We start from the raw sequence: 55,553 nt of genomic DNA on the forward strand, positions 1-55,553 counted from the left end.
CGCAAGATAGTTGCACAAATCTCTTGCAAATGTATGCGGTAGATTTAAAACATGTATACAATAAAAAATAATCCTGTGGCCAAAGCGCTGGCCGGGGTTTGATGAGAATTGTCCGCGTTCCGCCTCCGCCGCGAGTCGGGGCGCAGAGCATCAACAGGAGAGAGACATGCGCACACGATTTTGGGCAACGACTGCGGCCGCGACCATGGCCGCCGTTCTGGCCTCCGGCTCGGCCTGGGCTGAAAGCGTTCTGACGATCGGGATGACGGCGGCGGATATTCCGCGCACCTCCGGTCAGCCGGACCAGGGTTTCGAGGGCAACCGCTTCACCGGGATTCCGATGTACGACGCCCTGACCCATTGGGACCTGTCGTCCGAGACCGAGGCGTCGGTGGTGATCCCCGGGCTGGCAACCGAATGGTCCGTGAACCCGGATGACACGACCAAGTGGACCTTCAAGCTGCGCGAGGGCGTGACCTTCCATGACGGCTCGCCCTTCAACGCCGAGGCGGTGGTCTGGAACGTGGAGAAGGTGCTCGACGACGAGGCGCCGCATTTCGCCCCCGACCAGGTGGGTGCGACCGCGTCGCGGATGCCGACCCTGCGCTCGGCCCGGGCGATCGACGAGCTTACGGTGGAGCTGACCACGTCACAGCCCGATGCGTTCCTGCCGCTGAACATGACGATGCTCTTCATGGCCTCGCCGACCCATTGGCAGAGCCTCTATGACGCGGTGGATGCCGGGGTCACCGACCCGACCGAGCGGGCGGCCGCGGCCTGGACCGCCTTCGCCGCCAACCCGTCGGGGACGGGGCCGTTCAAGGGCGAGACCCTGGTGCCGCGGGAGCGGTTCGAGATGGTGCGCAACGAGAATTACTGGGACCCGGCGCGCACGCCGACCATCGACCGGGTGGTTCTGGTGCCGCTGCCGGATGCCAACGCGCGCACGGCGGCCTTGCTGTCGGGGCAGGTGGACTGGATCGAGGCGCCCGCGCCGGACGTGATCCCGCGCATCGAATCCCAGGGCAACGTGATCTACGCCAACCCGCAGCCCCATGTCTGGCCCTGGCAGCTGTCCTTCGTGGAGGACTCGCCCTGGCTCGACAAGCGGGTGCGCCATGCGGCCAACCTGTGTGTGAACCGCGAGGAGCTGCGGGTGCTTCTGGGGGGCTACATGGGGGTGCCCCAGGGCACGGTGAACGAGGGCCATCCGTGGTGGGGCAACCCGTCCTTCGAGATCAAGTATGACCCGGATGCGGCGCGCGCGCTGATGGAAGAGGCCGGGTTCGGCCCGGACAACCCGCTGAGCGTGACGGTGCAGACCTCGGCCTCGGGGTCGGGCCAGATGCAGCCGGTGACCATGAACGAGTATGTCCAGCAGAACTTGGCGGAGTGTCATTTCGACGTGAACCTGGACGTGATCGAGTGGAACACGCTGTTCAACAACTGGCGGGCCGGGGCGAAATCCGAGGGCGCGCGGGACGCGGATGCGATCAACGTCTCCTTTGCGACGATGGACCCGTTCTTTGCCATGGTGCGGTTCGTCTCGACCGAGACCTTCCCGCCGGTGTCGAACAACTGGGGCTTCTTCGGCAATGACGAGTTCGACGCGCTGATCGCGGAGGCGCGGACCTCCTTCGACGATGCGGACCGGGATGCGGCGCTCGCACGGCTCCATGCCCGGGTGGTCGAAGAGGCGCCCTTCGTCTGGATCGCCAACGACGTGGGACCGCGCGCCATGAGCCCGCGGGTCGGCAACGTGGTTCAGCCCAAGAGCTGGTTCATCGACATCGCGCCGATGACCCTCGACGACGACACCTGAGTCTGTCGCCACTCCTCGGGTCGCCGGTGCATTTCCGCCGGCGGCCCATCCTTCCCTTTTCCAGGTTTCGGAGACGTCCGCCATGCTGACTTTCCTGATACGTCGCGTCGCCTACACGATCCCGATCATGCTGGGCGTGTCGCTGGTGTGCTTCGCGCTGGTGCATATCTCGCCCGGCGATCCGCTGGTCTCGATCCTGCCGCCGGATGCGTCGGTGGAGTTGCAGCAGCAGCTCATGGCGATCTACGGCTTCGACCGCTCCTATCCCGAGCAGTTCATCCGCTGGCTCGGCCGAGCGGTGCAGGGGGACCTGGGCAATTCCATCGCCACCGGGCGGCCGGTGACGGCCGAGGTGCTGAACGCGGTGGGCAACACGCTGATCCTGGCGGTGACCGCGACGATCATCGGGTTCACCTTCGGCGGGCTGTTCGGCTTCGTGGCCGGGTATTTCCGTGACAGCTGGATCGACAAGCTGGCCTCGACCATCTCGGTCGTGGGCGTGTCGATCCCCCATTACTGGCTGGGCATGGTGCTGGTCATCATCTTCTCGGTCCAGTTGGGCTGGCTGCCCGCGACCGGGGCGGGGCCGCGCGGGTCGAGCGAATGGGCCTTCGACTGGGAGCATCTGCAATACCTGATCCTGCCCGCCGTCACCATGTCGGTGATCCCCATGGGGATCGTGGCGCGGACGGTGCGGGCGCTGGTCGCGGATATCCTGCAACAGGAATATGTCACCGGGCTGCGGGCCAAGGGGCTCCTGGATCGCGGGGTTCTGGCTCATGTGATCAAGAACGCCGCCCCCACGGCCCTGGCGGTGATGGGGCTGCAGCTGGGCTACCTGCTGGGCGGATCGATCCTGATCGAGACGGTGTTTTCCTGGCCCGGGACGGGGTTCCTGCTGGGACAGGCGATTTTCCAGCGTGACCTGCCGTTGTTGCAGGGGACGATCCTGGTGCTGGCGATGTTCTTCGTCATTCTCAACCTGCTGGTGGATGTCGCGCAGAGCGCGCTCGATCCCCGGCTGCAAAGGAGCTGAGCCATGGCGGTAACGGCATCCGAGATAAGCCTGATCGCACAGGCCGAGAAGCCCGAGGGCTACTGGCGGTCGGTCGGACGGCGCTTCATGCGCGACAAGGTGGCGGTGGGCGCGGGGCTCGTCGCCGGGGGGCTGATCCTGATGGCGGTCTTTGCGCCCTGGATCGCGCCGCAGGACCCGCTGGACGGGAGCATGATGGACCGGCTGTCGCCCATCGGGACCGAGGGCTATCCCCTGGGTGCGGACGAGTTGGGCCGCGACATGCTGAGCCGGCTGATCTACGGCGCGCGATTGTCCCTGTTCATGGGGGTGACGCCGGTTCTGATCGCGTTCTTCATCGGCTCGGCCATCGGGATCGCGGCGGGCTATGCGGGGGGCTGGGTGAACTCGGCCACCATGCGGGTGCTCGATGTTCTGTATGCCTTCCCGTCCGTCCTGCTGGCGATTGCGATTTCCGGCGCGCTGGGGGCGGGGATCGCCAACGGGCTTCTGTCGCTGACGGTGGTGTTCATCCCGCCGATTGCGCGGGTCGCCGAGAGCGTGACCACCGCGGTGCGGGAGCTGGAATACGTGGAGGCCGCCAAGGCCAGCGGGGCCTCGGCCCTGTCCATCGTGCGCCACCATGTGCTGGGCAATGTGCTGGGCCCGATCTTCGTCTATGCCACCAGCCTGATTTCCGTGTCGATGATCCTGGCGGCCGGTCTGTCCTTCCTGGGCCTGGGCGTGAGCCCGCCCAACGCGGAATGGGGGCTGATGCTGAACACGCTGCGCAACGCGATCTACGTGCAGCCTTGGCTGGCGGCCCTGCCGGGGGTGATGATCTTCCTCACGTCGATTTCCTTCAACATGCTCAGTGACGGACTGCGCTCTGCCATGGATATCAAGCAATGACCAAGCAAGACACATCCGGCGCGGTTCTGTCGGCGCATAACCTGGTGAAGCATTTTCCCCTGGGCGGCTGGGGGAAGAACCGGCGCGTGGTGCGCGCGGTCGATGACGTGACCTTCGAGGTCGCCCCGGGCGAGACTCTGGGCGTTGTCGGCGAGAGTGGCTGCGGCAAGTCCACCACGGCGCGATTGCTGGTGCAGTTGCTCGGCGCCGATAGTGGCGAGGTGCGGTTCCAGGGCCATGTGGCCGGGACGGAAATGCCCCTGAAAGAGTTTCGCCGCCATGTGCAGATGGTGTTCCAGGACAGCTATGCCTCGCTGAACCCGCGGATGAGCATGCTGGATGCCATCGCCTTCGGGCCGACGGTGCACGGGGTGTCCGAGGCCGAGGCGCAGCGCATCGCGCGCGACCTGCTGGACCGGGTCGGGCTTGATCCGTCGCGCTTCGGGCCGCGTTATCCGCATGAATTGTCGGGCGGGCAGCGGCAGCGGGTGAATATCGCGCGGGCGCTGGCCTTCCAGCCGGAGGTGATCGTGCTCGATGAGGCGGTCTCGGCGCTCGACAAGTCGGTGGAGGCGCAGGTTCTCAACCTGCTGATGGACCTCAAGCGCGAGCGGAACCTGACCTATGTGTTCATCTCCCACGATCTGAACGTGGTGCGGCACGTGTCGGACCGGGTAATGGTGATGTATCTGGGCGAGGTGGCCGAGATCGGGCCGACCGCCGAGATGTATGCCGACCCGCGCCATCCTTATACCCGCGCCCTGCTGGCGGCGATGCCGTCGCTCGACCCGGATCGGCGCACGACCGAGGCGCCCCTGTCGGGCGATCCTCCGAACCCGATCGATCCGCCCTCGGGCTGCCGGTTCCATACCCGCTGCGCCGAGGCGTTCGGGGCGTGTTCCGCCCAACGGCCGTCGAACCTGCGCGTGGGGGCGGGACATTACGCGTCCTGTCACCTCAACGATCCCAAGATGCGGGAGGCCGCGGCATGACCCATCCCCTGGTAGAGATGACCGACGTGACGGTGCGCTTCGACGGCACGCCGCCGGTCCACGCGGTCAATGGCGTGTCCTTCAAGCTGGCCCCGGGCGAGGTGCTGGGCATTCTCGGCGAGAGCGGGTCGGGCAAGTCGGTGACGCTGAAGACGCTCTTGCGGCTCCTGCCCGAGAAAAAGACCCGCATCGGCGGGCAGGTGCGCGTCGACGGGCAGGACGTTCTGGCTCTGAACGGGCGGGCGCTGGCCGATCACCGGGGCGGGGTCGTGTCGATGATCTTCCAGGACCCGGCGCTGGCGCTGGACCCGGTCTATACCATCGGCCAGCAGATCGCGGAATCGGTGGTGCGCCACGAGGGGCTGAGCCAGCGCGACGCCATGGCGCGCGCGCTGGAGATGCTGGAGCTGGTGCGCATCCCCTCGGCCAAGCGGCGGCTGAAGGCCTATCCGCACGAGATGTCGGGCGGCATGCGCCAGCGGGCGATGATCGCGCTGGCGCTGGCCTGCAAGCCGAAGCTGCTGCTGGCGGACGAGCCGACCACCGCACTGGACGCCACGGTGCAGATCCAGGTGCTGCTCCTGCTGCGGGAATTGCAGAAGGAGATGGGCATGGGCGTGATCTTCGTCACCCATGATATCGGGGTGGCGGTGGAGGTCTCGGACCGGCTTGCCGTGATGTATGCCGGCAGTTTCGTGGAGACCGGCAGCGTCGCCGAGATCATCCGCGACGGGCGCCATCCCTATACGAAGGGCCTGCTTGCGGCGAACCTGGTGGGCGCGGAGCCCGGCACGCCGCTGGAGGCGATCCCCGGCGCGCCGCCCGCGCTCCATGCTCCGCCGGTGGGCTGTGCCTTCGCGCCGCGCTGCGACCGCGCGCGGGAGGCCTGCGCAAGCGATCCGCTGCCGGTGTGGACGCAGGGGCCCGACCGCTGGGCGCGCTGCGTCGCCGCGGTGGAGGACGCCCGGCCCTCCGGTCAGGTGTCGGCGGCGAAATGAAGATGCGTCTTGCCATACTGAACCCGAACGCGACCCGGACCATGACCGACGACATGGTCACCGCCGCGCGCGCCGCCGTCCCGACCGATGTGGAGGTCGTGGGCTACACCAACCTGGCCGGGCCGCCGGCGATCCAGGGGGCGGAGGATGCGCTCGCCTGCCTGCCGGGTCTTTTCGCGCTGTATGACACGGCCCTGGCCGAAGGGGCCACGGGGGTCGTGGTGGGCTGTTTCGACGATACCGGGTTGGCGGAGTTGCGGGCGCGCTGCGCCGGGCCGATCGCCGGGCTGGGGGAGGCGGGCTGCCTCGCGGCAAGCCTGCACCGGGCGGAATTCGCGGTGCTGACCACGACCGAGGGCTCGGTGCCGGTGATCGCGGACAATATCGACCTGATGGGTCTGGCGCCGCGCTGCCGGGGCGTCGTGGCCGCGGGCGTGCCGGTTCTGGGCCTCGCCGCCGGTCTGCCGCAGTTGCGCGCCACGCTCGCCGGGCTGCTGGAGACCGCGCCGGAGGCGGCGGTCGTGCTGGGCTGCGCAGGGATGTCGCCCCTGGCCGGGCAGATCGCCGAGGGCGTGGACGTGCCAATCATCGACCCGGTTCTGGCGGCCACGGCGCTGGTCCTGTCGGCGGCCCGGGCCGCGCAGCGCGACCCGGCGACGAGCCTGGAGCGGAGCGCCTAGTACACCCCGATTTCGCGGATATCGACGCGGGCCGCATGGTCCCGTCCGAAGGCGGCGATGGCGATGGAGGTCAGGCTTTCGGGCCGGGGCAGGGCGCGCAGCATCCGGCCCGAGGGCACGAAATCGGCAAAGGGCAGGCGGATCTCGGCCCAGTCGCCAGCGACCTCGAACCCGGCCTGGTAATACTGCCAGGGCAGGCGCGATCCGCGCGTGCGCAGGTGGACGAAATAGCGCTGGTCATTGCCGCGCGCGACCAGACGGATGCCCGTGGCGGTCTCGGGCGCGGCCTCCGGCAGATCCCGGCGCATCTGGATGAAGCCGCCGCGATTGGCGGTGCTGACTTGCCCGGTCATCCGGGCGAAGGGCACGCCCGCCTCGGTCAGGAACGCGACCTGCCCCTCGGAGACGCCGCCCATCACCCCATCGGTGAAAAAGCGCCAGCGGGTTTCGGGCTGGGCGGTGAAATCGTCGGTCATCGGCGCCTCGGACTGGGCCATGGGGGCGAGCAGGATCAGCAGGGCGGCAAGCAGATGGCGCATGGGGTCCCCCTCGGGTTTGGCGGCCAGTGTGGCGGCGCGGCGTGCTCCTGTCGAGGGTGGTTGATCGCGCCCGGGGGCTGGCGTAGCGTCACCCCCAGGGTTTCGGTTTCATTCGGGAGTTTTCCATGCTGCATCGCGTTTTGCCCGCCGTTCTGGCGGTTCTCATCCTCGTGTCGCTGAGCGCCATGCCAGCGCTGGCCCATGAGACCCACGGCCATGGCGGCGGGTTCGTTGCGGGCTTCACCCACCCGATCCTGGGCTGGGATCACGTGGCGGCGATGGTCGCCGTCGGGCTCTGGGGCGCGTTTCTGGGCGCGCCGGCGATCTGGATCCTGCCGGTGGTCTTCCCGCTGGTCATGGCGCTTGGCGCGGTGCTGGGAATTGCGGGTGTCCCGGTTCCGGCGATCGAGACGGGGATCGCGCTCTCGGCGGTGGTGCTGGGGCTGATGATCGCCTTCGTGGTGCGCCCGCCGCTCTGGGTGGCGGCGGTGATCGTGGGGCTGTTTGCAGTGTTTCACGGCTACGCCCATGGCACCGAGCTGCCGGGCACGGTCAATGCCTTTGCCTATGCCGTGGGCTTCGTGATCTCGACCGGGCTCTTGCACATGATCGGGATCGCATTCGGGCTGGCGATAAAGTGGCCCGCGGGACGGATGGCCGTGCGCGGGGCAGGGGGGCTGATTTCCATCGCGGGGGTGGCGTTCCTGACCGGCATGGCGTGATGCCGTGAGGCTTGCGACATGGGGCGTCTGGCTCTTCGGGCTGGGCGTCGCGGGGCCTGCGCGCGCCCATAGCCCGGCCCCGGGGGTGGAGGGGTTTTTCCTCGGCCTGGCGCATCCATTCTCGACGCCCGGGCAGGTCGTTGTGATCCTGGCGCTTGCGCTGGTGGTGGGCGGCTTCGCGACCCGTCTTGTGCCCTGGATGCTGGGCGTGTTCTTTGCCGCCGGTTTTGCATCGCTGCTGCCGGGGCCGGTTCTGGCGGCGCTGGAGGTGCCGCTGTTTGCCGTGGGCCTGGTGGCCGCGGTGGCTGCGGCGAGCCTGCCGGGGCAGGGGGCGGCGGTGGCGTTCGGGCTGCTGGTACTGGGGGGTGGGCTGATCGGGCAGGCCTCGATCCCCGGACCGGGACCGGTGCAGGACCGGATCGTCACCATGGCGGGTGCGATCACCGGGGCGAGCCTCGGGCTGGCCTACGGGGTCGGGTTGCTGGTGGTGCTGCGGGAGAAGATGCGCGCGCCCTGGGTGGCGATCGGGCTGCGGGTGCTGGCGGCGTGGATCGCGGCTGTCGCGGCCCTGATGCTGGCGCTGGTCTTCGCGCCGGGGGCGGAGGTGGCGCCGCTCTGAAAATCAGAGCGACGCCGGGGGATGGTCCGGGCAGGCGGTCTGCCCGGAGCCCACTGGCTCAGGCCAGCAGGTCGAACCGGTCGGCGTTCATCACCTTGGTCCAGGCGGCGACGAAATCACGGACGAATTTCGTCTCGTTGTCGTCCTGGGCGTAGACCTCGGCAATGGCCCGCAGTTGCGAGTTGGAGCCGAAGACCAGGTCCGCGCTGGTCGCGGTGTAGACGGTGTCGCCGGACTTGCGGTCGCGGATCTCGTAGGTGCCATCGTCGAGCGGGACCCATTTATAGGCCATGTCGGTGATGGTCTGGAAGAAATCCGTGGTCAGCGTGCCGACCCGGTCGGTGAAGACGCCATGGGCGCTGCCGCCATGGTTGGCCCCGAGCACCCGGAGCCCGCCGACGAGCACGGCCATTTCCGCCGCCGTCAGGCCCAGCAGCTGCGCGCGGTCGAGCATCAGCTCTTCGGGGCTGACGGAGTACCGCTCTTTCGACCAGTTGCGGAAGCCGTCGGCGAAGGGTTCCATCACCTCGAAGCTTTCGGCATCGGTCATGGCATCCGTGGCGTCGCCCCGGCCCGGTGCGAAGGGCACCGGCACATCCTGGCCCGCGGCCTTGATCGCCATCTCGATGCCGACATTGCCCGCCAGCACGATGGTATCCGCGATGGAGGCTCCGGCGGCCGCTGCCAGCGGCTCCAGAATGCCGAGGACCTTGGCCAGACGCTCCGGCTCGTTGCCAGCCCAGTCCTTTTGGGGCACGAGGCGGATGCGGGCGCCGTTGGCTCCGCCGCGCATGTCAGAGCCGCGGAAGGTCCGCGCGCTGTCCCAGGCGGTGGCGATCATTTCGGCGGCGCTCAGCCCGCTTTCGGCGATCTTGGCCTTGAGCGCGTCCACGTCATAGCCGGTGGGGCCTTCGGGGATCGGATCCTGCCAGATCAGGTCCTCTTGCGGCACGAAGGGGCCGTAGTAGTTGGCCTTGGGCCCCATGTCGCGGTGGGTCAGCTTGAACCAGGCGCGCGCGAAGGTGTCGGCGAGGTAGTCCGGATCCTTGTGGAACCGCTCGCAGATCTCGCGATAGATCGGATCGACCTTCATCGCCATGTCGGCGTCGGTCATGATCGGATTGTGCTTGATCGAGGGGTCGGTGGCGTCGGGGACCATGTCCTCCTCGGCGATGTTGACCGGCTCCCACTGGAAGGCGCCTGCGCGGGATTTCGTGACTTCCCAGTCATACTTGAACAGCAACTCTAGATAGCCGTTGTCCCATTGGGTCGGGTTGGAGGTCCACGCACCTTCGAGCCCCGAGGTATGGGCGGTGTTGGCGTTGCCGTCGAAGCCCGGGTTTTCCCAGCCGAAGCCCTGCATGTGCACCGGGCAACCGGCGGGATCCGCGCCGACCTTGTCGGCCATCGTGCCGCCATGGGCCTTGCCCACGGTGTGCCCGCCCACGGTCAGGGCGGCGGTTTCCTCGTCATTCATCGCCATGCGCGCGAAGGTCATGCGCACGTATTTCGCGGTCTGGGCCGGATCGGGCGTGCCGTTCACCCCCTCGGGGTTCACGTAGATCAGGCCCATATGGGACGCGGCCAGGGGATTGGCCATGGAGTTGGCGTCGGCCACATCGGTCACACGCTCGTCCGTGGGGGCGAGGATCTCGCTGTCGCTGCCCCAGTTGATGTCGATCTCGGGGCCCCAGATGTCCTTGCGGCCAAAGGCGAAGCCGAAGGTCTTGAGCCCCATGTTGGAGTAGGCCACGGTCCCGGCGAGCACCAGAAGGTCCGCCCAGGACAGCGCGTTGCCGTATTTCTTCTTCACCGGCCAGAGCAGGCGGCGGGCTTTCTCGAGGCTGGCATTGTCGGGCCAGGAGTTCAGCGGCTCGAACCGCAGGTTGCCGGTGCCGGCCCCGCCACGGCCGTCGCCCAGACGGTAGGAGCCCGCGGCATGCCACGACAGGCGAATGAAGAGGCCACCATAGTGCCCCCAGTCGGCCGGCCACCAGTCCTGGCTGTCGGTCAGCAGCTTGTCCACGTCATCCCAGACGCCCTGGAAATCGAGAGCCTTCACCGCCTCGCGGTGGTCGTAATCGGGGTCCATCGGGCTGACCCGGGCGCCATGCTGGTGCAGGATGTCCAAGTTGAGCGCGTTGGGCCACCAGCGCACGGGGCTGGTGTTCATGCCGGTGTTGCCGCCATGCATGACGGGGCATCCCGTGACATTGCGCAGATCGTTGCCGTCCATAGTGTCCTCCATCGTCATCGGGGCCTCGGGAGGGCCCCCTCGCAGGCCGGGTATAGGCAGGCGCGGCGATAAAGGCTAATTGCTTTTTCTTACCGCGCCGATAAGCTGGACTTATGAAAGGACTGACCCTCAAACACCTGCGCTATTTCGATGCCCTGGCCCGCACCGGCCATTTCGGCCGCGCGGCGGAGGCCTCGGGCATCTCGCAACCGGCCCTGTCCATGCAGATCAAGGAGTTGGAGGCGATGCTGGGGGCGCCGCTGGTCGAACGGCGCGCGCGCGAGATCCGGCTGACCGGGCTGGGGGAGGACCTGCGCCTGCGGGCGCGCAAGATCCTGGCCGAGATCGGGGAGCTGGACGAGCTTGTGCGGTCCCGCGACGGGCCGCTGGTCGGGCGGCTGCGGATCGGGGTGATTCCCACCGTCGCCCCCTATTTCCTGCCCCAGGTGATCCGGGCGCTGGCCCTTCGGATGCCCGCGATCGAGTTGCAGCCGCGCGAGACGGTGACCGAGACGCTGATTGCGGAGCTGCTCGATTCGCGGCTGGACGCGGCGCTGGTGGCCCTGCCGATCTCGGAGCCGGACTTGCGGGAATTCGCGCTCTTTTCCGAGGATTTCGTGCTGGTGCGCGCCGCCGACGAGGCGGACCAGCCGGTCCCCAGCCCCGAGCGGCTGAAGGAGATGCGGCTCCTGCTGCTGGAGGAAGGGCATTGTTTCCGCGACCAGGCCCTGAGTTTCTGCGATATCTCCGTGGGCGAGCCGCGCTACATGATGGAGGGCAGCTCGCTCTCGACCCTGGTGCAGATGGTTGGCGCGGGCATGGGGCTGACCCTGATCCCGGAGATGGCGGTGCCGCTGGACACCGCCCGCGCCGAGGTGTCGGTCGCCCGTTTCGAGCCGCCCGCGCCGTCGCGCACCATCGGCATGGTCTGGCGCAAGACCAACCCCCTGGCCGCGCAACTGGCCGAGATCGGCGCGACCCTGCGCCAGGCCGGGGCGGTGGCCGATGCGGGGTTTTCCGCGCCGCGTGGTCCGATCGGATGACAGGGCAGGGCGCGCAGATCTGGCACACCGGAGGGGACGCAACGATGGAGCGATCCCATGGACCCCATGCATCTGAAACTCGCCGCCGACATGGCCCGCCGCCCGCTGGACCCGGAGGCCCTCTATACACGGCCGGACATGGCCCTCTGGGTCTGGCTGCGCCGGGCGGGGGCCGTGCTTGGCGCGGTCCGACCCATGCCTGCCATCCGGAGACCCGCGCGCGATGAGCGTGTCAGGCACCCCGTCTGAGCCCCGCCGCGACCCGGAGGACGCGGCGATCATGGCCGTGATCGCCCGTGAGACCGACACTTTCGTGGTGCGGGATTTCGACGGTTGGGCCGCCTGCTGGGTCCAGGATGCGCGCACGCGGCTAATCAGCGCCTCCGCCGCGTTCGGGGTCACGGTGCAGGACGGCTGGGAGGCGCTGGCCAGCTACATGCGCGGGGTCTTCGCGGCCGGGGCAAGTTGCGAGATCCTGAGCTTCGAGCGCCGCAATGTCAGCGTGACCCGGACCGGCGGCTTCGCCTTTGTCAGTTTCGAGGGGCACGGGGTGCACCGGGGCGGGCGGCACGAGCGCACCTTCGAGACCCGGACGCTGGAACAGGGGCCGCAGGGCTGGCTCATCCTGCATGCCGCCTTCGTGCTCAGCGGTGCGGTCGAAGATGCCGGGCCGCGGATCGCCGTGGACGGGCGGGGACAGGTCCTGTCGCTGCCCGAGGGGGCGCGCGCGGCCCTGGCGGGTCATCCGGGCCTGACGATATCCCAAGGGAGGCTCAGGGCGCGGCGCCCGGCCTGGGACGCGGTGCTGCAGGAGGGGTTGGCCCGGGCCGCCGGGCTGCACGGGTTTTGCCAGCATTACCGGTTTACCGCCGATCACGGGCGGCAGTTCCGCCTGCCCCTGGTGCTGGGCGAGACGGCGGAGGGCGGGCTTGCGGTCTGCATGCTCTTCGTGCGGGACGGCATGACCTTCGTCGATTTGCAGCCCGGGGGCGATTTCGATGCCCGGCTCGACCTGGCGCGCGCGCTCTACGGGTTGTCCGAGGCGCAGGCCGCCCTGGCCCGCCACGTGGTGGGTGGGCAGAGCCTGACCGCGGCGGCGCGCGAGCTGGGCATCAGCGTCAACACCGCCCGGACCCATCTGTCGCGCATTTTCGAAAAGACCGGGGTTCAGTCCCAGACCGCGCTGGTGCGCACCCTGCTCAGCATCGTCTGAGGCGGGGTCGGGGACGGGCCTTGCGCGGCAATTGGTCTTTCGCCCCGGCAAAAGCTTTGCTTTACACCGGGGTCGAACGATGACGCCAAAAGGCGCGCAGAAGACGGTCTAAAGGGACAGGACAACATGAGTCACGAGGGCAGCTTCCTCTTCATCATCGCGCTGCTGCCATTTCTGGGTGCCTTGGTGCCGGGATTGATGATCCGGGCCGGGCGCACCGCCTGCGCGTCTTTCACGGCGGTGCCCACGGCGCTGGCCTTCATCATGCTGCTGATCCTGTCTCCCGCGGTGCTGCGCGGGGAGGTGATCACCGCCGAGATCGGCTGGCTGCCGCAGCTGGGGCTGTCGGCGTCGTTCTTCCTCGACGGTCTGGGGCTGCTCTTTGCGCTGATGATCACGGGCGTCGGGCTGCTGATCATCCTCTATGCGCGGTTCTACCTGTCGGGCGACGATCCGATGGGGCAGTTCTATACCTACCTGTTGCTGTTCCAGGGCGCGATGCTGGGGATCGTGCTGTCGGACAACATATTGCTGTTGCTGATTTTCTGGGAGCTGACCTCGCTCAGCTCCTTCCTGCTGATCGGGTATTGGAAGCATCTGCCCGAGGGGCGTCAGGGCGCGCGGATGGCGCTGGCCGTGACCGGGGCAGGGGGCCTGGCGATGATCGGGGGGATGCTGATCCTCGGGAACATCGTGGGCAGCTATAACCTGACCGATATCCTGCAGGCGGGCGAGCAGATCCGGGCGTCCGAGTGGTACCTGCCCGCGCTGATCCTGATCCTGCTCGGCGCCTTCACCAAATCGGCGCAATTCCCGTTCCATTTCTGGTTGCCGCACGCCATGGCCGCGCCCACGCCGGTCTCGGCCTATCTGCACTCGGCGACCATGGTGAAGGCGGGCGTGTTCCTGATGGCACGCATGTGGCCGGTGCTGGCGGGAACCGATGCGTGGTTCTACATCGTGGCGACCACGGGTCTGGTGACCATGGTGATGGGCGCGGGCATCGCGCTGTTCAAGGATGACCTCAAGGCGCTGCTGGCGTTTTCCACGGTCAGCCACCTGGGCCTTCTGACCATGCTGCTGGGCTTCGGCACGCAGGCAGCGGCGGTGGCGGCGGTGTTTCACATCATCAACCACCTGACCTTCAAGGCCGCGCTCTTCATGACCGCGGGGATCGTGGATCACGAAACGCACACGCGGGATATCAAGCGGCTCGGGGGCTTGCGGCACCTGATGCCGATCACCTTCGCGATCGGGACGGTGGCGGCCCTGTCCATGGCGGGCATACCGCTCTTCAACGGGTTCCTGTCGAAAGAGATGATGCTGGAGGAGGCGTCGCATACGGGCTGGCTCGGCAATCCCTGGGTGGTGCCGGTGGTGGCGACCTTCGGCGCGCTCTTGTCGGTGGCCTATTCGTTCCGGTTCATTGGTCATGTGTTTCTCGGGCCGGTGCGGGATGACTACCCCGCCAAGCCCCATGATCCGCCCTTCGGGATGTGGGCCTCGCCTGCGTTGCTGGTGGTGCTGGTCCTGGTGATCGGGATGGCGCCGTTTGTGGCCGAGGGGATCGTGACGGCGGCGTCCAGTGCCGTGACCGGCGCGGATCTGCACCCGCATCTGAAGATCTGGCACGGGTTCACGCCCGCCTTGTGGATGTCGGTGGTGGCGACCCTGGGCGGTCTGATGCTGCTGGCGCTGCATGGCAAGCTCGATCCGATCTGGCAGGCGGCGCGCCGCCCGGAGGCCAAGGCGATCTTCGACGGGTTGGTGGCGGGGCTCGTGGCGCTGACGCGCGGGATCACCGAGCGCACCCACACGGGCAAGATCAGTGCCTATCTCGCGCTCTTCACGGTGTCTTCCGTGGCGCTCGGCTGGATCGCCTATGCGGGCAGCGGGCTGTCGCTGCCCACGCGTGAGTTGTTGCCGGTGCCGCCGGTGATCGCGGTGGGCTGGCTGATGCTGGTGGTGGCGACCGCGTCGGTCGTGGTCATGCATCATCAAAGGTTCCAGGCGCTGATCCTGATCGGGATCATCGGTTTGTCGATCTCGGCGGGCTTTGTCTACCTGTCGGCGCCGGACCTCGCCCTGACCCAGGTGTCGGTCGAGACCGTGACCATCATGCTGCTGCTGCTGGCGCTGCATTTCCTGCCCAAGACCACGCCGAAGGAAAGCAGCCTCGGCCGCAAGATCCGCGACGGGGCGATTGCCGTGACCGCCGGCGGCGGGGTGGGGGCGCTGGCCTTTGCGTTCCTGCTGCGCGACGTGGAGACGATTTCCGGCTTCCACCTGGAGAACAGCTACGAGGGCGGGGGCGGCACCAATGTTGTCAACGTGATCCTCGTGGATTTCCGGGGCTACGATACCTATGGCGAGATCATCGTGCTGGGGATCGCGGGGCTCGTGATCTATGCGCTGATGCAGGCGCTGCTGGACGGGCCCGCGGCGCGGCGGCTGCGGAGCGGCGATTTCTCCAACGACCGCTCGCGCGACCGGCATCCGATGATGATGGTGGTGGTCACCCGGGTCCTGATGCCCATCGCGGTGGTCGTGGGGCTCTATATCTTCCTGCGCGGCCATAATGAGCCGGGCGGCGGCTTCGTCGCGGGGCTGGTGATCGCCATCGCGCTTCTGATGCAATACATGGCCTCGGGCTTTGCCTGGACGCAGGAGCGCAAGCGGATCGAGTACCACACCATGATCGGGCTCGGGGTGATCATCGCCGGGTTGACCGGGGCAGGCGCGTGGCTGCTAGGCCGGCCCTTCCTGACCAGCGCCTATACATATATAAACCTGCCCCCCATCGAGGAGTTCGAGCTGGCCACCGCCATGCTGTTCGACCTGGGCGTGTTCCTGACCGTCCTCGGCGCGGTGATGCTGATGCTCTACAGTCTGAGCCGGATCGCGCGGTTCGCGGGCGAGACGGTGAACACCGGGCCGATGGATTACGACCCCGCGGTGAAGGGGAGTGTGGGCACGCCGCCGCGCCCGGCGGAGCCGCCCACCCCCGTGCGCCCCGGACCGGAAGGAGCCCGCTGAGATGGAGATCCTGGTTGCCAGCACCGTTGCCGTTCTGACCGCGGGGGGGGTGTACCTGCTGCTGCGGCTGCGGACCTTCCCGATCATCCTGGGCCTCGCCCTGCTGTCCTACGCGGTGAACGTGTTCCTGTTCGCCAGCGGGCGGTTGGCCATCGACCAGTCGCCGATCCTGTCGAAATACGGCGATGCGAGCTATTCCGACCCGCTGCCCCAGGCGCTGGTGCTGACGGCGATCGTGATTTCCTTCGGGATGACGGCGGTTCTGGTGATGATCGGGCTCGGCGCCTACCTGGAATCCGAGACCGACCGGATCGACATCGAGGATGAGGATACCCGCGAGGAGGGCCAGCCATGATGCACTGGATCATCCTGCCCGTGGTGCTGCCGGCGATGCTGGCCCCGATCATCGCCTTCGTGATGCGCCACGATATCACCCTGGCGCGCACGGCCTCGGTGGCGGGGACCGTGGTGCTGGTTGGGATCGCGCTGGTTTTGACCGGCATGGCGGCGGACGGGACCACCCATGTCTACCGGCTGGGCGACTGGCCCGCGCCCTTCGGCATCGTGCTGGTGCTCGACCGGCTGTCGGCGCTGATGGTGCTCTTGACCTCGGTGCTGGCGCTGATGGTCCTGCTCCATGCCATCGCCACGGGCTGGGACGCGCGCGGGCGGCATTTCCACGCCCTGTTCCAGTTCCAGCTGATGGGGATCAGCGGCGCGTTCCTGACCGGCGACGTGTTCAACCTCTTCGTGTTCTTCGAGGTGCTGCTGATCGCGTCCTACGGGTTGATGATCCATTCGGGCGGCAAGGCGCGGATGCGCGCGGGGCTGCAATACGTGGTGATGAACCTGGCGGGCTCGACCCTGTTTCTGTTCGCGCTGGGGACGCTCTATGCCACCACCGGAACGCTGAACATCGCCGATCTCGCCTTGCGCATCCCGCAGATCCCGGCGGAGGAGGCGGCGCTGGTGCGGGTCGCGGCGATCCTTCTGATGATCGTCTTCGCGGTGAAGGCGGCGCTGTTCCCGGTGCAGTTCTGGCTGCCCGCGACCTATGCCAATGCGCCCGCCCCGGTCGCCGCCCTCTTCGCGATCATGACCAAGGTCGGCGCCTATGCGATCCTGCGGGTGCATACCACGGCCTTCGGACCCGGCAGCCCGGGGACGGCGGATCTGGCGGCCACATGGCTCTTCCCGGCGGCGATCGTGACCATCGCGGTGGGGGCGATCGGCGTGCTGGGGGCGCGGCGGCTGATGCCGCTGATCGCCTTCTCGGTGGTGGGGTCCATGGGCACGCTGCTGGTGGCGGTGGCGGTGTTTTCGACCACGGCGACCTCGGCGGCGCTCTATTACATGGTGCATTCGACCTTCGCGGCGGCCTGCCTGTTTCTGATCGCGGACCTGGTGGTGACCCGGCGGGAGGCCGACAGCCTGACGCCCGCGCCCGCCACGGTGCAGAACGGGCTGTTTGCGGCGCTGTTCTTCGGGGCGGCGATTGCCATGGCGGGAATGCCGCCCCTGAGCGGCTTCCTCGGTAAGCTGCTGGTGCTTGATGCGCTGCGCGATCCCGGCGTGATCGGCTGGGCCTGGACCGCGATCCTGGCGGGCTCGCTCCTGACAATTGTCGGGTTTGCCCGGGCGGGCAGCGCGCTGTTCTGGAAATCCACCGCCCTGCCGGCACCGGATGGGGCCGCCCCCGCCACCCGCGCCACCCCGATGGAGATCGCGCCGACCCTCGCGATGCTGCTGACCCTTGGCGCGCTGGCGGTGTTCGCGGGCCCGGTTTCGGCCTATCTTCAGGACACGACCACGCAATTGTTCGACCGGGCGGGTTACATATCGGCGGTGCTCGGCACCGGGGAGGAGGGCTGATCCCATGCTGGCACGACTGATCCCCCATCCGTTCCTGAGCCTGACCCTGGTGCTGGTCTGGCTGGCCCTGGTGAACAAGTTCACACTGGGCAACCTGATCCTCGGCAGCGCCTTCGGGCTGGTGATCCCGATGCTGACCGCGGCCTATTGGCCGAACCGGCCCAGGATCGGGCGGCCCCTGAAGATCGCGGAATACGTGCTGATCGTGCTGTGGGATATCGTGGTGGCCAATGTGCAGGTGGCCATGATCATCCTGTTCAAGCCCGAAAAGAACATCCAGTCTCACTGGATCCCGGTACCGGTGGAGCTGACCTCCGCCGAGGCGATCACGGTGCTGGCGGGCACGATCACCATGACGCCCGGCACGGTGTCGGCCACGCTGGCCGCCGATGGCAGCTGCATCCTCGTGCATTGCCTGCATACCGACGACCCGGACGCCGTGCGCGACGAGATCAAGACCCGCTATGAACGACGCCTGAAGGAGATTTTCGCATGATCGAATACGCTCTGCTCTTCGCCGCGGCCTGTTACGGCGCGGCGCTTCTGCTGGATTTGTGGCGCATCGCCGTGGGTCCGGATTCCGCCGACCGCATCCTTGCCCTCGACACGATGGTGATCAACGTGATCGCGCTCCTGGTGCTCTATGGCATCTGGCGCGGCACGGCGATCTATTTCGAGGCCGCCATGCTGGTCGCCATGGTCGGGTTCGTGGCCACCGTCGCCTATTGCCGCTTCGTGTTGCGCGGCGACATCATCGAGTGAGGATGCCATGCCCTTTTTCGCAGAGCTTCTGATCGCCATCGCCCTCGTCGTCAGCGGGATTTTCGGCTTCGTCGGCTCCTACGGGCTGATCAAGCTGAAGGACTCGGTGCAACGTCTCCATGCCCCGACCAAGGCGACGACCCTGGGCGTGGGCGGGGTGCTGATCGCCTCGATGATCTATTTCTACGCCAAGACCGGCTATATCTCGGTCCATGAGCTGCTGATCTCGGTCTTCTTGTTCCTGACCGCGCCGATCACGGCGAATTTCATCGCCAAGGCCTACATGGCGCGGAACATTGGCGAAAAGGACCTGCCCCAGAGCAGCGGCGCCTATGGCTGGTCGATCTATGACGACGCGCCGGAGAGCACACCGGGAGAAGGCCGCCCGGCGGAGTGAGATCGGCGGGCCCGTCCATCATGTAAGACATGTTATGTAAAGTTAGGGCCGTTTCGGCGCGGGCAGGATGGTGCCGGTACACGTCCCGAACCCGATCCGGTAGCCATCGCCCCGGGCTTCCCCCTTCAGCGTGACGGTGTCCCCATCGGCCAGAAAGCGGCGCGTCGCCCCGCCCGCCAGCGCGACCGGATCGCGCCCGCCCCAGGTGATCTCTAGCAGAGAGCCGAACATGCCCTTCTCCGGCCCCGAGATCGTGCCCGAGCCCAGCAGATCGCCCGTCCGCATCGCGCAGCCCGACGTGCTGTGGTGGGCCAGAAGCTGCGCGGCGGAATAGTAGAGCGCGTTGGAATTGGTCCGGCAGACCTCGGTCGGGGCACCGCCCGGGGGCGCGAGGGTCACCGCCAGGTCGATATCGTGGAACATCGGCCCGGTGTCGCGCAGATGGGGCAGCAGCGGCACCTCCCGCACCGGCGGGCCGCAGCGGAACGGCGCGAGAGCGGCCCGGGGGACCACCCACGGGCTGATCGTGGTGGCGAACGCCTTGCCCTGAAACGGGCCGAGGGGGACGTATTCCCAGGCCTGGATATCCCGCGCGGACCAGTCGTTCAGCAGCACGTAGCCGAAGATCATCTCGTCGGCCTCATCCACCGTGACCGGGACGCCCATCTGCGACGGGGTGCCGACCACCGCGCCCAGCTCCAGCTCAAAATCGAGCCTTTCGCAGGGGCCGAAGCGCGGCATCGGGTCGGAGGGGTCCTTGATCTGGCCCGCCGGGCGGTGGATCGGCGTGCCCGAGACCACCACGGTGGAGGCCCGGCCGTTATAGCCGATGGGCATGTGCAGCCAGTTGGGCGGCAGGGCATTGGCCGGATCGCGGAAGAGAGAGCCGACATTGAACGCGTGTTGCCGCCCGGCGTAGAAGTCGGTGAACTCGGCAAGGGTGAAGGGCAGATGCAGGCGGACGCCGGCCCGGTCGTGCAGGGCGGCGCGCACCGGCGCGGTCTCCGCCCCCGCGCGGAGCAGCTCGGTCAGGGCCTCGCGCACCGCCTGCCAGGCGGGCTGGCCGCGCCCCATGAAGGTGTCGAGCGCGGGCGCGTCGAACCCGTGATCGGGCAGCAGTCCCGCGGCCTGCAATGCGGCAAGGTCCAGCACCTTGTCGCCGATGGCCACGGCGCAGCGCGGCCCATCCCCGGTCGAGAACACCCCGAAGGCCAGGTTGTTGAGCGGGAAAGCCCCCGCCGGGTCGTTTGCCCCCGGCACCCAGGAGTGGATCAGCCCGCTCACTTCTTGCCCGGGGTGCCGTCGAACTTCTTTTCGATGTCCTTCCAGCAGTCGATATAGTCGTCCTGCAGCGGCGCCTCGGTGCCGGCAAAGCGGGTCAGGTGCTGTGGAAACCGGGTCTCGAACATGAAGGACATGGTGTTGTCGAGCTTGTCGGGGCCCAGATTGGCGTTGGAGGCCTTCTCGAACGCGTCGCGGTCGGGGCCATGCGGCAGCATCATGTTGTGCAGGCTGATCCCGCCGGGCACGAAGCCCTGCGGCTTGGCATCGTACTGGCCGTAGATGTTGCCCATCAGCTCGGACATGATGTTCTTGTGATACCAGGGCGGGCGGAAGGTATCCTCGGCCACCATCCAGCGCTCGCGGAACAGCACGAAGTCGATATTGGCGGTGCCCGGCTGGCCCGAGGGCGCGGTCAGCACGGTGAAGATCGACGGGTCCGGATGGTCGAACAGGATCGCGCCCACGGGGCAGTAATTGCGCAGATCGTATTTGCAGGGCGCGTAATTGCCGTGCCAGGCCACCACGTCCAGCGGGCTCTGGCCGATCTGCGTCTCGTGGAACTGGCCGCACCATTTCACCGTCACGGTCGAGGGCACCTCGCGGTCCTCGAAGGCCGCCACGGGCGTCTTGAAATCCCGCGGATTGGCCATGCAGTTGGCCCCGATCGGCCCGCGGCCGGGCAGCTCGAACTTCTGGCCGTAGTTTTCGCACACGAAACCCCGCGCGGGACCGTCCAGCAGTTCCACCCGGTAGAGAAGGCCGCGCGGCAGGATCGCGATCTCCTTCGGTTCCAGATCGATGATCCCCAGCTCGGTGGCAAAGCGCAAACGACCTTCCTGTGGCACCACCAGCATCTCGCTGTCGGCGGAGTAGAAATAGGCGTCCTGCATGGACTCGGTCACGAGGTAAACGTGGGCGGCCATGCCAACTTGTGTGTTCACGTCCCCCGCCGTGGTCATGGTGCGCATCCCCGTCAGCCATGTGAGCGGCGCGTCCGTGTGCGGGACCGGGTCCCAGCGGTACTGGCCGAGGCTCGTGACCTCCGGATGGATGTCCGGCGCGGAGCGGAAATAGGGCAGCTCGACCCGCCGGTAGCGGTGGGAATGCTTGACCGAGGGCCGGATCCGGTAACACCAGGTCCGCTCGGGGCGCACATCGGTGAAGGCGGTGCCCGAGAGCTGCTCGCCATAAAGCCCGTAATTGCATTTCTGCGGGCTGTTCATGCCCTGCGGCAGGGCACCGGGCAGGGCCTCGGTCTCGAAATCATTGCCGAAACCGGGCATGTACCCTTCGGTCGTGCCCATGGGCGTCGCCGCCCGGGTCAGACCGCTGACTTGCGCTTGGGTGTTCATCCGTCCTCCTCCTCTCAAGCCGACAGGGGCGTTCAGGCCTCTTCGGCGGGCAGCAGCCGGTCGAGCGCCTCGTGCAACGCGTCGCGATGGCCCCCGAGCCGCGCGTCGAGATCAGCCTGGAACGCCGCCGCGATGGGGATCAGTGCATCGAGCAATTGCCGTCCCTCCTCGGTCAGGGACAGCTGAAGCAGCCGCTTGTCCTGCGTATCCACATGCTTGCGCAGATAGCCCTTCGCTTCGAGTTTCGAGGCCGCGCGGCTGACCTTGGATTTCTCCAGGTCGGCGCGTTTCTCGATATCGCGGATCGACAGGTTCTCCGCATGGCCGACATTCAGCAGCACGCGCCACTCCGGCAGAGAGATCCCGAACCGCGCCTTGTATTGCCGCGCGATCTCGGCGCTGAGCCGCCCGGCGATCACGGTCAGCCGGTAGGGCAAGTAGCGTTCCAGGTCGAAATCCGGGGCTGGGGTCTGCATCGCGGGTCCTTTGTCCGTCCAAGTATGGCGGCGATATCGTTGCAGACGCAACAACTATCTTGACACTCATTGCGATTGCAACAGACTGCCCCGGCATGCGCGCCGCATCAGACAGAGGAACATCCCATGGCAAAGGCCTTCGCATCCCAGGGCGACATGACCGAGAAGACCATCACCTTCGACGAGGTCGGCCGGGGCGTCTATGCCTTCACCGCCGAGGGCGATCCGAATTCGGGCGTGATCATCGGCGATGACAGCGTCATGATCGTAGAGGCCCAGGCCACCCCGCGCCTGGCGCAGAAGGTGATCGAGCGGGTGCGCAGCGTCACCGACAAGCCGATCAGCCACCTGGTGCTGACCCATTACCATGCGGTGCGGGTGCTCGGCGCGTCGGCCTACGGGGCGGGGCAGATCATCATGTCCGACACCGCCCGCGCCATGGTCGCCGAACGCGGGCAGGAGGATTGGGACAGCGAATTCCAGCGCTTTCCGCGCCTGTTCGAGGGGCACGAGTCGATCCCCGGCCTGACCTGGCCGACCACGACCTTTTCCGAGAGCATGACCGTCTATCTCGGCACCCGCCGGGTCGATATCCGCAAGATCGGGCGCGCCCATACCGCCGGGGACGCGGTGATCCATGTGCCCGACGAGAACGTCATGTTCACCGGCGACATCGTCGAGGACCGCTCCGCGTGTTATTGCGGCGACGGGCATTTCGGCGACTGGGGCCGGACGCTCGACGCGATCCTGGCCTGCGAAGTGGACGCGGTCGCTCCCGGGCGCGGCGGGGCGCTGATCGGCAAGGAGGCGGTGCAGCGCGCCATCGCCAGCACCCGCGACTTCGTCGACAGCACCTATCGCCCGGCGGCCCGTGTCGCGGCGCGCGGCGGCTCGCTCAAGGAGGCGTGGGACGCCGTGCGCGCCGCCTGCGACCCGAAATTCGCCGATTACGCGATCTACGAGCATTGCCTGCCCTTCAACGTGGCCCGGGCCTTCGACGAGGCCCGCGGCATCGACACGCCCCGGATCTGGACCGCCCAGCGGGATCTCGAGATGTGGGAGGCGTTGCAGGGCTGAGCCCGGCCCGCACCGTGCACGGAGGCCCCATGCTGCAAGACCGCTACGCCCTCGCCTTTCGGCTCTATCCTTACCGCAAATGCGCCGATCAGGACGCCCCCGCGCCGCGCCGCCACAAGGTCGTGGTGGTCGGCGGCGGGCCCATCGGGCTGGCCACCGCGCTCGATCTCGGGCGGCAAGGGGTGCCGGTGCTGCTGCTCGACGATCACGAGGGGATCGGCATGGGCAGCCGGGCGATCTGTTTTTCCAAGCGTACCCTGGAGATCGCCGCGCGCTATGGCTGCGCGGGCCCGATGCTCGACAAGGGGGTGGTGTGGAACGTGGGCAAGGTGTTCCAGGACGACCGGCAGGTGTTCGAGTTCAACCTGCTGCCCGAGGCCGGCCATGCCCACCCGGCCTTCATCAACCTGCCGCAACCCTGGTTCGAGAAATACCTCTTCGACCAAATCTGCACCGCGCAAGAGGCCGGCGCACCGATCGAGATCCGCGGCCGCAACCGGGTGGAGGGGATCGACACCCTTGCCGATCACGCCGCGCTGGAGGTGGCGACCCCCGACGGCCCCTACCGGATCGAGGCCGATTGGGTGATCGGCTGCGACGGGGCGGGCTCGCCGCTGCGGGCGATGCTGGGGCTCGATTTCAAGGGGCGCGTCTTCCAGGACAGCTTCCTGATCGCCGATATCCGCATGCGCTCCGACGATTTTCCGACCGAACGCTGGTTCTGGTTCGAGCCCTGGTTCAAATCCGGCGCTTCCACCCTGCTGCACCGCCAGCCTGACGATATCTGGCGGGTGGATTTCCAGATCGGCTGGGACGTGGACCGGGCCGAGGAATTGAAAGAGGCCAACATCCGCCGCAGGCTCGACGCAATGCTGGGGGCAGAGGTCGCGTACGACATCGTCTGGTCCTCGATCTACACCTTCCAGTGCCGCCGGATGGAGAAATTCCGCCACCACCGGGTGATCTTCGCCGGGGACGCGGCGCATCAGGTTTCCCCCTTCGGCGCGCGCGGGGCCAATTCGGGCATGCAGGACGTGGACAACCTGGGCTGGAAACTGGGGCTGGTGATTACGGGGCAGGCCCCCGACACCCTGCTCGACAGCTATGATCACGAGAGGATCCAGGGCGCGGACGAGAATATCCTGCATTCGACCCGGGCCACGGATTTCATCACCCCGAAATCCAAGGTCAGTCACCTCTTCCGCAACGCGGTGCTGCACCTGGCCGAGAAGCATCCCTTCGCCCGACCCCTCGTGAATTCCGGGCGGCTGTCGGTGCCGTGTGTCTATGACGGCTCGCCGCTCAACGGCCCGGACGCCCTGCCCGGCGGCCCGGCGCGCACCCGGGTGGGCAGCCCCTGCGCCGACGCCCCCCTGGGCGCGGATTTCCTGCTGCGGCAGCTGGGCGACGGCTTCGTCCTGCTGGCGATCGACCGGGCGGTGCCGGACGAGATCGCGCTGGACGGCCCACCGGTCCGCGCCTTGCGCATCTCCAAGGCGGACGATCCCAGCGGGGCGCTGGCCGCGCGCTACCTCGGGACCGCCGAAGGGGCGGTCTATCTCATCCGCCCGGATCAGCATGTGGCCGCCCGCTGGCCCGCCTTCGATGCGGGGGCCGTACAGGCCGCCCTGACCACCGCCTGCGGAAAGGACTGACCATGACCCGGCTCAACACCGACCCGAATATCGACGCCCCGGACGATTTCTACGCCGCCCTGCTCGCCGCGCACGAAGGCAAGACCGACGCGGAAAGTGCCGCCTTCAACGCCCGGCTGATCCTGGTGCTGGCCAACCATATCGGCGACCGCGAGGTGCTGGAGGCCGCCCTGGCCGCGGCGCAGTAGCCCCGCCGCCCGCCGAACATGTTACAGAATTCCAGCCACCCAGAATAATCGTAACTTTTTTCTTGAGCGACTCTGCGCGGCGGCATATACCGACCACACGGTCGATTAACCCCGGGGGGAGCGCGGTGGACGCAGTGATTTGCGATGGGGTCCGAACCCCGATCGGGCGCTATGGCGGGGCGCTGTCCTCGGTGCGGGCCGATGACCTCGCCGCCCTGCCCATCGCAGCCCTGATGGCGCGCAATCCGGGTGTGGACTGGGCCCGGGTCGACGAGGTGATCTATGGCGCCGCCAACCAGGCCGGGGAAGACAACCGCAACGTCGCGCGCATGGCCGCCCTGCTCGCCGGTCTGCCCGAGGAGGTGCCCGGCCTCACGGTGAACCGGCTCTGTGCCAGTGGCATGGACGCGGTCGGCGCTGCCGCGCGCGGGATCAAGGCCGGGGAATATGACCTGGCCATCGCCGGCGGGATCGAGAGCATGAGCCGCGCGCCCTTCGTCATGCCCAAGGCCGAGAGCGCGTTTACCCGCGCCGCCACGGTCCACGACACCACCATCGGCTGGCGCTTCGTCAACCCGAAGATTGCGGCAATGCATGGCATCGATACGATGCCGCAAACCGCCGACACCGTCGCCGCCGCCTACGAGATCAGCCGCGCCGACCAGGACGCCTTCGCCGCGCGGTCCCAGGCCCGCTGGGCCGCCGCCGACGCAGCCGGGCTCTTTGCCGACGAGATCGTGCCGGTCCCGGTGCCCCAGCGCGGGAGTGCCCCGATCCTCGTGGACCGGGACGAACACCCCCGCCCGGGCACCGATGCCGCCCGGCTGGCCGGGCTGAAGGGCATCAACGGGCCCGGTCTGTCGGTCACGGCGGGCAATGCCAGCGGCGTGAACGACGGCGCCGCGGCGCTGCTGATCGCGTCGGCCGCCGCGGCGCGGGCCCATGGGCTGACCCCGATGGCGCGGGTGGTCGGCATGGCCTCCGCCGGGGTGGCGCCGCGTGTCATGGGAATTGGCCCCGTGCCCGCCAGCCGCAAGCTGCTGGACCGCGCGGGCCTGACCCTCGACCAGATGGACGTGATCGAGCTGAACGAGGCCTTCGCGAGCCAGAGCCTCGCGACACTGCGCCAGCTTGGCCTGGCCGATGACGATGTCAGGGTGAACCCCAATGGCGGCGCCATCGCCATGGGCCATCCGCTGGGCATGTCCGGCGCGCGGCTGGTGCTGACGGCGGCGCATCAGCTCAGGCGCACGGGCGGGCGCTATGCGCTCTGCACCATGTGCGTCGGCGTGGGCCAGGGCACGGCCCTGATACTCGAACGCGTCTGACCCGGGAGGAACACGACATGTATGCACAGATGATCGCATCCGAAGCGAGCCGGGAGGACCCGGAGAAGCTGGCCGCCTTCCAGGCGCGCATCGACGCGGGCGAGAAGATCGAGCCGAAGGACTGGATGCCCGAAGGCTACCGCAAGACCCTGATCCGCCAGATCGGCCAGCACGCCCATTCCGAGATCGTCGGCCAGCTGCCCGAGGGCAACTGGATCACCCGGGCCCCCACACTGGAGCGCAAGGCGATCCTGCTGGCCAAGGTGCAGGACGAGGCGGGCCACGGGCTCTATCTCTATTGCGCGGCCGAGACCCTGGGCGTGTCGCGCGACGAACTGACCGAGATGCTGCTGGATGGCCGCATGAAATACAGCTCGATCTTCAACTACCCGACCCTGACCTGGGCCGATATGGGGGCGGTCGGCTGGCTGGTCGATGGTGCGGCGATCATGAACCAGGTGCCGTTGCAGCGGACCTCCTTCGGGCCCTATGCCCGGGCGATGATCCGGATCTGCAAGGAGGAATCGTTCCACCAGCGGCAGGGCTATGACATCATGATGAAGATGGCCCGGGGCACGCCCGCCCAGAAGGCGATGGCCCAGAACGCGCTGGACCGGTTCTGGTATCCCGCGCTGATGATGTTCGGCCCCTCGGACAAGGACAGCGTACATTCCGCCCAGTCGATGGCCTGGAAGATCAAGATCAACACCAATGACGAGCTGCGCCAGAAATTCGTCGACCAGACCGTACCGCAGGCCGAATATCTCGGGCTGACCGTGCCCGACGAGACGCTGAAATGGAACGACGACAAGGGCGGCTACGATTTCGCCGAACCGGACTGGGACGAGTTCTTCGAGGTGATCCGCGGCAACGGGCCGTGCAACACCGAACGTCTGGCGGCGCGCAACAGGGCCTGGGACGAGGGCCAATGGGTGCGCGACGGCCTTCTGGCCCATGCCGCGAAACGCAAGCACAGGAAGGTTGCCGCAGAATGAGCACACAGCCCGCCGCAGATCCCGACGCGCCCGCCCCGCGCCCCCGCCGCCCCGAATGGCCCCTCTGGGAGGTGTTCATCCGTGGTCAGCACGGGCTGAGCCACCGCCATGTCGGCAGCCTGCATGCCCCGGACGAAGAGATGGCGATCAAGCATGCCCGCGACGTCTATACCCGCCGCAACGAGGGCGTCAGCATCTGGGTGGTGGAGGCGCGCCACATCGCGGCCTCCAGCCCGTCGGAGAAAGGGCCGCTCTACGAACCCTCCGAGAGCAAGGTCTACCGGCATCCGACCTTCTTCGACATCCCCGACGACGTGGGGGCGATGTGATGGGACAGGCGGACCCGGACCCGCTCTTCGCGTTTCTGTGCCGGATGGGCGACAACACGCTGGTGCTCGGCCACCGGGTCAGCGAGTGGTGCGGCCATGCGCCGGTGCTGGAGGAGGACATCGCCCTGGCCAACACCGCGCTCGACCTGATCGGCCAGACCCAGATGTGGCTCGGCCATGCGGGCGCGGTCGAGGGCAAGGGCCGCTCGGCGGACGATCTGGCGATGCTGCGCGACGTGTGGGATTTCCGCAACCTGCTGCTGGTCGAGCAGCCCAATGGCGATTTCGGCCAGACCATGATGCGCCAGTTCCTGTTCGATGCGTGGCACCTGCAGATGTTGCGCGCCCTGACCGGGTCGTCGGAGCCGCAGGTGGCCGCGATCGCGGCCAAGTCGGTCAAGGAGGTGCAGTACCATCTCGAACGCTCCGGCGAGATGGTGATCGGGCTGGGCGACGGCACCGCCGAGAGCCATGGCCGGATGCAGGCGGCGCTCGATCTGCTGTGGCCCTATGTGGGCGAGATGTTCCAGCCCGACCCGGTGGACAGGGCGATGGCCGCCGCCGGGATCGCGCCGGACCCGTCCGGTCTGCGGGCGGGGTTCGACGCCCATGTGGACGCGGTGCTGGCCGAGGCGACCCTGTCGATCCCCGAAGGCGGCTTTGCCCAGACCGGCGGCAAGACTGGGTTCCAGCATTCCGAGCACCTGGGACACATGCTGACCCAGATGCAATGGCTGCAACGGGCCTATCCCGGGGCCCGGTGGTAGGATGCAACCCGCCCCGGCAGAGATCTGGGCCTGGCTCGACGCGGTGCCCGACCCCGAGATCCCGGCGATCTCGGTGGTGGATCTGGGCATCGTGCGCGACGTGGCCTGGGACGGCGACACCCTGGAGGTCGCGGTGACCCCGACCTATTCGGGCTGCCCGGCCACCCGGGTCATCGCGATGGATATCGAGACAGCGCTGCACGCCCGCGGGCTGGACAAGGTCCGCATCAGGACACAGATCAGCCCGCCCTGGACCACCGACTGGCTGTCGGAAAAGGGCCGTGCAAAGCTGCTGGACTACGGCATCGCGCCCCCCCGGGCGGCGGGCGGGCCGGACAGCTGCCCGCGCTGCCGATCCACCAACGTCACCCGGATCAGCCAGTTCGGATCGACCCCGTGCAAGGCGCAATGGCGCTGCGCCGACTGCCTCGAACCCTTCGACTATTTCAAGTGCATCTGAGGAGCGCGTGTGATGGCCCGTTTTCATCCCCTGTCAGTCACGGATGTCCGCAAGACCATTCGCGACGCGGTCGTGGTGACCCTGAAACCCGTCGACGGGGGCGATTTCGGGTTCATCCAGGGGCAGTACCTGACCTTCCGGCGGTCCTTCGACGGCACCGAGCTGCGCCGCTCCTACTCGATCTGCGCCGGACGGGATGACGGCGTGCTTCAGGTCGGCATCAAGCGGGTCGAGGGCGGCGCGTTCTCGACCTGGGCCAATGACAGCCTCGCGCCCGGCATGACCCTGGAGGCGATGGCGCCGATGGGCAGCTTCCACACGCCCCTCGACCCGCACACGCCCCGCAACTATCTCGCCTTCGCCGGGGGGTCGGGCATCACGCCGATCCTGTCGATCCTGAAGACCGTGCTCGCCCGGGAGCCCGGCAGCCGCTTGACGCTGGTCTATGCCAACCGGGGTGTGAACACGATCATGTTCCGCGAGGAGCTGGAGGATCTCAAGAACCTGCACATGGGGCGGCTGACCGTGATCCATGTGCTGGAAAGCGACGCGCAGGAGATCGACCTGTTCACCGGCCGGGTCGACGGGGCGAAATGCGACGCCCTGTTCGCCCACTGGATCGACATCGACAGCATCGACACCGCCTTCATCTGCGGGCCCGAACCGATGATGCTGGGCATCGCGGCGGCGCTGCGGGCGCACGGGATGACCGACGACCGGATCAAGTTCGAACTTTTCGCCAGCGGCCAGCCCGGGCGCCTGCCGCGCAAACCCGGCGCCGCCGCCGGTCACGACCCCGAGGCCCGGGCGACCGCGGCCACCGTCACCATGGACGGCGCGGCGCGCAGCTTTGCCATGGACAAGGACCAGTCGATCCTCGACGCGGCGCTCGCGAACGCACTGGATGCGCCCTATGCCTGCAAGGCCGGGGTCTGCTCCACCTGCAAGTGCAAGGTGCTGGAGGGCGAGGTGGAGATGATCGCCAACCACGCGCTGGAAGATTACGAGGTGGCAAGGGGGTACGTGCTGTCCTGCCAGTCCTACCCGGTGACGGACCGGGTTGTGGTGACCTACGACCACTAGGCCGGGCTCAGAGCCCGCGCAGCCCCGACAGGGTCAGCCGCGTGACCAGCCCGGCGTAGTCGTCCCGCGCCTGCCGGTCGGCGGGGCTGTTCCACATGTAGAACCAGTTGAGCATTCCGAAGATCGACATCACCGTCGCACGCAGCTTGCGCGAGTCCTGCGCGAACGCCTCCGGTGCGATCGCGGCCACGATGCCGCTCATCTGCCCCACGAGGTCGCGCTGATAGGCCTTGAGGATCTTCTGCTGCTCCGGGGGCAGCAACGGGATGCCCTCGGTCTGGATCTTGTGCTCGTGATCCATCCCCTCATAGGCGCGCAGGGTCTCGGTCACGATCCGCCCGAGCTGCGCCTCGGGGGCGAGCCCGGCCAGGTCCAGCCCGAGGATACGGTCGCGCAGGGCCGACAGGTAAGTGTCGAGGATATCGAAGAGCAGCGCGTCCTTGCTGCTGTAATAGTGATAGATATTGGCCTTCGAGATGCCGCAATCCTTCGCCACCTGGGCCATCGAGGCGCGCGCGAACCCCTGGTCCGCGAAGACGCGGGCCGCGACCTTCAGGATATGCATCCGCTTTGCGTCGTGGTCCTTGGCGATGGGGCGCGACACGGCTAGTCCTTTTTGCGGTTGTCGATGACGCGGACGGCCTTGCCCTGGCTGCGCGCGACCGAGCCGGGGTCGCCGACGACCACTTCGATGGACACCCCGACCATGTCCCGGACATGCTTGGTCAGGACACGGGCCGCGGCGGTTCTCGACAGCTCGTCCGCCGCCGCCGGGGTCGCCTCGACGAAGACCCGCATCGCGTCCAGCCGCCCCGAGGTGTAGAGTTCGATCTGGAAATACGGGCCCAGCCCGCCGGTGGCCATCACCTGTTCCTCGATCTGGGTCGGAAAGACATTGACCCCGCGCAGGATCATCATGTCGTCGGAGCGCCCGGTGATCTTTTCGATCCGCCGCATGCTGCGCGCCGTGCCGGGCAGAAGCCGGGTCAGATCGCGCGTGCGGTAGCGGATCATCGGCATCCCCTCCTTGGTCAGGGTGGTGAAGACCAGCTCGCCCTCCGCACCGTCCTTGAGCACCTCGCCGGTCTGCGGGTCGATGATCTCCGGATAGTAATGGTCTTCCCAGACATGGAGCCCGTCCTTGGTCTCCACGCATTCATTGGCCACCCCCGGCCCCATGACCTCGCTCAGCCCGTAGATGTCCACCGCGTGCATGTCGAAGGCCTCTTCGACCTCCTGGCGCATGGCGTTGGTCCAGGGCTCGGCCCCGAACACGCCCACCTGCAACGAGGATTGCCGCGGATCCAGACCCGCCTTGTGGAACCCTTCAAGGATATTGAGCATGTAGGACGGCGTCACCATGATGGCGGTCGGCCGGAAATCATGGATCAGGCTGACCTGCTTTTCGGTCTGCCCGCCGCCCATGGGAATGACCGTCGCGCCCAGCTTCTCGATGCCGTAATGGGCGCCCAGACCCCCGGTGAACAGCCCGTAGCCATAGGCATTGTGGATCATGTCGCCCGCCCTGAGGCCGGAGGCCCGCAGACTGCGCGCCAGGGTGTCGGCCCAGACCTCGATATCGTGGCGGGTATAGACCACCACCGTCGGCTTGCCCGTGGTCCCCGACGAGGCATGCACCCGCACCAGCCTGTCGCGCGGCACCGCCGACATGCCGAAAGGATAGTGGTCGCGCAGGTCGCTCTTGTGGGTGAAGGGAAACTTCGCGAGATCCTTCAAGTCGCGCAGGTCGTCGGGATGCACCCCGGCCGCGTCGAACCGGGCGCGATACATCGGCACATTGTCATAGGCATGGCGCAGGGACCATTTCATCCGGTCGAGCTGGAGCGCCGCAATCTCGTCGCGGCTGGCGATCTCGATCGGGTCCAGCTCCGCCCGGTTCGGGCTCAGGTCTTTCATGTGGGCTCCTCCCTCCCTGGGATCATTCCTCGAACAGCCGCCCCTTGATCGCGCGGGACAGGCCGCGCATCTCGGCGACGGTCCGGTCGTCCTGATCCGCGACGCGTATGTCGTAGATGCCGCTGCGCCCGGTCAGCGAAAGCTCCCGCGCCGTGGCCGTCAGGGTGTCGCCCAGTTGGGCGGGGGCGATGTAGGTGATCGCATTGTGCTGGGCGACCGTCGCCTGGTTGCGGCTGTTGCAGGCAAAGGCGAAGGCGCTGTCGGCCAGGGCAAAGGTGATGCCGCCATGGCAGATCCCGTGCCCGTTGCAATGGTGGGCGGCCACCTCCAGGGTCAGGGTTGCGGTCCCCACATCGACCGACACGAGCCGCATGCCCAGCCATCTGGAGGCCTGGTCCGAGGACCACATGGCCTCCGCGGCGCGGCGGGCGCGCTCCTGCGGTGTCAACGCCCGGCCCCCCGGACCGGAGCCCGGCCGCGCGGGCCAGCGGCGAGTCGCCCCCCGCGGGTCGCGACGATTTCGGTTGCCGTCTCAATGTCTTGCATCCGCGCGGGATCAGTCATTCCGGGTCACTTTCTGGCCAGCCCGAAATGATCCTTGCATAAACCGACCGGTTGGTCAATTAATGTCGGGGTACCGAGTCAGCAAGGGAAGCCGCCGTGGGGGGCATCGTCGACACGCGCGTGGATACCGACACCGGCCTCGCCTGGGTGACCGTGGACAACCCGCCGGTCAATGCGACCTCGACCGCGGTGCGCCAGGGCCTGCTCGACGCCGTCACCCGGGTGCAGGGGGCGCGGCTGGCGATCCTGCGTTGCGCGGGCCGCACCTTCATCGCCGGCGGCGACATGCGCGAGTTCGACGCCCCGCCGCAGCCGCCGGACCTTCCCGACGTGGTCGACGCGATCGAGGCCAGCGCCACGCCCTTCGTCGCGGTGATGCAGGGCACGGTGCTGGGCGGGGGGCTCGAAATCGCCATGGGCTGCGCCTATCGCATCGCGGCGCCGGGCACACGGTTCGGGCTGCCCGAGGTGACCGTCGGGCTGATCCCCGGCGCGGGCGGCACCCAGCGCGCGCCACGCCTGTTCGGCTGGGACGCGGCCATCGACATGGCCTGCGCGGGCAAGCTGCTGAGCGCGCAGGAGGCCCACGCCCGCGGCGCGCTCGACGCCATCGCCGACGACCCGGAGGCCGCCGCGCGCGCCTTGGTGCCCGAGCCCCGGATCCCGGTCTCCGAACGCCCCGCACCGCCGCCGCCCGACAGCGCCCGGATCGCCGCGCACCGCCGCACCTTGGCCGCGCGCGCCCGCGGGCAAACCGCCCCCCTGCAGGCGCTCGACGCACTGCTCTGGGCCACGGGGCCCTTCCGCGAAGGCCAGCGGAAGGAACGCGCGCTGCACCTGTCCCTGCGCGCCTCCGATCAAAGCCGCGCCCTGCGGCATGCGTTCTTCGCCGAACGCACCGTGGCGCGCCCCGCGGTGATCCGGGACAGGACACCGCGCGAGATCGCCCGCATCGCGGTCATGGGCGGCGGGCTGATGGGGGCGGGCATTGCCGCCGCCTGCCTCGGCGCGGGCTACCGGGTCGACTTGCTGGAACGGGACGCCGCCACCGCCGAGGCGGCCCGCGACCGGGTGCGGGGGCTGATCGCCGGGGCGCTGCGCCGTGGCAAGATCGACCAGGCCCGCCATGACGCGCACTGCGCGGCCCTGCGCACCGGGGTCGGTATCGGGCACGCCGCGGAGGCCGATCTCGCCATCGAAGCGGTGTTCGAAGAGACCGCCACGAAACGGGCGGCCTTCGCCGCGCTGGCGCAGGTCATGGCCCCCGACGCGATCCTGGCAACCAACACCTCCTATCTCGATCCGCGCGAGATCTTCGCGGGCATCCCCGCTCCCGATCGCTGTCTCGGGCTGCATTTCTTCGCCCCGGCCCATGTGATGAAGCTGCTGGAGGTGGTGCGCCTGCCCGAGACCTCCGCCGAGACCCTCGCCACGGCCTTCGCCCTGGCCGGGCGGCTGCGCAAGGTGGCGGTCCTGTCGGGGATCTGCGACGGGTTCATCGGCAACCGGATGCTCGCGGCCTACCGGCGGGCGGCGGAATACATGCTGGCCGATGGCGCCCTGCCCGAGCAGATCGACGGGGCCATGCGCGCCTACGGCATGGCCATGGGCCCGTTCGAGGCGCAGGATCTCAGCGGGCTGCACATCGCCGAGGCCAACCGCCGTCGACAGGACGCGACGCGCCCGGCGCGCGAACGCTACGTCACCCTGTCGGACCAGCTCTGTGCGCTGGGGCGGACCGGACAGCGCGCCGGCAAAGGCTGGTATGCCTATGCCGAGGGCGACCGCCGCCCCCGCGTCGACCCGGCGGTGACCGCCCTGATCACCGACTATTCCGCCGCGCACGGCCTGCCGCGCCGAACCCATGACGCGGGCGAGATCCAGGCCCGGCTGCTGGCGGTCCTGGCCAATGAAGGCGCGCGCCTGGTCGAGGAGGGCATCGCCGACAGCGACGCCGCCGTCGACATGGTCAAGCTGCACGGCTACGGCTTCCCGCGCTGGCGCGGCGGGCCGCTCTTCGCCGCCCGACAGGCGGGCGATGCCACCATCCGCGCCGCCCTCGATGCGCTCGACGCCGCAAGCCCCGGCTCCTGGGTCCGGGCGCAGCGCTACCGCTGACAGCGGCCCCGGGATGCCCGGCCCAAGGAAAAGGAAAGACCATGAGCCTTCTCGACGTCCAAAGCTTCGCGGCCGGCCACTGGATCGCCCCCGATGCCGATGCCCGGATGATCGCGCATGCGGTGACCGGCGCCCCCCTGGCACGGGCGGGCAACGGCGCGCTGGACGTGCAGGCCATGCTGGACTACGCCCGCGACACCGGCGGCCCGGCCCTGCGCGCGCTGACCTTCCACGACCGCGCCCGGATGCTGAAGGCGCTGGCCCTGCACCTGGGCGCACACAAACAGGCGCTCTATGACCTGTCCTTCGCCACCGGCGCCACCCAGGCCGACCACCTGATCGACATCGACGGCGGCATCGGCACGGTGTTCGTCTTTGCCTCCAAGGGGCGGCGGGAGATGCCCGATGCCCATGTCTATCTCGACGGCGAGGTCGAACAGCTGTCCCGCACCGGCACCTTCCTGGGCCAGCATATCGCAACCCCGCTGCAAGGCGTCGCGGTGCATATCAACGCCTTCAACTTCCCGGTCTGGGGCATGCTGGAGAAGCTCGCCCCGACCCTGCTGGCCGGGATGCCCGCGATCGTCAAACCGGCCACCGCCAGCTGCTATGTCACCGAAAAGGCGGTGCGGATCATCCTCGACAGCGGCATCCTGCCCGCCGGCGCGCTGCAGCTTGTCACCGGCGGGCTGGGCGACATGCTCGACCGGCTGACCTGCCAGGACGTGGTCAGCTTCACCGGCTCCGCCGACACCGCGCTGCGCCTGCGCGCGGCCCCTCACCTGCTGCGCAACGCGGTCCGCTTCGTGGCAGAGCAGGACAGCCTCAACGCCTCGATCCTCGGCCCCGACGCGGTGCCCGGCACGCCGGAATTCGATCTCTTCATCCGGGAGGTGGCGCGGGAAATGACCGCCAAGGCGGGCCAGAAATGCACCGCCATCCGCCGCATCCTCGCCCCGCAGGCCCAGGTCGACGGGGTGATCGCCGCCCTGGGCGCCCGGCTGGCCAAGACGGTGATCGGCGACCCGCGCGACACCGCCACCACCATGGGCGCCCTGGTCTCCAACGGCCAGAAACGCGACGTACTGGCGAAGGCCCGCGTCATCGCCACCGAGGCCGAGCGTGTCTTCGGCGACCCGGAGGCGTTCACGGTCCACGGCGCCGATGCCCGAACGGGCGCGTTCCTGCCACCGATGCTGTTACACTGCGCCGATCCCGATGCCGCGCAGCGCCTGCACGACACCGAGGCCTTCGGGCCGGTCTCGACGGTCATGGGCTACCGCGACCTGGATCATGCCGTGGCCCTGGTCAATCGCGGGGCAGGCTCCCTGGTGGCCTCGCTGATCACCCATGACCCGGAGGTCGCGCGCCAGGTCGCCCTGGGCGCGGGCGCCTTCCACGGGCGGCTCTATATCAACGATCGCGACAGCATGGGCGAGGCCACCGGCCACGGCGCCCCCCTGCCCCACATGATCCATGGCGGCCCCGGACGTGCCGGCGGCGGCGAAGAACTGGGCGGCGTGCGCGGGGTGATGCACTACATGCAGCGCACCGCGATCCAGGGCAGCCCGGACATGCTGACCGCGATCGGGGGCAAATGGGTGCCCGGCGCGACCGAAACCCCGGCCCCGGCCCATCCCTTCACCCGCGGCTTCGACGCGCTGCGGATCGGCGAGACCCTGCACACCCCGGCGCGACAGGTCACCCTGGCCGATATCGAGCATTTCGCCGCGTTCACCGGCGACACCTTCTATGCCCATATGGATGACGCGGCGGCGGCGCGAAACCCGTTCTTCCCCGGGCGGGTGGCCCATGGCTACCTGCTGCTGAGCTTTGCCGCCGGGCTGTTCGTGGATCCCGACGAAGGCCCGGTTCTGGCCAATACCGGCCTCGACAGCCTGCGCTTTCTCAAGCCGGTCGCGCCGGGCGACAGCCTCAAGGCCCGCCTGACGGTCAAGCACAAGACCCCGCGCAACGACGCATATGGCGAGGTGCGTTGGCATGTGAGCCTGACCAACCAGGAGGACGACCTGGTGGCGGAGTACGAGTTGCTCACCATGATCGCCTATGCCGCCTAGGGTTGGAAACAGCGCCCCCACGGTCTAGGAACCGGGTATGCAGAGCCCGCCCTTTCCCGCGATCGTCCAGCACCTGACCGGGGACCGGACCCCGCGGGTCTGGTCCTTCCTGATCTCGGTCTTCGGCGATCTGGCCCAGGCCCCGGACGCCCGGATCAGCGCAGCCCTGCTGCGCCAGATCTCCGCCCAGATCGGCATCAGGCCCGAGGCGATGCGTGTCGCCCTGCACCGGCTGCGCAAGGATGGCTGGATCGACAGCGCCCGCGCGGGCCGCACCAGTGCCTATTTCCTCACCGACCGCGGCCGGGCGCAAAGTGCGGCCGCCTCGCCGCGGATCTACGGCACCGGCCCCGGGGCCGAGACCGCCTGGCTGGCCGCCTTCAACCCGGGTCAGCCAGGGGCACACCAGGACGAGGCGGGCGTCTGGCTGTCGGCGACCCTGCTGGTCAGCGCCACCCGGCCGGCGACTGCCGACGCCTTCGTCACCCCGCTGGGGCCGGGCACCGCCCTGCCCGACTGGATGACCGCCCGGATCTGCGACGCGACCACGGTGCAGATGGCCGCGGACTTCGCCAGGGCCCTGGCCGGTCTGCGGCCGTTGCTGGACAGCGCGCCGGGTCTCACCACGTTGGAGACCACCGCCCTGCGCGTGCTGCTGGTCCATGGCTGGCGCCGGATCGTGCTGCGCACCCCGATCCTGCCCGATCACCTGTTTCCCGCAACCTGGCAGGGCCCGGTCTGCCGTGACGGGGTGGCGGACCTGCTCGCCCGCTACCCCAAGCGCCCCCTGGCCGAGCTGGAAGCCGCCCGCACTGCGCTGCCTTGCGGCTGAGACCGGCCCACGCCCACGGGCGGCAGAACTTTTCTGGTATCATCGGAACCAAAGCGATTTGGCGGTGTTGGTAAGGCAATGGCACGGCGCGACCGTGCTGCATGACCGAACGAAAAGGAGTTTCACCATGAAACGCATTCTGACCTACACCACCGCCCTGACCCTTCTCGCCGCACCGGCCCTCGCGGACATGAGCGCCGATGCCAAGATGGACCTGGTCCGCAACGCCCAGCAGTTGCTCAACGAGTATGACATCGCGGCGGATGCCGACAGCCTGAGCACCGCGCAACTGGCCGAGATCCAGGCGCTCGACGTGAGTGACCGCTCCGTGGCCGAACAGCGGCTGGAACAGATCGTGGGCGCCTCCGCCACCGACACGAACGTCACCGCGGACGTGTCCGTCCCGGATGTCGAGGTCGCAACCCCGGACAGCGAAGTCGTGCAGAGCATTCTGGATGATTTCGACATCGCGGCGGATGCCGACAACCTGACGGAGGCCCAGAAGGCTGAAATCCTGGCCGTGGACATGAGCGACCGCTCGCAGGCCGAGATGAAGCTGAAGACCATTGTCTCCGGGTAATATCCCACACCGGGCGGCGCCCCGCGCGTCGCTCGACCAGACCAGGGGGCGTCCTGCGGGGCGCCCCTTTTGGCGTGCCCGCGCGCGTCCACGCCCTGCATGATTTCCCGGCAAGTCGGTGCAAAACCGCACAGAGCGGGGAAAGATCCGGCAGAAATACGGCACAACTATTGACCTTCGGAGCCAGCAATGCACTTTAAGCGACATGACTGTTCTGTAAGCGACATATACGCGGCACTGCTGCGCGCCCCTGCGCGCCGGTGCCCTGAGCCGTCCCCGCCCTCTTCCAACCCTTCGAGGTCCCGATGAAGCACGAGCCCGTCTCCGGCGCCCCCCTTCCATTCAACGCCCGCCCCTTCGCCCGCGTCGCCGTGCTCGGCGCCGGGTCCTGGGGCACGGCCCTGGCCGTGACCTTGGCCCGCGCCGGGGTTGAAACCCGGCTCTGGGGACGGGATCCGGCCGTTCTGCGCCAGATCAATGCCGGGAACAGCACCCCACACCTGCCGGGCGTGACCCTCCCGGCCAGCCTGCGCGCGGTCAAGGACATGGAAGGCGCGCTGACGGGCGCCGAGGCCGCGCTGATCGTGGTCCCCTCGCGCAGCGTGCGCAGCGTCGCGCGCCAGGTGGCGGAATACGTCCCCGACGGCCTGCCCATCGCGGTCTGCGCCAAGGGGATCGAGGCCGAGACGGGCCTGTTGATGACCCAGGTGGCCGAAGAAGAACTGGGCAAATGCCCGATCGGCTGCGTCTCGGGCCCCACCTTCGCGGTGGAAACCGCCCTCGGCCACCCGACCGCCGCCACCGTGGCCTTCCCGTTCTCCTATGCCGACCGCCTGCGCCCGCAGGACAGCCCCGCCGCCCGGCTCGCCGTGTCCCTGACCACCGAGAGCTTCCGCGCCTATGTCTCCGACGACCTGGTGGCGGTGGAGATCGGTGGCGCGGTCAAGAACGTCATCGCCATCGCCTGCGGGATGATGACCGGCGCGGGGTTTGCCGAGAACACCCGTGCCGCCCTGATCACCCGCGGCCTCGACGAGATGAAGACGCTGGCCGAGGCCCTCGGCGGACGCCGCGAAACCGTCACCGGCCTGTCGGGCATCGGCGATCTGTCCCTGACCTGCTCCAGCCCGACCTCGCGCAACATGTCGCTCGGCCAGCAACTGGGCCAGGGCCTCGCGCGCGCCGCCTGTTTCGACGGCAAACCCGTGGTGGTGGAGGGCGAGGTCAACGCCCGCTCCGTCACCGATCTCGCCCGCAGCGTCGGTGTCTCCATGCCGATCTGCGAAACTGTCCGTGCCATTCTCCATGACGGCGCGGATCTCGGGCAGGCCTTCGCCGCGCTCTGGGCCCGCCCGATCGAGGCCGAGCCGCGCGCCATGGACCTGTCTTTCGATCACCCGGCCACCGATAAGGCCATCGCAACACTTGCCGAAAGGATCTCATGACCCGTCACGAAACCTTCCCCCCCTCCCCCATCGCCGACAAGGACCTGGTGCTTGCCACCGATCTCGACGGCACCTTCCTCGGCGGCACCGACGCCGACCGCGCCACCTTCTACAACTGGATCGAGGCGAACCGCGCCCGGGTCGGCCTGATCTTCGTCACCGGCCGCGACGCCGGGTTCATCAGCCAGATGGCCCGCCGCGGCGAGGTGCCCAAGCCCGATTACGTGGTGGGCGACGTCGGCACGACCATCGCCGAAATGGGCAAGACCGACCATTTTCTCAGCCCGATCGAGATGCTGGAGGCGGATATCGCCGACGCCTGGGGCGATGCGGGCACGCGGGTGCAGGCCGCCCTGCGCGGGGTGAAGGGGTTGCGTTTGCAATCGACGGGCTTCCGCTACCGGGCGAGCTATGACCTCGACCCCGACGCCTTCGAGGACCGCGCCTTCGACATCGTGGCCGATCTGGGCCTCGACGCGCTGAAATCCGACAACCGCTTCTTCGACGTCCTGCCCAAGGGGGTCAGCAAGGGCCCCTCGCTGCTGCGACTGCTGACCCATCTGGGCGTGCAGAACCACAAGACGCTGGTGGCCGGCGACACGCTCAACGATCTGTCGATGCTCCGGCTCGGCCTGCCTGCCGTGGCCGTGGGCGGCTCCGAGCCCGCCCTGCTGGCCGAGGTCGAACCGCTTGATCATGTCCATGTCGCGCGCGGCATCGGCGTCGCCGGGATCGCCGAGGCGATCACCCACCTGAACCTGTTTCCGAAAAGCTGAAGGAGAGACCCATGTCGTCAGATCTCGTGATCGTCTACCACCGTCAGCCCTATGAAGAGGTCGAGGAGGACGGCCAGACCGTCTTCCGCGAGAACAAGAGCCCAAATGGCATCGTCCCCACGCTCAAGAGCTTCTTCGGGCGCGTCTCCCACGGGTCCTGGATCGCCTGGAAACAGACCGAGACCCCCGAGACCCCGGAATTCGACCGCAAGGTCGAGATCTCCGACGATTACGGGAACTACACGGTCTCTCGCCTGCCGCTGGCGCCCGACCAGGTGCGCGAATTCTATCACGTCACCTCCAAGGAGGCCTTCTGGCCGATCCTGCACGGCTTCAAGGAGCGGTTCAATTACGACCCCGTGGAGTGGGAGAATTTCCGCGACGTGAATCGCCGCTTCGCCGAGGCCGCCTCCGAAGAGGCCGCCGAGGGGGCCGTGGTCTGGATCCACGACTACAATCTGTGGCTGGTGCCCGGGTTCCTACGCGCGATGCGCCCGGATGTGAAGATCGCCTTCTTCCACCACACGCCCTTCCCCTCGGCGGATATCTTCAACATGCTGCCCTGGCGCAAGGAAATCATCGGCAGCCTGCTGGCCTGTGACGAGGTGGGCTTCCACATCCCGCGCTATGCGGCGAATTTCGTCTCTGTCGCGCGCAGCCTGTTCGACGTGGACACGCCCAAGCGCCACGCGGTGCCCGAGGCCTGGATTTCCGAAGGCACCGCCCTGACGGAGCGGGTACTGCCCAGCACGATCACCCATGACGGGCGCGACGTGACGGTGACGGTAACACCCCTGGGGGTGGATGCCGCCTATATCGACGCCCAGGCCCGCGCGCCCGCGACCCAGGCCCGCGCCGCCGAGATCCGCGCCGAGATGGGCGAAACACGGCTGCTTCTGTCGGTGGGCCGCACCGATTACACCAAGGGCGGCGTGCAGCAGCTCGAAAGCTTCGAGCGCGTGCTGGAGGCTCGGGCCGACCTGCGCGGCAAGGTGCAGCTGATGCATGTGTCGGTGTCGGCGAACCGCAACATGGCCGCCTATGAAGAGATCCAGAACGAGATCGAGCAGGTCGCGGGCCGGATCAACGGCCGTTTCGGCTCGCTCGACTGGCACCCGCTGGTGCTGGTGTCCCGCGCGATCCCGTTCACCGACCTCGTGGCCTATTACCGGGCGGCGGATGTGGCCTGGATCACGCCGCTGGCGGACGGGATGAACCTAGTGTGCAAGGAATTCATCGCCTCCCGGATCGACGGCGACGGGGTGCTGGTCCTGTCGGAATTCGCCGGGGCCGCGGTGGAGCTGGAGGATGCCATCATCACCAACCCGTTCTCGCACAAATCCATGGACCTGCGCATCCAGGAGGCGCTGGACATGGATTCGGCCGAGCGCAAGGCCCGCATGGCCGGGCTGCGCGCCTCGGTGCTGGGCAACACGGTGCAGGACTGGAAGCCGCAAATCCTCGCCGCCCTCGACAAGCCGGTCTTCGACAGCGCGGCCTGAGCGACGGCACGGGGCGCCGGGATAAAACCCCGGCCTACCCCCGGCCCCGCCCTGTGCGCAAGGATGTAGGCCGGGGTTTTGCCCCGGCCTTGCCGATCTCACACGATGTCCTCGGGCACCCCGGGCATGGGCATATGCAACTCCGGCACCTGCGCGATGTCATGGGGCACCATGAACCCGCGCCGGGCCTCCGGGGCGCTGCGGGCATTCTCTTCGGCCTGCGCCGCCCACCAGGCCTGCGCCGTCCCCAGCGCCAGCGCGCTGTCCGGCACCGCCCCGCCCCACCAATGCATCGCCAGCGCCCGCCACAGGGCCCCCACCCGCTCCGGCGCGCGCAGATCCAGCGCCACCTCCGTGTCCCAGCGCAGCGACCGCCCGTTCAGGTTGGCCGAGCCCACCAGCGCCCGCCGGTCGTCGCAGATCAGCACCTTGGAATGGACGTAGACCATCGGCGCGCCGGCATGGACCTTCAGGTCATCCTCCGCCGCGCGCTCGGGCTTGACCGGGCTGAGCACCGCTGCCCGCGGCCCGAACGCCTCCGTCACCCGCTTCAGGCTCTTGTGGCTCAGCCACAGCCCGAACCGCGCATCCGCCCCGCGATTGTCCTCGAAGGCCACGTCATCGGGCAATGCCGGCAACACCAGGATCAGCCGCAGCCCGGGCCGGCTCATCCCCGCATGGGCAAGCGCCGCCGCGATCCGGCTCGACCGCAAGAACTGCGTCTCGATATAGATCAGCTGCTCGGCATCGCGGATCGCCTCCAGATGGGCCGCCTCGATCTCCCGCAGCCGGGTCCAGGGGGCGAGGTACGGCGCCTGCAACCGCCGTGGCGCCGAGATCGTCCGCCGCAGACACCGACCCTTCGCAAGGGCCCCCTGCCCCGCACAGGCCGCCAGGAACCCGTCGAGATGCGCCGCCGCCTCCGCCGCCTCGGGCCCGCGCAGCAACAGCTGCACATCGGTCCAGGTCCGGCGCGCCCTGCGGTCATGCTCCAGCGTGTCGAACCGCCGCTCGTTCTGGTCCAGACCCCCGATATAGAGCCATTCCCGGTCGATCACGGCGATCTTCTGGTGATGGGTGACCGTGGCAAAGACCGGCACCTTGCCCTTCTCGCGCTTGGCCAGCGGCCCCAGCACGCTGCGCCACATCAGCCCGGCCCGCGCCGGATGCAGGGCGCGCACCACCTCCAGCCGGTCGCCCGCGCCCGTGACCTCGGCCAGCCCCGCGCCCTGCCGCGCCGTCGCCAGCGCGATCTTGTGCAGGGGCGCGGCCATCACCGGGTCGAAATCGCTGACCACCAGCCGGATGCGCACCCCCTGCCCCAGCTTGTGCGCCAGAAGGTCGAACCAGTCCGCCCCCACCGCCCGGCCCTCGTCGCTGCGCAGGGCGGTGGTCATGTCGAAGATGCGAAACCCCATCTGGATCTCGTCGCGTGCGTCCAGCACCGCGCGCTCGAAGGCCGGCCAGGCCTCCTCCGCGGTGATCAGCACCTGGAAGGGCGTCCGCTCAGGCAGCATCGGGCACGAACTCCGCCGGGCGGAACCGCACCACCATCCTGTAGCTGTCCGGCAGGTCCTCGACCTCCTCGACCCCGTCGAGCTGCATCACGAAGGCCCGCATCAGCCGGGTGCCGATGCCGGTGCTGTCATTGTCCAGTTCCTCGCCAAGGGGCGTGCCGCGCGTATTCTCCACCGCCAGCTCCACTCGCCCGTCCGGTGCGGCCTTCAGGGTCACGTCGATCCGCGCGGCCGCGTCCTCGGGCCGGCCCACGTATTTGAACGCATTTGTCAGCATCTCCGACAACACCATGGACAGGGGCACCGCCTGGTCGGGATAGAGCTGCAAGGGCGTCAGATCCCGCCGCACGGTCACCGCCCGCGCCCCCTGCCCGGCCAGGGCGGCGACTTCCGACACCATCTCGTCGGCCAAGGCCGCCACGTCCACGCAGGTCATCTCGGTCGTTGTATACAGCGTCCGGTGGATTGCCGCCAACCCCTGCACCCGCCGCTGCAAGCCCTGCAACACGCGCTTGGTCTCGGGCGCGGTGACGGTCCGGCTCTGCATGTTCATGATCGAGGCGATCATCTGCAGGTTGTTCTTCACCCGGTGATGCACCTCGCGCAGCAACACCTCCTTGTCCTGCAGATCCTGCTCCCGCCGGGCCTCCGCCTCCGACAGGATCAGAACCATCCGGTTGAAGGCCCGCTGCGCCTGGGCGAACTCGGTCGAGGGCGCGTCGAGCTGCAGGGCCGCCACGTCCCGCTCCCCCAGGGCGAAGCGGCGCATCGCATCCCGCAACGCGCTCACATGGCGGATCACCAGACGGTGCAGCCCGAAATAGGCCACCAGCACCCCAGCCGCCCACATCAGCAGCGGGAAGAGCACCGCCATCCGCCCCTGCGCCGGGGCCGTCCCGATGGCGCCGACGGGCCAGCTGCCGATCACCAGCACCTCGTCCTCCAGCAGGGTGAAGGTGGCAAAGACCCGTACTTCCCCGGCTTGGTTCCGCCCCCGAAAGGTGGTGCTGCCATCGCTGCGCAAGACCCCGGTATCCAGCGCCTCGGGCAAGAGCGCCCGAGCCCCGTCCAACCCTTCGGAGGCGGAGATCACCTCGCCCGCGCGGTTCAGCACCACGATCTCCAGCCCGCGCTCGGCGGGTTGGCTCGGCAACAGGTCGTTGACGATGGCATGGGGGATCGAGATCGCGACATAACCCGCAAATGCCCCCGCCGCATAGATCGGCACATTGGCGATCATCACTGACTGGCCGCTCACCGCGCCCTGTTCGTTCACCTCGAAACTCAGGCCCGGCGCGGCCATCAACTCTGCAAATCCCGGAAAATCCGAGAAATCCACCTCCTCGCCATGGCTCGAACACCGCATCACCCCGTCCGGCGGCAGGAATCCGGCGAACACGATCTGGTTGCTTTGGTCGATGAATTCGCCCAGCACCGCGCTGCACCGGGCGGGATCGTCCAGAAGCGGCAACAGGGCAACCCCCAGCCCCCGGGCCGCGCCCACCGCCTCGATCAGGACCCGACGCTCCAGGGCCACGGCCTGCCGCGCTTCGGCGATCAGGGCGCCGCGGGCCAGATCCTCCGCCCGGTCGATCACGCTCCGCGTCTGGTAGAGCGAGATCAACCCGAGCGGCAGCAGGGCAAGCGTCATCAGGCCGATCAGCCGAACCGGCAGGCTGCGCAAGGACAGGCGCACAGGCTCAGGCCGCGCTCTGGTTTCCGGCAACGATGCCCTGGGTGACGCTGTCGGTCATCTCCATCGCGTCGTCCTCCGACATCTCCAGAAGCTCGGTCAGCTTGTTGCGCGCACGGTTCACCCGGCTCTTGATCGTGCCGATCCGCACGCCGCACATCTCGGCGGCTTCCTCATAGGAAAATCCGCCCGCGCCAACCAGGATCAGCGCCTCGCGCTGCTCGTCCGGCAACTCGGCGAAGGCTTCCCCAAACTCGCGCATCTGCAAGCGCCCGTCATGGTCGGGTTTCTGGGCGAGGCCCGCGGCCATCTCGCCCTCGGTGTCCTCGACCTCCCGCTTGCGCTTGCGGCGCAGGGAATAATAGGTGTTACGCAGGATGGTGAAGAGCCAGGCCCGCATGTTCGTCCCGGCCTGGAACTTGTCGATATTCGACCAGGCCTTGACCAGCGTGTCCTGCACCAGGTCATCGGCGGTGGCCGAGTTGCGTGTCAGGCTGACCGCAAAGGCGCGCATGGCCGACAAATGCTCGACGATCTCGTCGCGCGGGTCCGCCTTGGGTGCACCGCTCATGCGTCACCCCCGGACTTTTTCTTGGCATCCTGCGCCTTGAGCTGCTCCAGAAGCTGGGTCAGCCGATCCGGCACCTCTTCCTTCAGAACATCCTCATAGGCGCGCTTGAGGTTCTGGTCGATCTGGGCATCGAGCGTTGATTTCCGCCGTTTCTGCATCACGTCTTTCTGGGTCAAGGCATCCGGTCCTGCGAATTATTGTGGAACCGAAACGCAGGACCGCGCGTTTGGTTCCAGACTTCGGTCGAAAAAAAACCTAGCTCGCGCCCGGACGCTTTCAAAGTCCGGGCCATCCGAACAACAAGAGGGGTTCATGTCCCAGGTGACTGATACATCGCTTTCGGCTCAGATCGGAGCCAACCTTCCCTACCTGCGCCGCTATGCCCGCGCCCTCACCGGCAGCACCGCCTCCGGCGACGCCTATGCCGCCGCCACGCTCGAAGCGATCCTGTCGGACCCGGCCCAGTTCGACGCAGCCCACGGGCCCAAGGCGGGCCTGTTCCGGGTGTTCCACGCGATCTGGTCCAGCTCCGGCGCGCAGATGGACGACGAATTCGCTCCCGGCAGCCTGCAGGCCAAGGCCCAGGATCATCTGCGGCGGCTGACCCCGAACACCCGCGAGGCGCTGCTGCTGCACACGGTCGAGGGCTTCGACATCACGCCGCTCGCCTTCGTGATGAACGCCACCGCCGAAGAGGTCTCGGAACTCGTGGACATCGCCTATGCGGAAATGGCCCGGTCGGTCAGCGGCAAGGTGATGATCATCGAGGACGAGGCGATCATCGCCGCCGATCTCGAAAGCATCGTGGCCGAGATGGGCCACCGCATCACCGGCATCGCCCGCACCGAGACCCGCGCGCTCGAGCTCGCCGCCGAGGAGAAACCCGACCTGATCCTGTCTGACATCCAGCTCGCGGATCAGTCCAGCGGCATCGACGCGGTCAACCGCATCCTCGACCGCGACGGCGAAGTCCCGGTGATCTTCATCACCGCCTACCCCGAACGCCTGCTGACCGGAGAAGGCCCCGAACCCGCCTTCCTGATCTCGAAACCCTACACCGAGCAACAAGTCCGCTCGGCCGTCAGCCAGGCGATGTTCTTCGCGTCGACCGAGACGTTGAAGGCGTAACCGTCAAGACACCCGGGACCGCACATTCACCATGTGACGGTTTCGGGTTGGCACAAGGCAAGGCTCGGAAATCAGAGAACAAGGGGTCCGTAATGTGCGCCTTGTGAGCGGTTTACTTGAAGTAGAGCCTCCGTGCAGTCTTGCTGGCCTTGACGTCTTTTTTCCAGCCGCCGCCACCAGCGGAGTCATATATGGCAAAATACCCGGTATCGGCCCGATACCTGAGAGTTTCCGTTCCCTTTGAGTATCGGCCTTCATCGGGACAACCGCTTGCTACAAATGCGACCGCCTGGGGCACACTCCCTCCGTTTTTGTTTCGGTATTTGAGCGCTTTCTCTTTACCCTTGGTTGTCAGGTCCGTGGCCGCAAAATCCGCATAAGGATCAACCGAGTTGTCAACCTGGGCGCCGCCTTGGGGCAGCATGCCGCCTTTAGCGTTCTTCAGGACCAGTTTGCTGCCCGTCTTTACCCTGACATGGTAGCCCGTGCCGCCGACCATAAGCGTGATGTGGGGTTCAGGGTCCGCGCCACCCGCGGCGCCACCAAGACCCCCCTTGTGAACCCAGGCCGCAACGCACCAAGCGTTTGTCTCCATCTCGTTCATCAAAGCCGCGAAGTCTTTTTGGGTCCCGCTATAGCCTCTGTGGACAATCGCGGCTGCCAGCTCGCGAAGGCCGAAAACCCTCGTAATAGGCGTGTTCGCATTCCCGGGAAACATCGCAACCGTTTGACTGTGTTGATCCATGATTGCGTCGGTAATATCGGATTTGCTCTTGCGCTGAAGAACGGCGCGGGCCTGCATCGGCGCCCCGGTCTTCATGACCTCGGTCGGCGTGAATTTCGATTGGTGAAGAGCCTGCGCCCCCATCCGGTCCGCCTCGGCCTCCAGCCCCGCGTCGTCGTTGATCGCCACGCCCTTGGCCTGCATCGTGGGCCGCACCCGGCCCTGGGCCTGCTGGACCACGTGCCAGGCTTCGTGGGGCAGATGTTTCTCCTGTCCCGGGCCCAGGTGGATATCACGGCCCTGGGCGTAGGCGAGCGCGCCGACCTGCGCGGGCTGCGGGGAATTGCGATGCACCCGCACATCAGCCATGGAGTGGCCCGACAACGCCTCGACGCCCGCCTGCAACTGCGGCGGCAGGCCCCCATTCCCCCCCGGACCCGGTTGCGCCTGCACGGGCGCGGCGCCGTTCGCCTTGCCCTGCAACGGCTCTTCGTCCTCCAGACCCCTGCCCTGCAGCGGCTCTTCATCTTCCAGCCCGGCGGCCTGAAGCGGCTCCTCATCCTCCAGACCCTTGCCCTGCAAAGGCGCCTCGTCCTCGACAGCCATCCGCTGCACCGCCCGCGCGGCCATCCCCTGTTGCATCGCCAGAAGCTGTGTCACCCGCGGGCTCGCCTGCATCACGGCCTGCAACGGGGTCGCGGCCAAGGTCGCGCGCCGCTGTCGCACCGGCATGAGCGGGGCCACCGCCCCTTCCGGGCTGGCCTTTCGGGCATGATCGGGCATTGCGTTTCTCCCTCGGTCCGGATGCATGGCGATGTCATCCGTAGCACGAAACGCCCGTTTCCCAAACGTCAACACGCCATGAAAAAAGCCCCGCCGGGAACGGCGGGGCCAGGCAGGCAACTCGGATCAGAGCTGTCAGGACTTTGTCAGCGCGCGCAGCATCCAGGCCGCTTGCTCGTGGAACGCGCTGCGCTCGGTCGCCAGATCCTCGGTCACCGGGTCCTTGCGGCTCTCCACAAGCTCCACCAGCGCGTGGAGCCGGTGCGCGATCTTCTCATGGTCGGCGGCCAGATCCTCGATCATTTCGAAGGCACTCATGCCATCATGGCCGTCCTGCACCCGCGACCGCTCCATCACGGCGCTCAGCTGCATCGGGGCCAGCTCGCCCAGGGCGCGGATCCGCTCGGCCAGCTCGTCGGCGGCCGCGAACATGTTCTCGTACTGCTCCTCGGTCATCTTGTGCACCGAATAGAACAGCGGTCCCTCCACGTTCCAGTGATAGGCATGGGTCTTGAACACCAGCCGGTAGGTGTCCGACAGCACATCCGCCAGACCGCTGGCGATGGTGGCGGTGTCGCGGACGCCGGTGGACACGTCGTCGGTGGAGGGGATGATTTTCAATGCGTCGGTCATGTCTGTCTCCTTGCTCATTGCTTGAAAGACCAACGTCCGCATGCGCGGTTTTGTTCCGCCTCACGCCGCGGGGCGCACCCCCGGCAAGCCCCCTCCGGCGGCATAATCCACCGGCACGGAGACCAGGGTCGGCCCGGCGCTGTCATGGCCCGCGCGCAGGATCTCGCCCAACTCCGACAGGCCCGCGACCGGCGCATGGCTCCAGCCGAAGGCGCGCGCGAGCCGCCCCCAGTCGGGCGTGCCGAAGCCGAAGGTCGAGTCGTCCCCGGCCTTCTGCTGATGCGCGTCGATCAGGCCATAGCCGCCGTCCTCCCAGACCATCACCGTCAGGTCGAGACCCAGCCGCGCCGCCGTCTCCATGTCCTGGACGTTCATCATCACGTCCCCGTCGCCGCAGATCGCGAGCACCCGGCCCGCCTGCTGCAACCGCGCCGCCGCAACCGCCCCGGGCAGGGCAAGGCCCATCCCCGCCAGCCCGTTGGGAATGATCACCTGCCCGGGCCGCCGCGGCAGCACATGCCGCGCGATCCACAGCTTGTGCAGCCCCACGCCGGACAGGACCGTGTCCTCGGCGCGCAACTGCCGGGTGATCTCGGCGCAGATATCCTGGGGCGCGACCGGCCCCTCCGACGACGTGGAATAGGCTCTTGCAAAGGCTTTGCGCATCCCCGCCTGCACCCCGGCAAAGGCCGGCGGCATGTCCCAGCGCCGCGCCTCAAGTGCCTCGGCGAGCGCCGCGAGGGTCTCGGGCAAGCCCGCGACCACCTGCCCGGCGACGTGCCAGCCCGCATCCGCCGGGGCCGGGCCGGCCCCGAGATGCAGCACCGGTATCGCCCCGTCCCGGCTCAGATCCGCGGCAGGGTATTCCACCGGGTCGAACCCCACCGACACGATCAGATCCGCCGCCTCGAAGGACAGATCCACATAATCGCCTTCGGGCTGGCCCACGGTGAACAGGGTCAACTCGTGCTCCGGCGGCAGCACGCCCCCGGCCATGAAGCTCGTGACCACCGCGATCCCGGTCGCCTCGGCAAAGGCGCGCAGCTCCGCCGTCGCCCCGGCCCGGATCACCCCGGCCCCGGCCAGCAGGATGGGCCGTTCCGCCCGGGTCAACAGGGTCAGCGCCTGGGCAATCGCCTCCGGCGCGGGGGGGCTGGGCAGGACCTGGGGCACCGGCACATCGCGCAGCGCGGTCTGCGCGTCCGCCACGTCCTCGGGCAGGCACAGATGCACCGCGCCCGGCTTTTCCGCCCGGGCCAGGCGCACGGCCTCGGCCACGGCCCCGGGCACCGCGTCGGCCTCCAGCAAGGTCCGGCTCTGTTTCGTCACCGGCGCAAACAGCGCCTCCAGGTCGATGATCTGGTGGCTCTCCCGGCCAAGGCGGCCGCACCCCCCCTGCCCCGTGATGGCAATCATCGGCACGAAATCCAGCGTGGCATCGGCCACCCCGGTCACCAGGTTCGTCGCCCCCGGCCCCAGCGTGGCGAGACACGCCGCCGGTCGCCCGGTCAGCCGCCCATGCACCCCGGCCATGAAGGCCGCCGCCTGTTCGTGCCGGCACAGCACGAACGCCATCTCGCTGTCGTGAAGGGCGGCCATCAGCGCCGTGGTCTCCTCGCCCGGCACGCCGTAGACCGTGTCCACGCCCGCCGAAAACAGGCTCTCCACAAGGGCCTGAGCCCCGCTGCGCCGCCCCGCCATCACAACACGCCCTGGGCCGTGATCGCATCCGCCAGCTTGCGATAGGCCGCGATATTCGCCCCGCGCCCGTAATCGATCCGGCCATCCACGCGGCCCTCGGCGACCACGGCGCGGTGGATCCGCTCCATGATGTCGCGCAGGGTCTCGTCCACCCGGGCCGCGCTCCAGGTCAGCCGCTGGGCGTTCTGCGTCATCTCCAGCCCGCTGACCGCGACACCGCCCGCATTGGCCGCCTTGCCCGGCGCCACCGCGATCCCCGCGAGGCGCATCACCCGGCTGGCCCCCGGCGTCAGCGGCATGTTCGCCCCCTCGGCCAGCAGCATCAGCCCATTGTCGCGCAGGATCTCCGCCGCGCTCTGATCCAGCTCGTTCTGGGTGGCGCAAGGCAGCGCGATATCCGCCGGGATATGCCAGGGCGTCTGCCCCTCCAGGTACCGCAGGCCCAGTTCCGCCGGGGGCGCGGCGATATCCTCACCCGCATCCTTGCGCGCCTGAACCCAGGCAATCGCATCCAGCGTCAGGCCCTCCTCGGCCAGAAGGGTGCCGCCCGTATCCGACAGGGTCAGCACCTTGGCGCCTTCCTCCACCGCCTTCTGCGCCGCATGGGTGGCCACGTTCCCCTTGCCCGAGACCAGCACCCGCTTGCCCTCCAGGGACGTGCCCATCTCCGCCAGCATGCAGGCCACGAAATAGACCACTCCGAAGCCGGTCGCCTCCACCCGCATTTTCGAGCCGCCAAAGCTCAACCCCTTGCCGGTAAACGCCCCCCCGAACATCCCGCGCCGCTGCCGCCACGCCCCGAAGAGCCAGCCGACCTCCCGCGTGCCGACATTGATGTCCCCGGCGGGCACATCCTGGTCCGGCCCGATGAAAGGCGCCATCTGCGCCATCAGCGCCTGGCAGAACCGCATGATCTCCTGCCGGGACCGGCCGCGCGGGTTGAAATCCGCCCCGCCTTTGGCCCCGCCCATGGGCAGCCCGGTCAGCGCATTCTTGAAACACTGCTCGAAGCCGAGGAATTTCAGGGTGTCCTGCGTCACCGACGGGTGAAACCGCAAGCCGCCCTTGTAGGGCCCGATCGCGTTGGAGGTCTGCACCCGCCAGGCCTGGTTCACCTGCACCTCGCCCGCGTCATCCGCCCAGGTCACCCGGAACGACAGGATGCGATCCGGCACCGCCAGACGCGCCAGAACCCGGGCCGCCGCATATGCCTTGTCGTTCTTCTCGATGGTCAGGACATCCTGCGCCACCTCCGCCAGGGCATTGTAGAAATTCGGCTCGAAATCCGGGTTCGTGGCGAGTTCGGACAAAAACAGTTCGGACAGGGCATCACGGCGCTCCATGGGGGCTCCTTACACTTGCGAAGAAAAATCTCGAACCGCTCTAAGGCTCCGGGCGGACCGCGTCCAGACCCGGCGTCCGCGCAGCCCGTGGCGCGGGGCTCAGTCCCGGTTGCGCGTGCTGATCCCCCAGGCCAGTGCACCGAAGCCGAGAACAAGGAAAATCCAGAACAAAACCACGGCGATTCCGGCCGTCGCCTCCGCCAGACCGGTGAAGCCGAACAGGGCCGAGATGGCCGCAAAAACAAAGAAAATCAAACTCCAAGCACGCACAATCGGTCCTTTCCTGCTCCTCGCTCAGGCCGACAACGCGCGCTCGGACAGATCGGTTCCCGGAACTTTTCCGCTCCGACCGTCGTTCACCTTGTGGAATGCCTTGTCTGACCACACGCAAGCGGCGCGGGCCCCGGCCTGCTCAGCCCGAGCGCGCCCGCGGGTCGCTGTCCAGCAGGTCGCGCACCTGCTCGGCCGTGAAGGGCCGCGCCAGGGTCTCCACTCCGAGCGGTCCCGCCGCTGCCGCGTCGAGGTCGATCACCACGATCCGCGCCCCCGTGCCACGCAACGCAATCAGCAGCCCGCTGTCCTCCAACGCGGGTACCGGCGGGGTGACAAAGGCCATTTGCAGGCGCGCACCGGCCCGCGTCGCCAGCTCCAGCGCCGCCGCCAGATCCCGGCAGGTCGCGGCCTCCCAGCCGCGCAGGGCGCGCAGCATCTCGGACAGATCCTCTGCCTCCAGAACATTCCGGGTGAACAGCAATGCGTGTGGCGCCACCACATTCGACTCCTTGAAAAGACAAGGGTCCAACATCGCAGACCGCGCCATTCCATGCATTAAACTGTGACATAGTAAGACGAGGAAACATGACCATCGACTGCACCGCCTGCCCTTTGCGCAAGAATGCGCTCTTTTCGCCCATGACGGAGGAGGAAGTCGCCTTCATGCGCCGCTTCAAGACCGGCGAGATGACCGTGACCGCCGGCACCCAGCTGCTGCTCGAAGGCTCCAACGCGGCCCAGCTCTATACCTGCCTGTCCGGGCACGGGCTGCGCTACAAGACACTCTCGGACGGACGGCGCCAGGTGGTCAGCTTCGTGTTGCCGGGGGATTTCATCGGCCTTCAGGCCAGCGTCATGGGCGAAATGCACCATTCGGTCGAAAGCACCACGGACATGACCCTGTGCGTGTTCAACCGCGCCGACATCTGGACCCTGTTCAAGACCCACCCCGCCCGCGCCTTCGACCTGACCTTCCTCGCCGCGGTGGAGGAACATTTCCTGGGCGAGTCCCTCGCCACGGTCGGCCAGAAGGGTGCCTTCGAAAAACTCGCCTGGAGCCTGCACCGCTTCTTCACCCGTGCGGACGCGGTGGGGTTGGTCGAGGATGGACAATGCCCCCTGCCCTACCGGCAACAGGATCTCGCCGACGCGCTCGGCCTGTCGCTGGTGCATACCAACAAGACCCTCTCTCGGTTGCGCGGGCAGGGTCTGGCCGATTGGTCCGACGGGCGGCTCACCGTGCCGGACGTGGCTGCCCTGGCCGAGATCGGCTTGGTGGACGAAACCCGCATGCAGACCCGGCCACTGATCTAGGGGCGCGAAACAGCCTCTAAACCCAGGTTCAGAGCCTTATGGCTTCTGCAGCACCACCCGGTGGATCGACGGTTCCACCTGCCGGGCGGCCGAGACCAGCAGCCCCTCGAAATCCCGCATCACCGTCGCCGCCACGAAGGCCGAGGGCGCGGCCAGGGTCAGGCACCCGCCCTCCAGGTCCACCTCTTCGAGCTTGCTGAACCAGGTCGCGAACTGCGCCGGGTAGCTGTCGCGCAACTGCAGCTGCACCTGCGGCCAGAGCCCGCCCGCCCGGCTCACCTCCGGAACCGGGCGCAGGGGGACGACATTGCTCTGTGGCACCTCCGCCCCCTGCCCCATCCGCGTGGCCATCGTCAACTTCAAGGGCGGCGCGGGCAAGTCCACCGTGGCGCTGCACTTCGCCCATGCCGCCGCCCTCGATGGCTACCGCGTCCTCGCCGTGGACTTCGACCCCCAGGCAACCCTCAGCCATTCCATGGGCCTGTCGGACGTGGTCGAGGATCACACCGTCTGGGGCATCATGGCCCGCGACCTGATCCGCGAGACCGAGCGGATGAACGCCACCGCCGCCGGCGCCGAGAGCGGCACCGCCCTGCCCCGCCGCCAGCTGCCCGCCGCGATCCAGGATCTCGGGCTCGGCGCGCTGCGGGTGTCGGACTTCATCCAGCCGACCGCCTGGCCGACCATCGACATCATCCCCTCCTGCGCCAACGCGGCCTTTGTCGAGTTCGCCTCCGCCCAGTACCGCCACCTCAACCCCGAATGGTCCTTCTTCGCGGCCGTGTCGCGCTTTCTCGACCAGATCCCGGACGACGCCTATGACATCATCCTCTTCGACTGTCCGCCCGCCATCGGCTACCAGTCCATGAACGCGGTCTTCGCCGCCGACATGCTCTATATCCCCTCGGGCCCGGGCTATTGGGAGTATGACAGCACCACCTCCTTCATCGGCCAGCTCGCCGAGGCGCTCGAGGATCTCGCCCACGGCGCCGACAGCTTTGCGCGCGCCGGGGTTACGCTTCCGAAAGTGTTTCGTGACATACGGTTCCTGATGACGCGATACGAGCCCGGCAACGAGCTGCACCGGGCGATGTTCCAGGCCTTCAAGCAGGTCTTCGGGGACCGGGTCGCCGACAGTCCGATCGAGATGACCCGCGCGGTCGAACAGTCGGGCCGTTTCCTGTCATCGGTTTACGAGATCGACTACCGCGAGATGACCCGGGGCACCTGGCGCCGGGCGCGGGCCACCTTCGATGCAGCCTACACCGAGTTTCGCGGTCACATGCTGGCCGCCTGGGACAATCTGGAGGACACGCCATGAGCAAGAAACGCCGCATGTTCGACATCGAGATGCCGCCCGAAGCCGACGCGGCCCCGCCGAAAACCTTCCCCGCGGGGAAGGTTTCACATGCTGAGACCACACCGCCCCGGCGCGGTCCCATGGCCGCGGCAATCACCGAGACCTCGGATCACGCTCGCGACCGCGGCGCGCTGGAGGCGCAGATCCGGGCGGAAAACGACAAGCTCGCCCATGAATTCGTCCGCCTGAAGAAGGCCGGGCAGATCGTCGACCGCATCCCGCTGGACCAGATCGAAACCTACAAGCTGGCCCGCGACCGCCTGCCGGGGCTAGACCCGGAGCTTGACGAGCTGATCGCCTCGATCCGCGACCTGGGCCTGTCGAACCCGATCCGGGTCGAGCCGCGGGAGGATGGCCGCTACGAACTGATCCAGGGCTACCGCCGGGTGCAGGCCTATCGCCGGCTGCTGGACGAGACCGGCGATGCCGAGACCTGGGGCGCGATCCCGGCGGGGATCGAGGCCCGCGGCGCGGCGCTGGAAGCGCTCTATCGCCGGATGGTGGACGAGAACATGGTGCGCAAGGACATCTCCTTTGCCGAGATGGCCCAGCTGGCCCTGAACTACGCCGCCGACCCGCATACCGCCGAGAACGATCCCAACCGCGCGGTGGCGGAACTGTTCCAGTCGGCCAACTACTCCAAGCGCAGCTATATCCGTGCCTTCATCCGCGTGATGCGGGAGCTGGGCGAGGACCTGCAATTTCCCACCGAGATCCCGCGCGCGCTCGGCACGACCCTGGCCGCGCGCATGGACGAGATGGAGGGGATCCCCCACGCGATCCGCGAAGAGCTCAAGACCTGGGAGAACCGCTCCGTCGTCGAGGAGCTGGCCGTGCTGCGGCGTTTTG

At 68.0% G+C, this 55,553-nt stretch carries 55 protein-coding genes and 1 pseudogene (1 of these 56 running past the window's edge); 37 read left to right on the plus strand and 19 right to left on the minus strand.

The genetic code is table 11. The annotated features are described in order from the left end of the window. Positions 1-166 precede the first annotated feature (166 nt). From DSHI_RS19135 to DSHI_RS19160, 6 genes are all read left to right on the plus strand, one after another. Positions 167-1,822, plus strand: a complete 1,656-nt coding sequence (locus DSHI_RS19135; RefSeq protein WP_012187185.1) for an ABC transporter substrate-binding protein — start codon at positions 167-169, stop codon at positions 1,820-1,822. A gap of 82 nt (positions 1,823-1,904) precedes the next feature. After that, positions 1,905-2,858 carry an ABC transporter permease gene (locus DSHI_RS19140; RefSeq protein WP_012187186.1) on the plus strand — a complete coding sequence of 318 codons (954 nt, stop codon included), beginning with the start codon at positions 1,905-1,907 and terminating at the stop codon, positions 2,856-2,858. 3 nt (positions 2,859-2,861) lie between these two features. Then, positions 2,862-3,749, plus strand: coding sequence for an ABC transporter permease (locus DSHI_RS19145; RefSeq protein WP_012187187.1), 888 nt, complete (start codon positions 2,862-2,864; stop codon positions 3,747-3,749). After that, on the plus strand, positions 3,746-4,741 hold the full coding sequence (locus DSHI_RS19150; RefSeq protein WP_012187188.1) for an ABC transporter ATP-binding protein: 996 nt from the start codon (positions 3,746-3,748) through the stop codon (positions 4,739-4,741). Before DSHI_RS19145 ends, DSHI_RS19150 begins: the two co-directional genes overlap by 4 nt. Next, a complete protein-coding gene (locus DSHI_RS19155) occupies positions 4,738-5,739 on the plus strand; it encodes an ABC transporter ATP-binding protein (protein ID WP_012187189.1) in 1,002 nt (333 codons plus the stop codon). The genes DSHI_RS19150 and DSHI_RS19155 overlap by 4 nt, the downstream gene beginning before the upstream one ends. Before the next feature lie 2 nt (positions 5,740-5,741). After that, complete coding sequence (locus tag DSHI_RS19160) at positions 5,742-6,419, plus strand: aspartate/glutamate racemase family protein (RefSeq protein WP_044029450.1); 678 nt, start codon at positions 5,742-5,744, stop codon at positions 6,417-6,419. Here DSHI_RS19160 and DSHI_RS19165 read toward each other — a convergent pair. After that, on the minus strand, positions 6,416-6,958 hold the full coding sequence (locus DSHI_RS19165) for a CIA30 family protein (RefSeq protein ID WP_012187191.1): 543 nt from the start codon (positions 6,956-6,958) through the stop codon (positions 6,416-6,418). The genes DSHI_RS19160 and DSHI_RS19165 overlap by 4 nt on opposite strands. Positions 6,959-7,083: 125 nt before the next feature. Between DSHI_RS19165 and DSHI_RS19170 the strand changes: the two genes are divergently transcribed. Then, positions 7,084-7,680, plus strand: coding sequence for a HupE/UreJ family protein (locus DSHI_RS19170; protein ID WP_012187192.1), 597 nt, complete (start codon positions 7,084-7,086; stop codon positions 7,678-7,680). 4 nt (positions 7,681-7,684) lie between these two features. After that, positions 7,685-8,299 (plus strand): hypothetical protein, encoded by a 615-nt coding sequence (locus DSHI_RS19175; protein WP_012187193.1) that lies wholly within the window; start codon positions 7,685-7,687, stop codon positions 8,297-8,299. Positions 8,300-8,357: 58 nt separating this feature from the next. Here the strand turns inward: DSHI_RS19175 and katG are convergent, their stop codons facing one another. After that, complete coding sequence (gene katG, locus DSHI_RS19180) at positions 8,358-10,535, minus strand: catalase/peroxidase HPI (protein WP_012187194.1); 2,178 nt, start codon at positions 10,533-10,535, stop codon at positions 8,358-8,360. Positions 10,536-10,648: 113 nt separating this feature from the next. Here katG and DSHI_RS19185 point away from each other — a divergent pair, with 113 nt between their 5' ends. From DSHI_RS19185 to DSHI_RS19225, 9 genes are all read left to right on the plus strand, one after another. Continuing rightward, positions 10,649-11,578, plus strand: a complete 930-nt coding sequence (locus DSHI_RS19185; protein WP_012187195.1) for a hydrogen peroxide-inducible genes activator — start codon at positions 10,649-10,651, stop codon at positions 11,576-11,578. A 57-nt stretch (positions 11,579-11,635) separates the two neighbouring features. Continuing rightward, positions 11,636-11,827, plus strand: a complete 192-nt coding sequence (locus tag DSHI_RS19190) for a hypothetical protein (RefSeq protein WP_012187196.1) — start codon at positions 11,636-11,638, stop codon at positions 11,825-11,827. Then, a complete protein-coding gene (locus DSHI_RS19195) occupies positions 11,802-12,791 on the plus strand; it encodes a DUF4440 domain-containing protein (protein WP_012187197.1) in 990 nt (329 codons plus the stop codon). The genes DSHI_RS19190 and DSHI_RS19195 overlap by 26 nt, the downstream gene beginning before the upstream one ends. 126 nt (positions 12,792-12,917) lie before the next feature. Continuing rightward, entirely contained in the window at positions 12,918-15,827 is a 2,910-nt protein-coding gene (locus tag DSHI_RS19200) for a monovalent cation/H+ antiporter subunit A (RefSeq protein WP_012187198.1), read from the plus strand. Position 15,828: 1 nt separating this feature from the next. Further along, positions 15,829-16,182, plus strand: coding sequence for a Na+/H+ antiporter subunit C (locus DSHI_RS19205; RefSeq protein ID WP_012187199.1), 354 nt, complete (start codon positions 15,829-15,831; stop codon positions 16,180-16,182). Next, positions 16,179-17,699, plus strand: coding sequence for a monovalent cation/H+ antiporter subunit D (locus DSHI_RS19210; protein WP_012187200.1), 1,521 nt, complete (start codon positions 16,179-16,181; stop codon positions 17,697-17,699). Before DSHI_RS19205 ends, DSHI_RS19210 begins: the two co-directional genes overlap by 4 nt. A gap of 4 nt (positions 17,700-17,703) precedes the next feature. Beyond that, on the plus strand, positions 17,704-18,195 hold the full coding sequence (locus tag DSHI_RS19215; RefSeq protein WP_012187201.1) for a Na+/H+ antiporter subunit E: 492 nt from the start codon (positions 17,704-17,706) through the stop codon (positions 18,193-18,195). After that, entirely contained in the window at positions 18,192-18,461 is a 270-nt protein-coding gene (locus tag DSHI_RS19220; RefSeq protein ID WP_012187202.1) for a K+/H+ antiporter subunit F, read from the plus strand. Before DSHI_RS19215 ends, DSHI_RS19220 begins: the two co-directional genes overlap by 4 nt. A 7-nt stretch (positions 18,462-18,468) precedes the next feature. Then, positions 18,469-18,858: a Na+/H+ antiporter subunit G gene (locus DSHI_RS19225; protein ID WP_012187203.1), complete on the plus strand. Its 390-nt coding sequence runs from the start codon at positions 18,469-18,471 to the stop codon at positions 18,856-18,858. Between the two features lie 42 nt (positions 18,859-18,900). Here DSHI_RS19225 and fahA read toward each other — a convergent pair whose 3' ends face one another. From fahA to DSHI_RS19240, 3 genes are read right to left on the minus strand one after another with little or no spacing between them, the layout of a single operon-like run. After that, positions 18,901-20,142 carry a fumarylacetoacetase gene (gene fahA, locus DSHI_RS19230; RefSeq protein WP_012187204.1) on the minus strand — a complete coding sequence of 414 codons (1,242 nt, stop codon included), beginning with the start codon at positions 20,140-20,142 and terminating at the stop codon, positions 18,901-18,903. Then, positions 20,139-21,494: a homogentisate 1,2-dioxygenase gene (hmgA, locus tag DSHI_RS19235; RefSeq protein WP_012187205.1), complete on the minus strand. Its 1,356-nt coding sequence runs from the start codon at positions 21,492-21,494 to the stop codon at positions 20,139-20,141. The genes fahA and hmgA overlap by 4 nt, the downstream gene beginning before the upstream one ends. A 32-nt stretch (positions 21,495-21,526) precedes the next feature. Further along, positions 21,527-21,970 carry a MarR family winged helix-turn-helix transcriptional regulator gene (locus DSHI_RS19240; RefSeq protein WP_012187206.1) on the minus strand — a complete coding sequence of 148 codons (444 nt, stop codon included), beginning with the start codon at positions 21,968-21,970 and terminating at the stop codon, positions 21,527-21,529. 126 nt (positions 21,971-22,096) lie between these two features. Between DSHI_RS19240 and DSHI_RS19245 the strand changes: the two genes are divergently transcribed. From DSHI_RS19245 to DSHI_RS19285, 9 genes are all read left to right on the plus strand, one after another. Next, complete coding sequence (locus DSHI_RS19245) at positions 22,097-23,047, plus strand: MBL fold metallo-hydrolase (protein ID WP_012187207.1); 951 nt, start codon at positions 22,097-22,099, stop codon at positions 23,045-23,047. Between the two features lie 29 nt (positions 23,048-23,076). After that, entirely contained in the window at positions 23,077-24,702 is a 1,626-nt protein-coding gene (locus DSHI_RS19250; RefSeq protein ID WP_012187208.1) for an FAD-dependent oxidoreductase, read from the plus strand. Between the two features lie 2 nt (positions 24,703-24,704). Beyond that, positions 24,705-24,890, plus strand: a complete 186-nt coding sequence (locus DSHI_RS19255) for a DUF2783 domain-containing protein (protein ID WP_012187209.1) — start codon at positions 24,705-24,707, stop codon at positions 24,888-24,890. A 125-nt stretch (positions 24,891-25,015) separates the two neighbouring features. Continuing rightward, positions 25,016-26,218, plus strand: a complete 1,203-nt coding sequence (pcaF, locus tag DSHI_RS19260; protein WP_012187210.1) for a 3-oxoadipyl-CoA thiolase — start codon at positions 25,016-25,018, stop codon at positions 26,216-26,218. A 17-nt stretch (positions 26,219-26,235) separates the two neighbouring features. Next, positions 26,236-27,213 carry a 1,2-phenylacetyl-CoA epoxidase subunit PaaA gene (gene paaA, locus DSHI_RS19265; RefSeq protein ID WP_012187211.1) on the plus strand — a complete coding sequence of 326 codons (978 nt, stop codon included), beginning with the start codon at positions 26,236-26,238 and terminating at the stop codon, positions 27,211-27,213. Next, positions 27,210-27,542, plus strand: coding sequence for a 1,2-phenylacetyl-CoA epoxidase subunit PaaB (gene paaB / locus DSHI_RS19270; protein WP_012187212.1), 333 nt, complete (start codon positions 27,210-27,212; stop codon positions 27,540-27,542). The genes paaA and paaB overlap by 4 nt, the downstream gene beginning before the upstream one ends. Further along, positions 27,542-28,309, plus strand: coding sequence for a 1,2-phenylacetyl-CoA epoxidase subunit PaaC (gene paaC, locus DSHI_RS19275; protein WP_012187213.1), 768 nt, complete (start codon positions 27,542-27,544; stop codon positions 28,307-28,309). The genes paaB and paaC overlap by 1 nt, the downstream gene beginning before the upstream one ends. A 1-nt stretch (position 28,310) precedes the next feature. Then, positions 28,311-28,769: a 1,2-phenylacetyl-CoA epoxidase subunit PaaD gene (paaD, locus tag DSHI_RS19280; protein ID WP_012187214.1), complete on the plus strand. Its 459-nt coding sequence runs from the start codon at positions 28,311-28,313 to the stop codon at positions 28,767-28,769. Between the two features lie 12 nt (positions 28,770-28,781). Continuing rightward, complete coding sequence (locus DSHI_RS19285; RefSeq protein WP_012187215.1) at positions 28,782-29,852, plus strand: 2Fe-2S iron-sulfur cluster-binding protein; 1,071 nt, start codon at positions 28,782-28,784, stop codon at positions 29,850-29,852. A 7-nt stretch (positions 29,853-29,859) separates the two neighbouring features. Here DSHI_RS19285 and DSHI_RS19290 read toward each other — a convergent pair whose 3' ends face one another. The 3 genes from DSHI_RS19290 to paaI are packed head-to-tail and all read right to left on the minus strand — an operon-like array spanning position 29,860 to position 32,217. Next, entirely contained in the window at positions 29,860-30,456 is a 597-nt protein-coding gene (locus tag DSHI_RS19290; protein WP_012187216.1) for a TetR/AcrR family transcriptional regulator, read from the minus strand. Positions 30,457-30,458: 2 nt separating this feature from the next. Beyond that, complete coding sequence (gene paaK / locus DSHI_RS19295) at positions 30,459-31,769, minus strand: phenylacetate--CoA ligase PaaK (RefSeq protein WP_012187217.1); 1,311 nt, start codon at positions 31,767-31,769, stop codon at positions 30,459-30,461. A 22-nt stretch (positions 31,770-31,791) separates the two neighbouring features. Next, a complete protein-coding gene (paaI, locus tag DSHI_RS19300) occupies positions 31,792-32,217 on the minus strand; it encodes a hydroxyphenylacetyl-CoA thioesterase PaaI (RefSeq protein WP_012187218.1) in 426 nt (141 codons plus the stop codon). Between the two features lie 212 nt (positions 32,218-32,429). On the opposite strand from paaI, the gene DSHI_RS19305 reads away from it, so the two are divergent. From DSHI_RS19305 to ggpS, 7 genes are all read left to right on the plus strand, one after another. Next, positions 32,430-34,451: a 3-hydroxyacyl-CoA dehydrogenase NAD-binding domain-containing protein gene (locus DSHI_RS19305; protein ID WP_012187219.1), complete on the plus strand. Its 2,022-nt coding sequence runs from the start codon at positions 32,430-32,432 to the stop codon at positions 34,449-34,451. Between the two features lie 41 nt (positions 34,452-34,492). Continuing rightward, positions 34,493-36,529: a phenylacetic acid degradation bifunctional protein PaaZ gene (paaZ, locus tag DSHI_RS19310; protein ID WP_012187220.1), complete on the plus strand. Its 2,037-nt coding sequence runs from the start codon at positions 34,493-34,495 to the stop codon at positions 36,527-36,529. Positions 36,530-36,566: 37 nt separating this feature from the next. After that, a complete protein-coding gene (locus DSHI_RS19315) occupies positions 36,567-37,361 on the plus strand; it encodes a PaaX family transcriptional regulator C-terminal domain-containing protein (RefSeq protein WP_012187221.1) in 795 nt (264 codons plus the stop codon). A 127-nt stretch (positions 37,362-37,488) separates the two neighbouring features. After that, positions 37,489-37,941, plus strand: coding sequence for a hypothetical protein (locus DSHI_RS19320; RefSeq protein ID WP_012187222.1), 453 nt, complete (start codon positions 37,489-37,491; stop codon positions 37,939-37,941). Between the two features lie 305 nt (positions 37,942-38,246). After that, on the plus strand, positions 38,247-39,386 hold the full coding sequence (locus DSHI_RS19325) for an NAD(P)H-dependent glycerol-3-phosphate dehydrogenase (RefSeq protein WP_012187223.1): 1,140 nt from the start codon (positions 38,247-38,249) through the stop codon (positions 39,384-39,386). Continuing rightward, on the plus strand, positions 39,383-40,162 hold the full coding sequence (locus DSHI_RS19330) for an HAD family hydrolase (protein ID WP_012187224.1): 780 nt from the start codon (positions 39,383-39,385) through the stop codon (positions 40,160-40,162). The genes DSHI_RS19325 and DSHI_RS19330 overlap by 4 nt, the downstream gene beginning before the upstream one ends. An 11-nt stretch (positions 40,163-40,173) precedes the next feature. Beyond that, positions 40,174-41,664 (plus strand): glucosylglycerol-phosphate synthase, encoded by a 1,491-nt coding sequence (gene ggpS, locus DSHI_RS19335; RefSeq protein ID WP_012187225.1) that lies wholly within the window; start codon positions 40,174-40,176, stop codon positions 41,662-41,664. Between the two features lie 98 nt (positions 41,665-41,762). On the opposite strand, the gene DSHI_RS19340 is transcribed toward ggpS, so the two are convergent. Genes DSHI_RS19340 through DSHI_RS19355 form a run of 4 tightly spaced genes read right to left on the minus strand, consistent with a single transcriptional unit; the run spans position 41,763 to position 45,621 of the window. Further along, positions 41,763-43,181: a phospholipase D family protein gene (locus DSHI_RS19340; RefSeq protein WP_012187226.1), complete on the minus strand. Its 1,419-nt coding sequence runs from the start codon at positions 43,179-43,181 to the stop codon at positions 41,763-41,765. Further along, positions 43,171-44,832, minus strand: a complete 1,662-nt coding sequence (locus DSHI_RS19345) for a sensor histidine kinase (RefSeq protein WP_157865449.1) — start codon at positions 44,830-44,832, stop codon at positions 43,171-43,173. The genes DSHI_RS19340 and DSHI_RS19345 overlap by 11 nt, the downstream gene beginning before the upstream one ends. Before the next feature lie 49 nt (positions 44,833-44,881). Further along, positions 44,882-45,445 (minus strand): RNA polymerase sigma factor, encoded by a 564-nt coding sequence (locus DSHI_RS19350; protein ID WP_012187228.1) that lies wholly within the window; start codon positions 45,443-45,445, stop codon positions 44,882-44,884. Then, positions 45,442-45,621, minus strand: coding sequence for a NepR family anti-sigma factor (locus tag DSHI_RS19355; RefSeq protein WP_012187229.1), 180 nt, complete (start codon positions 45,619-45,621; stop codon positions 45,442-45,444). Before DSHI_RS19355 ends, DSHI_RS19350 begins: the two co-directional genes overlap by 4 nt. A 136-nt stretch (positions 45,622-45,757) precedes the next feature. Here DSHI_RS19355 and DSHI_RS19360 point away from each other — a divergent pair, with 136 nt between their 5' ends. After that, the gene (locus DSHI_RS19360) at positions 45,758-46,573 is read left to right on the plus strand and encodes a response regulator (protein WP_012187230.1); all 816 of its coding nucleotides are present in this window, start codon (positions 45,758-45,760) and stop codon (positions 46,571-46,573) included. A 112-nt stretch (positions 46,574-46,685) separates the two neighbouring features. Here the strand turns inward: DSHI_RS19360 and DSHI_RS21960 are convergent, their stop codons facing one another. The 6 genes from DSHI_RS21960 to DSHI_RS19390 all read right to left on the minus strand — a co-directional run bounded on the left by DSHI_RS21960 (position 46,686) and on the right by DSHI_RS19390 (position 52,526). Next, positions 46,686-48,080 (minus strand): eCIS core domain-containing protein, encoded by a 1,395-nt coding sequence (locus DSHI_RS21960; protein WP_012187231.1) that lies wholly within the window; start codon positions 48,078-48,080, stop codon positions 46,686-46,688. Between the two features lie 135 nt (positions 48,081-48,215). Next, complete coding sequence (locus DSHI_RS19370) at positions 48,216-48,713, minus strand: Dps family protein (protein WP_012187232.1); 498 nt, start codon at positions 48,711-48,713, stop codon at positions 48,216-48,218. Positions 48,714-48,773: 60 nt separating this feature from the next. Then, complete coding sequence (locus DSHI_RS19375) at positions 48,774-50,414, minus strand: acetolactate synthase large subunit (protein ID WP_012187233.1); 1,641 nt, start codon at positions 50,412-50,414, stop codon at positions 48,774-48,776. Beyond that, positions 50,414-51,757: an NADP-specific glutamate dehydrogenase gene (gene gdhA, locus DSHI_RS19380; RefSeq protein WP_012187234.1), complete on the minus strand. Its 1,344-nt coding sequence runs from the start codon at positions 51,755-51,757 to the stop codon at positions 50,414-50,416. The genes DSHI_RS19375 and gdhA overlap by 1 nt, the downstream gene beginning before the upstream one ends. 99 nt (positions 51,758-51,856) lie before the next feature. Next, positions 51,857-52,027 (minus strand): DUF1328 domain-containing protein, encoded by a 171-nt coding sequence (locus DSHI_RS21965; RefSeq protein ID WP_012187235.1) that lies wholly within the window; start codon positions 52,025-52,027, stop codon positions 51,857-51,859. Positions 52,028-52,169: 142 nt separating this feature from the next. Next, complete coding sequence (locus DSHI_RS19390; RefSeq protein ID WP_157865450.1) at positions 52,170-52,526, minus strand: hypothetical protein; 357 nt, start codon at positions 52,524-52,526, stop codon at positions 52,170-52,172. An 89-nt stretch (positions 52,527-52,615) separates the two neighbouring features. Between DSHI_RS19390 and DSHI_RS19395 the strand changes: the two genes are divergently transcribed. After that, a complete protein-coding gene (locus DSHI_RS19395) occupies positions 52,616-53,344 on the plus strand; it encodes a Crp/Fnr family transcriptional regulator (protein WP_012187237.1) in 729 nt (242 codons plus the stop codon). A 36-nt stretch (positions 53,345-53,380) separates the two neighbouring features. Here the strand turns inward: DSHI_RS19395 and DSHI_RS19400 are convergent, their stop codons facing one another. Next, positions 53,381-53,665 carry a DnaA N-terminal domain-containing protein gene (locus tag DSHI_RS19400; RefSeq protein ID WP_157865451.1) on the minus strand — a complete coding sequence of 95 codons (285 nt, stop codon included), beginning with the start codon at positions 53,663-53,665 and terminating at the stop codon, positions 53,381-53,383. 19 nt (positions 53,666-53,684) lie between these two features. On the opposite strand from DSHI_RS19400, the pseudogene DSHI_RS19405 reads away from it, so the two are divergent. Both DSHI_RS19405 and DSHI_RS19410 read left to right on the plus strand, forming a co-directional pair. Then, a pseudogene (locus DSHI_RS19405) lies at positions 53,685-54,665 on the plus strand (ParA family protein); the annotation flags it as partial. Beyond that, on the plus strand, positions 54,662-55,553 hold the 5' portion of the coding sequence (locus DSHI_RS19410) for a ParB/RepB/Spo0J family partition protein (protein WP_012187238.1). It continues 233 nt past the right edge of the window; 892 of the gene's 1,125 nt are visible here — the first part of the coding sequence; the start codon lies at positions 54,662-54,664; its stop codon lies off the right edge, out of view. The pseudogene DSHI_RS19405 and the gene DSHI_RS19410, both read left to right, overlap by 4 nt.

This window comes from Dinoroseobacter shibae DFL 12 = DSM 16493, from assembly GCF_000018145.1.
GTDB classification, from domain to species: Bacteria; Pseudomonadota; Alphaproteobacteria; order Rhodobacterales; family Rhodobacteraceae; genus Dinoroseobacter; species Dinoroseobacter shibae.

Bases quoted from the DNA above. Each gene is read 5' to 3' on its own strand.
- DSHI_RS19205 (WP_012187199.1), top strand. From the start codon at position 15,829: ATGGAGATCCTGGTTGCCAGCACCGTTGCCGTTCTGACCGCGGGGGGG.
- DSHI_RS19215 (WP_012187201.1), top strand. From the start codon at position 17,704: ATGCTGGCACGACTGATCCCCCATCCGTTCCTGAGCCTGACCCTGGTG.
- paaC (WP_012187213.1), top strand. From the start codon at position 27,542: ATGGGACAGGCGGACCCGGACCCGCTCTTCGCGTTTCTGTGCCGGATG.
- DSHI_RS19255 (WP_012187209.1), top strand. From the start codon at position 24,705: ATGACCCGGCTCAACACCGACCCGAATATCGACGCCCCGGACGATTTC.
- DSHI_RS19165 (WP_012187191.1), bottom strand. From the start codon at position 6,958: ATGCGCCATCTGCTTGCCGCCCTGCTGATCCTGCTCGCCCCCATGGCC.
- DSHI_RS19210 (WP_012187200.1), top strand. From the start codon at position 16,179: ATGATGCACTGGATCATCCTGCCCGTGGTGCTGCCGGCGATGCTGGCC.
- DSHI_RS19135 (WP_012187185.1), top strand. From the start codon at position 167: ATGCGCACACGATTTTGGGCAACGACTGCGGCCGCGACCATGGCCGCC.
- DSHI_RS19395 (WP_012187237.1), top strand. From the start codon at position 52,616: ATGACCATCGACTGCACCGCCTGCCCTTTGCGCAAGAATGCGCTCTTT.
- DSHI_RS19250 (WP_012187208.1), top strand. From the start codon at position 23,077: ATGCTGCAAGACCGCTACGCCCTCGCCTTTCGGCTCTATCCTTACCGC.
- DSHI_RS19340 (WP_012187226.1), bottom strand. From the start codon at position 43,181: ATGCTGCCTGAGCGGACGCCCTTCCAGGTGCTGATCACCGCGGAGGAG.
- DSHI_RS19160 (WP_044029450.1), top strand. From the start codon at position 5,742: ATGCGTCTTGCCATACTGAACCCGAACGCGACCCGGACCATGACCGAC.
- paaA (WP_012187211.1), top strand. From the start codon at position 26,236: ATGTATGCACAGATGATCGCATCCGAAGCGAGCCGGGAGGACCCGGAG.
- DSHI_RS19150 (WP_012187188.1), top strand. From the start codon at position 3,746: ATGACCAAGCAAGACACATCCGGCGCGGTTCTGTCGGCGCATAACCTG.
- DSHI_RS19155 (WP_012187189.1), top strand. From the start codon at position 4,738: ATGACCCATCCCCTGGTAGAGATGACCGACGTGACGGTGCGCTTCGAC.
- DSHI_RS19350 (WP_012187228.1), bottom strand. From the start codon at position 45,445: ATGAGCGGTGCACCCAAGGCGGACCCGCGCGACGAGATCGTCGAGCAT.
- ggpS (WP_012187225.1), top strand. From the start codon at position 40,174: ATGTCGTCAGATCTCGTGATCGTCTACCACCGTCAGCCCTATGAAGAG.
- DSHI_RS19170 (WP_012187192.1), top strand. From the start codon at position 7,084: ATGCTGCATCGCGTTTTGCCCGCCGTTCTGGCGGTTCTCATCCTCGTG.
- DSHI_RS19200 (WP_012187198.1), top strand. From the start codon at position 12,918: ATGAGTCACGAGGGCAGCTTCCTCTTCATCATCGCGCTGCTGCCATTT.
- DSHI_RS19140 (WP_012187186.1), top strand. From the start codon at position 1,905: ATGCTGACTTTCCTGATACGTCGCGTCGCCTACACGATCCCGATCATG.
- DSHI_RS19375 (WP_012187233.1), bottom strand. From the start codon at position 50,414: ATGGCGGGGCGGCGCAGCGGGGCTCAGGCCCTTGTGGAGAGCCTGTTT.
- DSHI_RS19145 (WP_012187187.1), top strand. From the start codon at position 2,862: ATGGCGGTAACGGCATCCGAGATAAGCCTGATCGCACAGGCCGAGAAG.
- gdhA (WP_012187234.1), bottom strand. From the start codon at position 51,757: ATGGAGCGCCGTGATGCCCTGTCCGAACTGTTTTTGTCCGAACTCGCC.
- paaK (WP_012187217.1), bottom strand. From the start codon at position 31,769: ATGAAAGACCTGAGCCCGAACCGGGCGGAGCTGGACCCGATCGAGATC.
- DSHI_RS19315 (WP_012187221.1), top strand. From the start codon at position 36,567: ATGCAGAGCCCGCCCTTTCCCGCGATCGTCCAGCACCTGACCGGGGAC.
- DSHI_RS19325 (WP_012187223.1), top strand. From the start codon at position 38,247: ATGAAGCACGAGCCCGTCTCCGGCGCCCCCCTTCCATTCAACGCCCGC.
- paaB (WP_012187212.1), top strand. From the start codon at position 27,210: ATGAGCACACAGCCCGCCGCAGATCCCGACGCGCCCGCCCCGCGCCCC.
- hmgA (WP_012187205.1), bottom strand. From the start codon at position 21,494: ATGAACACCCAAGCGCAAGTCAGCGGTCTGACCCGGGCGGCGACGCCC.
- DSHI_RS19225 (WP_012187203.1), top strand. From the start codon at position 18,469: ATGCCCTTTTTCGCAGAGCTTCTGATCGCCATCGCCCTCGTCGTCAGC.
- katG (WP_012187194.1), bottom strand. From the start codon at position 10,535: ATGGACGGCAACGATCTGCGCAATGTCACGGGATGCCCCGTCATGCAT.
- DSHI_RS19220 (WP_012187202.1), top strand. From the start codon at position 18,192: ATGATCGAATACGCTCTGCTCTTCGCCGCGGCCTGTTACGGCGCGGCG.
- DSHI_RS19345 (WP_157865449.1), bottom strand. From the start codon at position 44,832: ATGACGCTTGCCCTGCTGCCGCTCGGGTTGATCTCGCTCTACCAGACG.
- DSHI_RS19190 (WP_012187196.1), top strand. From the start codon at position 11,636: ATGGACCCCATGCATCTGAAACTCGCCGCCGACATGGCCCGCCGCCCG.
- DSHI_RS21960 (WP_012187231.1), bottom strand. From the start codon at position 48,080: ATGCCCGATCATGCCCGAAAGGCCAGCCCGGAAGGGGCGGTGGCCCCG.
- DSHI_RS19185 (WP_012187195.1), top strand. From the start codon at position 10,649: ATGAAAGGACTGACCCTCAAACACCTGCGCTATTTCGATGCCCTGGCC.
- paaD (WP_012187214.1), top strand. From the start codon at position 28,311: ATGCAACCCGCCCCGGCAGAGATCTGGGCCTGGCTCGACGCGGTGCCC.
- DSHI_RS19360 (WP_012187230.1), top strand. From the start codon at position 45,758: ATGTCCCAGGTGACTGATACATCGCTTTCGGCTCAGATCGGAGCCAAC.
- paaZ (WP_012187220.1), top strand. From the start codon at position 34,493: ATGAGCCTTCTCGACGTCCAAAGCTTCGCGGCCGGCCACTGGATCGCC.
- DSHI_RS19330 (WP_012187224.1), top strand. From the start codon at position 39,383: ATGACCCGTCACGAAACCTTCCCCCCCTCCCCCATCGCCGACAAGGAC.
- DSHI_RS19245 (WP_012187207.1), top strand. From the start codon at position 22,097: ATGGCAAAGGCCTTCGCATCCCAGGGCGACATGACCGAGAAGACCATC.
- DSHI_RS19285 (WP_012187215.1), top strand. From the start codon at position 28,782: ATGGCCCGTTTTCATCCCCTGTCAGTCACGGATGTCCGCAAGACCATT.
- DSHI_RS19320 (WP_012187222.1), top strand. From the start codon at position 37,489: ATGAAACGCATTCTGACCTACACCACCGCCCTGACCCTTCTCGCCGCA.
- DSHI_RS19370 (WP_012187232.1), bottom strand. From the start codon at position 48,713: ATGACCGACGCATTGAAAATCATCCCCTCCACCGACGACGTGTCCACC.
- DSHI_RS19240 (WP_012187206.1), bottom strand. From the start codon at position 21,970: ATGCAGACCCCAGCCCCGGATTTCGACCTGGAACGCTACTTGCCCTAC.
- DSHI_RS19195 (WP_012187197.1), top strand. From the start codon at position 11,802: ATGAGCGTGTCAGGCACCCCGTCTGAGCCCCGCCGCGACCCGGAGGAC.